55 protein-coding genes and 2 pseudogenes (1 of these 57 running past the window's edge) are annotated in these 56,036 nt (G+C 69.4%); 24 read left to right on the top strand and 33 right to left on the bottom strand.

Annotation, left to right across the window (positions count from 1 at the left end):
- Positions 1 to 67, bottom strand: the start of a protein-coding gene (locus tag ACN27J_RS00285) for a TM2 domain-containing protein (RefSeq protein WP_278168251.1). It extends 167 nt beyond the left edge of the window; 67 of the gene's 234 nt are visible here — the first part of the coding sequence; the start codon lies at positions 65 to 67; its stop codon lies beyond the left edge, outside the window.
- A gap of 171 nt (positions 68 to 238) precedes the next feature.
- Positions 239 to 1,972: an Ig-like domain-containing protein gene (locus tag ACN27J_RS00280; protein WP_421362117.1), complete on the bottom strand. Its 1,734-nt coding sequence runs from the start codon at positions 1,970 to 1,972 to the stop codon at positions 239 to 241.
- A 188-nt stretch (positions 1,973 to 2,160) separates the two neighbouring features.
- Between ACN27J_RS00280 and ACN27J_RS00275 the strand changes: the two genes are divergently transcribed.
- From ACN27J_RS00275 to ACN27J_RS00255, 5 genes are all read left to right on the top strand, one after another.
- Positions 2,161 to 3,144: a 3-hydroxyacyl-CoA dehydrogenase NAD-binding domain-containing protein gene (locus ACN27J_RS00275; RefSeq protein WP_421362114.1), complete on the top strand. Its 984-nt coding sequence runs from the start codon at positions 2,161 to 2,163 to the stop codon at positions 3,142 to 3,144.
- 3 nt (positions 3,145 to 3,147) lie between these two features.
- On the top strand, positions 3,148 to 3,546 hold the full coding sequence (locus tag ACN27J_RS00270) for a 6-pyruvoyl trahydropterin synthase family protein (protein WP_421362112.1): 399 nt from the start codon (positions 3,148 to 3,150) through the stop codon (positions 3,544 to 3,546).
- On the top strand, positions 3,543 to 4,619 hold the full coding sequence (locus ACN27J_RS00265; protein WP_421372060.1) for a glycosyltransferase family 4 protein: 1,077 nt from the start codon (positions 3,543 to 3,545) through the stop codon (positions 4,617 to 4,619). The genes ACN27J_RS00270 and ACN27J_RS00265 overlap by 4 nt, the downstream gene beginning before the upstream one ends.
- Positions 4,620 to 4,652: 33 nt before the next feature.
- On the top strand, positions 4,653 to 5,480 hold the full coding sequence (locus tag ACN27J_RS00260) for a class I SAM-dependent methyltransferase (RefSeq protein ID WP_421362110.1): 828 nt from the start codon (positions 4,653 to 4,655) through the stop codon (positions 5,478 to 5,480).
- Positions 5,481 to 5,626: 146 nt separating this feature from the next.
- Entirely contained in the window at positions 5,627 to 6,646 is a 1,020-nt protein-coding gene (locus ACN27J_RS00255; RefSeq protein WP_421362108.1) for a lysylphosphatidylglycerol synthase transmembrane domain-containing protein, read from the top strand.
- 35 nt (positions 6,647 to 6,681) lie between these two features.
- Here the strand turns inward: ACN27J_RS00255 and ACN27J_RS00250 are convergent, their stop codons facing one another.
- On the bottom strand, positions 6,682 to 7,374 hold the full coding sequence (locus ACN27J_RS00250; protein WP_416557369.1) for a RibD family protein: 693 nt from the start codon (positions 7,372 to 7,374) through the stop codon (positions 6,682 to 6,684).
- 134 nt (positions 7,375 to 7,508) lie between these two features.
- Here ACN27J_RS00250 and ACN27J_RS00245 point away from each other — a divergent pair, with 134 nt between their 5' ends.
- Complete coding sequence (locus ACN27J_RS00245) at positions 7,509 to 8,216, top strand: GTP cyclohydrolase II (RefSeq protein WP_278168240.1); 708 nt, start codon at positions 7,509 to 7,511, stop codon at positions 8,214 to 8,216.
- A 32-nt stretch (positions 8,217 to 8,248) separates the two neighbouring features.
- On the opposite strand, the gene ACN27J_RS00240 is transcribed toward ACN27J_RS00245, so the two are convergent.
- From ACN27J_RS00240 to ACN27J_RS00220, 5 genes are all read right to left on the bottom strand, one after another.
- Positions 8,249 to 9,115: an arabinan endo-1,5-alpha-L-arabinosidase gene (locus ACN27J_RS00240; protein WP_421362104.1), complete on the bottom strand. Its 867-nt coding sequence runs from the start codon at positions 9,113 to 9,115 to the stop codon at positions 8,249 to 8,251.
- 75 nt (positions 9,116 to 9,190) lie between these two features.
- A complete protein-coding gene (locus ACN27J_RS00235; protein ID WP_421362103.1) occupies positions 9,191 to 9,493 on the bottom strand; it encodes an RICIN domain-containing protein in 303 nt (100 codons plus the stop codon).
- 110 nt (positions 9,494 to 9,603) lie between these two features.
- On the bottom strand, positions 9,604 to 11,124 hold the full coding sequence (locus ACN27J_RS00230; protein WP_421362101.1) for a PQQ-dependent sugar dehydrogenase: 1,521 nt from the start codon (positions 11,122 to 11,124) through the stop codon (positions 9,604 to 9,606).
- 40 nt (positions 11,125 to 11,164) lie between these two features.
- Positions 11,165 to 12,784, bottom strand: coding sequence for a long-chain fatty acid--CoA ligase (locus ACN27J_RS00225; RefSeq protein WP_421362098.1), 1,620 nt, complete (start codon positions 12,782 to 12,784; stop codon positions 11,165 to 11,167).
- Between the two features lie 14 nt (positions 12,785 to 12,798).
- Entirely contained in the window at positions 12,799 to 13,524 is a 726-nt protein-coding gene (locus ACN27J_RS00220; protein ID WP_421362095.1) for a TetR/AcrR family transcriptional regulator, read from the bottom strand.
- A 166-nt stretch (positions 13,525 to 13,690) separates the two neighbouring features.
- On the opposite strand from ACN27J_RS00220, the gene ACN27J_RS00215 reads away from it, so the two are divergent.
- From ACN27J_RS00215 to ACN27J_RS00180, 8 genes are all read left to right on the top strand, one after another.
- Positions 13,691 to 14,752 (top strand): sugar ABC transporter substrate-binding protein, encoded by a 1,062-nt coding sequence (locus ACN27J_RS00215; protein WP_421362092.1) that lies wholly within the window; start codon positions 13,691 to 13,693, stop codon positions 14,750 to 14,752.
- The gene (locus ACN27J_RS00210) at positions 14,749 to 16,278 is read left to right on the top strand and encodes a sugar ABC transporter ATP-binding protein (RefSeq protein ID WP_421362089.1); all 1,530 of its coding nucleotides are present in this window, start codon (positions 14,749 to 14,751) and stop codon (positions 16,276 to 16,278) included. Before ACN27J_RS00215 ends, ACN27J_RS00210 begins: the two co-directional genes overlap by 4 nt.
- Entirely contained in the window at positions 16,275 to 17,261 is a 987-nt protein-coding gene (locus tag ACN27J_RS00205) for an ABC transporter permease (RefSeq protein WP_421362086.1), read from the top strand. The genes ACN27J_RS00210 and ACN27J_RS00205 overlap by 4 nt, the downstream gene beginning before the upstream one ends.
- Positions 17,258 to 18,283 (top strand): ABC transporter permease subunit, encoded by a 1,026-nt coding sequence (locus ACN27J_RS00200; RefSeq protein WP_421362084.1) that lies wholly within the window; start codon positions 17,258 to 17,260, stop codon positions 18,281 to 18,283. Before ACN27J_RS00205 ends, ACN27J_RS00200 begins: the two co-directional genes overlap by 4 nt.
- Positions 18,268 to 19,494 (top strand): acetyl-CoA C-acetyltransferase, encoded by a 1,227-nt coding sequence (locus tag ACN27J_RS00195; protein ID WP_421362082.1) that lies wholly within the window; start codon positions 18,268 to 18,270, stop codon positions 19,492 to 19,494. Before ACN27J_RS00200 ends, ACN27J_RS00195 begins: the two co-directional genes overlap by 16 nt.
- Entirely contained in the window at positions 19,494 to 20,231 is a 738-nt protein-coding gene (locus ACN27J_RS00190; protein ID WP_421362080.1) for an SDR family oxidoreductase, read from the top strand. The genes ACN27J_RS00195 and ACN27J_RS00190 overlap by 1 nt, the downstream gene beginning before the upstream one ends.
- Positions 20,232 to 20,256: 25 nt before the next feature.
- Positions 20,257 to 21,141 (top strand): SMP-30/gluconolactonase/LRE family protein, encoded by an 885-nt coding sequence (locus ACN27J_RS00185; protein WP_421362078.1) that lies wholly within the window; start codon positions 20,257 to 20,259, stop codon positions 21,139 to 21,141.
- A 164-nt stretch (positions 21,142 to 21,305) separates the two neighbouring features.
- Positions 21,306 to 22,037 (top strand): glycoside hydrolase family 11 protein, encoded by a 732-nt coding sequence (locus ACN27J_RS00180; RefSeq protein ID WP_421362076.1) that lies wholly within the window; start codon positions 21,306 to 21,308, stop codon positions 22,035 to 22,037.
- Positions 22,038 to 22,052: 15 nt separating this feature from the next.
- On the opposite strand, the gene ACN27J_RS00175 is transcribed toward ACN27J_RS00180, so the two are convergent.
- Complete coding sequence (locus ACN27J_RS00175) at positions 22,053 to 23,543, bottom strand: DUF3237 family protein (RefSeq protein ID WP_421362074.1); 1,491 nt, start codon at positions 23,541 to 23,543, stop codon at positions 22,053 to 22,055.
- A 259-nt stretch (positions 23,544 to 23,802) separates the two neighbouring features.
- Here ACN27J_RS00175 and ACN27J_RS00170 point away from each other — a divergent pair, with 259 nt between their 5' ends.
- Together ACN27J_RS00170 and ACN27J_RS00165 are read left to right on the top strand one after the other, a co-directional pair.
- Positions 23,803 to 24,015, top strand: coding sequence for a helix-turn-helix domain-containing protein (locus ACN27J_RS00170; RefSeq protein WP_421362071.1), 213 nt, complete (start codon positions 23,803 to 23,805; stop codon positions 24,013 to 24,015).
- 361 nt (positions 24,016 to 24,376) lie between these two features.
- Entirely contained in the window at positions 24,377 to 26,941 is a 2,565-nt protein-coding gene (locus ACN27J_RS00165; protein WP_421362068.1) for a hypothetical protein, read from the top strand.
- Between the two features lie 133 nt (positions 26,942 to 27,074).
- Here ACN27J_RS00165 and ACN27J_RS00160 read toward each other — a convergent pair whose 3' ends face one another.
- Positions 27,075 to 28,646, bottom strand: a complete 1,572-nt coding sequence (locus tag ACN27J_RS00160) for a nucleotidyl transferase AbiEii/AbiGii toxin family protein (RefSeq protein ID WP_421362066.1) — start codon at positions 28,644 to 28,646, stop codon at positions 27,075 to 27,077.
- A 965-nt stretch (positions 28,647 to 29,611) separates the two neighbouring features.
- Between ACN27J_RS00160 and ACN27J_RS00155 the strand changes: the two genes are divergently transcribed.
- From ACN27J_RS00155 to ACN27J_RS00145, 3 genes are read left to right on the top strand one after another with little or no spacing between them, the layout of a single operon-like run.
- Positions 29,612 to 30,370, top strand: a complete 759-nt coding sequence (locus ACN27J_RS00155) for an NUDIX hydrolase (protein ID WP_421362063.1) — start codon at positions 29,612 to 29,614, stop codon at positions 30,368 to 30,370.
- Positions 30,367 to 31,518 (top strand): purine phosphorylase, encoded by a 1,152-nt coding sequence (locus ACN27J_RS00150; RefSeq protein ID WP_421362061.1) that lies wholly within the window; start codon positions 30,367 to 30,369, stop codon positions 31,516 to 31,518. Before ACN27J_RS00155 ends, ACN27J_RS00150 begins: the two co-directional genes overlap by 4 nt.
- Complete coding sequence (locus tag ACN27J_RS00145) at positions 31,515 to 33,524, top strand: hypothetical protein (protein ID WP_421362059.1); 2,010 nt, start codon at positions 31,515 to 31,517, stop codon at positions 33,522 to 33,524. The genes ACN27J_RS00150 and ACN27J_RS00145 overlap by 4 nt, the downstream gene beginning before the upstream one ends.
- A gap of 93 nt (positions 33,525 to 33,617) precedes the next feature.
- On the opposite strand, the gene ACN27J_RS00140 is transcribed toward ACN27J_RS00145, so the two are convergent.
- The 17 genes from ACN27J_RS00140 to ACN27J_RS00060 form a co-directional block, all read right to left on the bottom strand.
- Positions 33,618 to 34,484, bottom strand: a complete 867-nt coding sequence (locus ACN27J_RS00140) for a transposase family protein (RefSeq protein ID WP_421362034.1) — start codon at positions 34,482 to 34,484, stop codon at positions 33,618 to 33,620.
- 255 nt (positions 34,485 to 34,739) lie between these two features.
- Positions 34,740 to 35,375 carry a PIG-L deacetylase family protein gene (locus ACN27J_RS00135; RefSeq protein ID WP_416557560.1) on the bottom strand — a complete coding sequence of 212 codons (636 nt, stop codon included), beginning with the start codon at positions 35,373 to 35,375 and terminating at the stop codon, positions 34,740 to 34,742.
- Complete coding sequence (locus ACN27J_RS00130; protein ID WP_416617234.1) at positions 35,369 to 36,250, bottom strand: 5'-3' exonuclease; 882 nt, start codon at positions 36,248 to 36,250, stop codon at positions 35,369 to 35,371. The genes ACN27J_RS00135 and ACN27J_RS00130 overlap by 7 nt, the downstream gene beginning before the upstream one ends.
- Before the next feature lie 14 nt (positions 36,251 to 36,264).
- Entirely contained in the window at positions 36,265 to 37,365 is a 1,101-nt protein-coding gene (locus ACN27J_RS00125) for a glycosyltransferase family 4 protein (RefSeq protein WP_416557558.1), read from the bottom strand.
- Positions 37,362 to 37,931: a phosphoribosyltransferase gene (locus ACN27J_RS00120; RefSeq protein WP_421362056.1), complete on the bottom strand. Its 570-nt coding sequence runs from the start codon at positions 37,929 to 37,931 to the stop codon at positions 37,362 to 37,364. The genes ACN27J_RS00125 and ACN27J_RS00120 overlap by 4 nt, the downstream gene beginning before the upstream one ends.
- Positions 37,928 to 38,863 (bottom strand): radical SAM protein, encoded by a 936-nt coding sequence (locus tag ACN27J_RS00115; protein WP_421362054.1) that lies wholly within the window; start codon positions 38,861 to 38,863, stop codon positions 37,928 to 37,930. Before ACN27J_RS00115 ends, ACN27J_RS00120 begins: the two co-directional genes overlap by 4 nt.
- Positions 38,860 to 39,891: a glycosyltransferase family 2 protein gene (locus ACN27J_RS00110; RefSeq protein WP_421362052.1), complete on the bottom strand. Its 1,032-nt coding sequence runs from the start codon at positions 39,889 to 39,891 to the stop codon at positions 38,860 to 38,862. The genes ACN27J_RS00115 and ACN27J_RS00110 overlap by 4 nt, the downstream gene beginning before the upstream one ends.
- A 2-nt stretch (positions 39,892 to 39,893) precedes the next feature.
- Positions 39,894 to 40,358, bottom strand: a complete 465-nt coding sequence (locus tag ACN27J_RS00105; protein WP_421362051.1) for a DUF6884 domain-containing protein — start codon at positions 40,356 to 40,358, stop codon at positions 39,894 to 39,896.
- Entirely contained in the window at positions 40,355 to 40,975 is a 621-nt protein-coding gene (locus ACN27J_RS00100) for a formylglycine-generating enzyme family protein (protein WP_421362049.1), read from the bottom strand. The genes ACN27J_RS00105 and ACN27J_RS00100 overlap by 4 nt, the downstream gene beginning before the upstream one ends.
- A 10-nt stretch (positions 40,976 to 40,985) precedes the next feature.
- Positions 40,986 to 41,774 (bottom strand): RNA-directed DNA polymerase (Reverse transcriptase), encoded by a 789-nt coding sequence (locus ACN27J_RS00095; protein ID WP_421362047.1) that lies wholly within the window; start codon positions 41,772 to 41,774, stop codon positions 40,986 to 40,988.
- 166 nt (positions 41,775 to 41,940) lie between these two features.
- On the bottom strand, positions 41,941 to 42,642 hold the full coding sequence (locus ACN27J_RS00090; RefSeq protein WP_421362045.1) for a 7-carboxy-7-deazaguanine synthase QueE: 702 nt from the start codon (positions 42,640 to 42,642) through the stop codon (positions 41,941 to 41,943).
- Positions 42,639 to 43,022 carry a 6-pyruvoyl trahydropterin synthase family protein gene (locus ACN27J_RS00085; protein WP_421362044.1) on the bottom strand — a complete coding sequence of 128 codons (384 nt, stop codon included), beginning with the start codon at positions 43,020 to 43,022 and terminating at the stop codon, positions 42,639 to 42,641. The genes ACN27J_RS00090 and ACN27J_RS00085 overlap by 4 nt, the downstream gene beginning before the upstream one ends.
- Entirely contained in the window at positions 43,023 to 43,733 is a 711-nt protein-coding gene (gene queC / locus ACN27J_RS00080) for a 7-cyano-7-deazaguanine synthase QueC (protein WP_421362042.1), read from the bottom strand.
- Between the two features lie 106 nt (positions 43,734 to 43,839).
- Positions 43,840 to 44,706, bottom strand: a complete 867-nt coding sequence (locus tag ACN27J_RS00075; protein ID WP_421362034.1) for a transposase family protein — start codon at positions 44,704 to 44,706, stop codon at positions 43,840 to 43,842.
- A gap of 227 nt (positions 44,707 to 44,933) precedes the next feature.
- Positions 44,934 to 45,518: a GTP cyclohydrolase I gene (gene folE / locus ACN27J_RS00070; RefSeq protein ID WP_282226538.1), complete on the bottom strand. Its 585-nt coding sequence runs from the start codon at positions 45,516 to 45,518 to the stop codon at positions 44,934 to 44,936.
- A 4-nt stretch (positions 45,519 to 45,522) separates the two neighbouring features.
- Positions 45,523 to 45,903, bottom strand: a complete 381-nt coding sequence (locus ACN27J_RS00065) for a hypothetical protein (protein ID WP_421362040.1) — start codon at positions 45,901 to 45,903, stop codon at positions 45,523 to 45,525.
- Between the two features lie 16 nt (positions 45,904 to 45,919).
- Positions 45,920 to 46,246, bottom strand: a complete 327-nt coding sequence (locus ACN27J_RS00060) for a hypothetical protein (protein ID WP_421362038.1) — start codon at positions 46,244 to 46,246, stop codon at positions 45,920 to 45,922.
- A gap of 558 nt (positions 46,247 to 46,804) precedes the next feature.
- Here ACN27J_RS00060 and ACN27J_RS00055 point away from each other — a divergent pair.
- From ACN27J_RS00055 to ACN27J_RS00045, 3 genes are all read left to right on the top strand, one after another.
- The gene (locus ACN27J_RS00055) at positions 46,805 to 47,674 is read left to right on the top strand and encodes a helix-turn-helix domain-containing protein (protein WP_421362036.1); all 870 of its coding nucleotides are present in this window, start codon (positions 46,805 to 46,807) and stop codon (positions 47,672 to 47,674) included.
- Between the two features lie 73 nt (positions 47,675 to 47,747).
- The gene (locus ACN27J_RS00050; RefSeq protein ID WP_421362034.1) at positions 47,748 to 48,614 is read left to right on the top strand and encodes a transposase family protein; all 867 of its coding nucleotides are present in this window, start codon (positions 47,748 to 47,750) and stop codon (positions 48,612 to 48,614) included.
- Positions 48,615 to 48,680: 66 nt separating this feature from the next.
- Positions 48,681 to 48,893, top strand: a complete 213-nt coding sequence (locus ACN27J_RS00045) for a DUF397 domain-containing protein (protein WP_421362032.1) — start codon at positions 48,681 to 48,683, stop codon at positions 48,891 to 48,893.
- A gap of 404 nt (positions 48,894 to 49,297) precedes the next feature.
- On the opposite strand, the pseudogene ACN27J_RS00040 reads toward ACN27J_RS00045, so the two are convergent.
- The 4 genes and pseudogenes from ACN27J_RS00040 to ACN27J_RS00025 all read right to left on the bottom strand — a co-directional run.
- Positions 49,298 to 50,086: pseudogene (locus tag ACN27J_RS00040) on the bottom strand (ISAs1 family transposase); the annotation flags it as partial.
- A gap of 100 nt (positions 50,087 to 50,186) precedes the next feature.
- Positions 50,187 to 50,486: pseudogene (locus ACN27J_RS00035) on the bottom strand (transposase family protein); the annotation flags it as partial.
- Between the two features lie 224 nt (positions 50,487 to 50,710).
- Positions 50,711 to 51,472: a hypothetical protein gene (locus tag ACN27J_RS00030; RefSeq protein WP_421362030.1), complete on the bottom strand. Its 762-nt coding sequence runs from the start codon at positions 51,470 to 51,472 to the stop codon at positions 50,711 to 50,713.
- Positions 51,473 to 51,474: 2 nt separating this feature from the next.
- Positions 51,475 to 52,134, bottom strand: coding sequence for an SH3 domain-containing protein (locus tag ACN27J_RS00025; RefSeq protein ID WP_421362028.1), 660 nt, complete (start codon positions 52,132 to 52,134; stop codon positions 51,475 to 51,477).
- 1,037 nt (positions 52,135 to 53,171) lie between these two features.
- Between ACN27J_RS00025 and ACN27J_RS00020 the strand changes: the two genes are divergently transcribed.
- Positions 53,172 to 53,705, top strand: coding sequence for a hypothetical protein (locus ACN27J_RS00020; protein WP_421362026.1), 534 nt, complete (start codon positions 53,172 to 53,174; stop codon positions 53,703 to 53,705).
- Between the two features lie 29 nt (positions 53,706 to 53,734).
- On the opposite strand, the gene ACN27J_RS00015 is transcribed toward ACN27J_RS00020, so the two are convergent.
- A complete protein-coding gene (locus ACN27J_RS00015; RefSeq protein ID WP_421362024.1) occupies positions 53,735 to 54,517 on the bottom strand; it encodes a transposase family protein in 783 nt (260 codons plus the stop codon).
- A 276-nt stretch (positions 54,518 to 54,793) separates the two neighbouring features.
- Positions 54,794 to 55,033 carry a winged helix-turn-helix domain-containing protein gene (locus ACN27J_RS00010; RefSeq protein WP_421362022.1) on the bottom strand — a complete coding sequence of 80 codons (240 nt, stop codon included), beginning with the start codon at positions 55,031 to 55,033 and terminating at the stop codon, positions 54,794 to 54,796.
- A 307-nt stretch (positions 55,034 to 55,340) separates the two neighbouring features.
- On the opposite strand from ACN27J_RS00010, the gene ACN27J_RS00005 reads away from it, so the two are divergent.
- On the top strand, positions 55,341 to 56,036 hold a 696-nt coding region (locus ACN27J_RS00005; protein ID WP_421362020.1), incomplete at its 3' end, for an ABC transporter substrate-binding protein.

Below are 56,036 nucleotides of genomic sequence, written 5' to 3'. Positions count from 1 at the left end.
AGCTGAGCAGCAGCGCGACGAGCCAGGACTTCTGCTCGGTGGCCGGTCCTGCCATGGTCTGCGACATCGGTTTCCTTCCGAATCAGACGCTCGGCCCCGTCGTAGGGTGGGCCGAGGTGAGGGTGGGTCATCGCCCGGACCGTCGGGCCTGGACGACGACTGGGCAGGTTACCGCAGAACAGCGCGTCGTGTTGTCCCGGGCGCGGAGGTGGTGCTTTCCGGTGACCTGGGTGGACGGTCACCGGCGCAGCTGGGCCTTCACCCCGGCGCCGTACGGCGTCGGCCGGCCATCGTAGCCACGGATCAACGGCGGAACGTCGCCGTATCCGTCGGTGTGCCACACCGATCCGAGGAAGCCGAGGTCACGGTCGTCGAGCCAGTCGATCACCTCGGCGACGAACCGGTGCCCACCGGTGTCCGCACTGACCTCGGCGGCGACCACCGGCACCTCGGCCGCGACCGGCGTGACCTGCTGCTGCCAGCAGTCCGGTGTGGCGCACACCGCGTCGTCATCGACGTGCCAGGATGCGACGAGGTTGCCGCCGGCGTACCGGTCGTCGGGCGGGTAGGCCAGCCAGCCGGACAGGTCGTTGCCGCCGTCGAGGCCGCCGACCAGCAGGGCGTTGTGGCTGCCGGCGAAGTGCCGAATGTTGTAGATCAGGGTGTCCGCTCCGAACTCCGGCCAGTCGGGCGGCAGGCCGGCCGACGGCCGGCCGTCACGCCACGCCTGCCAGGCTGTGTCGGGCGGTAGCTCGCCGATCGCCGGGTACGCGTCGCCGTGCAGGTCGAACAGGATGCTGTTGTCGTCGTCGAAGTGGGCGGCGACGTCCACCCAGAACGTCCGTTGCAGGGCGGTCGCCGGGCCGTGCCAGGCCAGGATCGGGGTGATCCCGTGCCGGACGAGCCGCTGCGCGTACCCGCTGATCGCGTCGCGATAGACGGCCCCCCGGAAGTCCGGCGGGACCGGGTCGCGACCCAGCCAGCATTCGGGGTCGAGCAGGATCCGCACGGCGTTGATCCGCCACCGCCGCATCGCTCGCACCGAGGCGTCGTCGACCGGGCCGTGGAAGATCCCGGAGCCGTCGCGGCACAGTGACTCGGCGCCGGCGCGGACCACGCCGCGCAGCTGATACGGCCTGGGCTGCTGGTCGACGGTGACCAGTTGGTTGCCGGCCACGGTCAGCACCGGGGCGTGACCGGGCGGCGCGGGGCTCACCACCCGGACGCCGCGGACCTCGGCGGTGGCGTGGGCGCCGGCGTCGTCGTGGGCGGTCGCCGCGATCCGCGTCCCGTTGGTCGGCTGGGCACCGTGCCAGGTGAAGGTGTACGGGGCGGTGGTGTCGGTGTGCAGCAGGGTGCCGGCGGAGCGGAACTCGACCCGGGTGATCCGACGTCCGGCGGCGGCGGTGACGTCGACCGCCACCGGGATGGGCCCGGTCGTGGCGAAGATCTGGTTCATCTGCGGGCTGCGCAGCGCGACGACCGGCGGGAACGGATCGGCCGGCGGGACGCTCGGGCTGGGCGGGACGCTCGGGCTCGGCGGCAGGTCGGGGTCCACGTTGCAGGTCTGGCCGTTGAGGTGGTACCTCGTCGGTGGCGGGTTCGCCACCGAGTAGCTGCCGCTGAACTGCACCTGCACCGAGTCGCCGGTGTCCAGATGGTAGGCCCCGGCGTCGGAGCGCAGCTCGTACGGCCAGGCGAGCGGGCTCAGGACGAGACCGGGCGGCACCTGCCGGTAGGCGGAATTGATGGTCTGTTGGGCGCCCGGGGTGAAGGTGAGTCGCCAGGTGGAGACCGGCGGACCCAGGTTAGTCAGTGTCATCCGGGCGACGAACCCGGTCGACCATTCCCTGACCACCTGGTAGTCGACCGTGCAGGAGAACGCTGCCTGGGCGGGCCGCGACACGAGCCCGAGCGACCCGCCAGCGACCGTCAGCAGGCAGGCGATCGCCGCCGTGATGCAACGTCGCATGGGTATCCCCCGGATCTTGGAAACAACCGCCGACAGCACCCACCATCGATCGCCACATATCGATCTGTCAACCTTGTTGCGCTTATCTGCAAATTGCGCTGGTGAGCACCAAGAATCACCCTCCGTGCCCGGCTATGGTTATCAGGGCCGCCGGGACGAGGCGCGATTGACAGACGGGGAGACAGCCGATGACGCCGCGTGCTCACGCGTTCTGGCTGCCTACCCCGGGCACCGGCGAGATCCGCCCGGTCGAGGTCGGCCCGCCCGGCCCCGGCGAGGTCCTGGTGCGGACCCGGTTCACCGGGCTCAGCCGGGGCACCGAGACGCTGGTCTTCCGGGGCGAGGTGCCGCCCAGCCAGTACGCCACGATGCGCGCCCCCCACCAGGACGGCGACTTCCCCGCCCCGGTCAAGTACGGCTACCTCAACGTCGGGCAGGTCGAGCAGGGCCCGGCCGAGCTCGTCGGGCGTACCGTTTTCTGTCTCTACCCGCACCAGACCCGCTACGTCGTGCCGACCGACGCGGTCACCGTGGTCCCGGACGCCGTGCCGGCCCGCCGCGCGGTGCTCGCCGGCACGGTGGAGACCGCGGTCAACGCCCTGTGGGACGCCTCCCCCCTGCTCGGCGACCGGATCGCCGTGGTCGGCGCCGGCATGGTCGGCGCCACCGTCGCCGCGCTGGCCGCCCGGTTCCCCGGCGTACGGGTCGAACTGGTCGACGTCGACCCCGCACGGGCCGCGACCGCCGCCGCGCTCGGTGTCGACTTCGCCCACCCGGACGCCGCCGCCGGCGGGTGCGATCTGGTGTTCCACGCCAGCGCCACGTCGGCCGGGTTGGCCCGATCGCTGGAGTTGCTCGCCGTCGAGGGCACGGTGGTCGACCTCAGCTGGTACGGCGACCGCCCGGTGACCGTGCCGCTCGGCGAGCACTTCCACTCCCGCCGGTTGACCGTGCGCAGCAGCCAGGTCGGCCGGGTCGCCCCGACCCGGCGCGAGCGGCACGGGTACGCCGGACGGCTCGCCCTCGCCCTGGACCTGCTCGCCGACGAGAGGTTCGACGCCCTACTGACCGGCGAGAGCGACTTCGCCGACCTGCCGCAGGTGCTGCCCCGGCTCGCGGCCGGCGAGTTGCCGGCGTTGTGCCACGTGATCCGTTATCCGACTGGAGGATGAGAAATGTTCAGCGTCACCGTACGTGACCACATCATGGTCGCCCACAGCTTCACCGGTGACGTGTTCGGGCCGGCGCAACGGCTGCACGGTGCCACCTTCGTCGTCGACGCCACGTTCAAGCGCACCGACCTCGACAGCGACAACATCGTCGTCGACATCGGCCTGGCCACCGAGCAGCTCAAGGCCGTACTGGCGGAGTTGAACTACCGCAACCTCGACGACGAGCCGGCGTTCGCGGGGATCAACACCTCCACCGAATGGCTGGCCAAGTTGATCGCCGACCGGCTGGCCGACCGGGTGCACGCGGGCGATCTCGGTGGCGGTGCCCGTGGTTTGACCGGAATCGGCGTCACCCTGCACGAGTCGCACATCGCCTGGGCGAGCTACGAGCGGGCGCTCTGACGTCGATGGTCGTCGTGGTGCTGCCCGGCAACGTGGACGATCCGACCGCCCCCAGCGGCGGCAACGTCTACGACCGGCAGGTCTGCACAGGTCTGGCTGCGGCCGGATGGCCGGTGCGCGAGATCGCTCTCCCCGGTGACTGGCCGCGCCCGGACCGGACCAGCCGGGCCGCGCTCGCCGACCTCCTCGCCACCCTGGCCGACGGCACGGTCGTGCTGATCGACGGTCTGGTCGCCTGTGGGGTGCCCGAGGTGATCGGACCGCACGCCGACCGGCTGCGGCTGGCCGTGCTGGTCCACCTGCCGCTCGCCGACGAGACCGGGCTGGACCCGGCTGAGGCTGCCGAGCTGGACCTGGCCGAACGCGCGGCGCTCGGCTCGGCGGCGGCGGTGATCGCCACCAGCGACGCGACGGCCCGCCAACTCGCCGCCCGCCACGGTCTGGCCGCCGACCGGATCCGGGTGGCGGTGCCGGGCGTCGCACCGGCGCCCCTGGCGAACCGGGACCCGGCCGGCCGACGGCTGCTCTGCGTCGCGTCGGTCACCCCCCGTAAGGGCCACGACGTGCTCGTCGAGGCGCTCGCCACCGTCACCGACCTGGACTGGGAATGTCTCTGCGTAGGAGCGCTGACCGCCGCCGCGTACGTCGACCGGGTCCGGCAGCGGATCGCGTACCACCGGCTCGGGGACCGCGTCACGCTGGCCGGGCCCCGCGCGGCGGCGACGTTGGCCGGCACGTACGCCGACGCCGATCTGCTGATCCTGCCGTCGCACGCCGAGACGTACGGCATGGTGATCACCGAGGCGCTGGCCTGCGGCATCCCGGTACTGGCCAGCGATGTCGGCGGGGTGCCGCAGGCGGTGGGTCGCACCGACACGGGTGAGCGCCCCGGCCGGCTGGTGCCGCCCGACGACCCGGCGGCGCTCGGTGCGGCGGTACGCCGCTGGCTGACCGACGGCGACGAGCGGGAGCGGTTACGGGCGGCTGCCGTCGCGCGTCGGGCCGGGCTGCCCGACTGGGCGGACACGGCCTCCAGGGTCGGCGCGGTACTGCACGAACTGGGTCGGCGCTGACGGCGGCGCCCCGCCCCAGCGGAGGGAGACTTCATGGAGACGATCGAGTCGGCCGGGTACAGCCCGGCGTGGTTGGGGCTGCGGGAGCCCGCGGATGCGCAGGCGCGCTCGGCGGAACTGGTCGCCGAGGTACGCCGGCTGCTGACCGGCGCCGCCCGCACCGAAATACACGACCTCGGCTGCGGCACCGGTTCGATGGGCCGGTGGCTGGCCCCGCAGCTGCCCGGTGCCCAGCACTGGGTGCTGCACGACCGCGACCGCGAACTGCTGCGCCATGCCAAGGCCCGGATGGCCCCGGCGGCGTCCGACGGCGCACCGGTCACCGCGACGGTACGCCGCGACGACGTCACCGCGCTCACCGTCGACGACCTCGCCGGCGCCGACCTGGTCACCGCGTCGGCCCTGTTGGACCTGCTCACCGCCGACGAGGTGGACCGGCTGGCGGCGACCGTCCGGGCGGTCGCCTGTCCGGCGTTGCTGACCCTCACCGTGGTCGGTGACGTACGGTTCGATCCCGCCGACCCGCTCGACGGGGAGCTGACGGCCGCGTTCAACGACCATCAGCGGCGGCACAGCGCGGGTCGGCCGCTACTCGGCCCGTCGGCGGTGGAAGCCGCGACCGAGGCGTTCACCCGGCACGGGGCAACCGTGCTGGTGCGGCCCAGCCCGTGGCGGCTCGGCCCGGAGCAGGCGGAGCTGACCGAACGGTGGCTGGACGGCTGGATCGCGGCGGCGTACGAACAGCGGCCGGAGCTGGCCGCCCGGCCGGGGGTCTACCGGCGCCGCCGGCTCGCCGCTGCCGCCGCCGGTGAGCTGGGGGTCACCGTGGAACACCGGGACATGTTGGTCGTGCCGGGCTGAGGTCTGCACAGCGTACTTCCGGTGCCGGGCAGGTGAACCGGAGGCGACACCGCCGCGTATCTGTCGGCGGAGGCTCATTGAGGGGGGCACGTAATGCACAGGGCGAAGAGCCCGCTGCGCACGGCCGGCACCGGCCGTGACGCACAGTGAAGGGCAAGGTCTGGGCCTGGCTACGACTGACCGGTGGGGTGACCATCCTGGGGCTGCTGGCCTGGCGGCTCGGCACCAACGCGTTCCTGGACGGGATGCGGGTGATCGACGCGCGGGTGCTGCTGCTGGCGGTCGGGATCGGGCTGCTGACCACGGTCTGCAGCGCTTGGCGGTGGTGCCTGGTCGCCCGGGGGATGGGGCTGGCGCTGCCGCTGGCCGGGGCGGTCGCCGACTACTACCGGGCGATTTTCCTCAACGCCGCGCTGCCCGGTGGGGTGCTGGGTGACGTGCACCGCGCGGTCCGGCACGGCCGAGAGGTGGCCGACGTGGGCCGGGGGGTACGCGCGGTGGTGCTGGAGCGAACCGCCGGTCAGCTGGTGCTGTTCGCGGTCGCTGCGGGTGTGCTGCTGACGCTGCCGGTGCCGGCACCGGCGCGGCTGGTCACCGCGGCTCAGGTCGCGGCGGCCGTGGTCGCGGCGGCCGCGCTGATGGTGGCGCTGTTCGTGGCGGTACGCCGCCGCCGGCCACGGGTCCGTCGAACGGCAGCCGCCGGGTCCGGCGGGTCCTGGTGGACCCGCGCGGTCGGGCGGACCGTCGCCGACCTGCACAGCGGTCTGCTGGCCCGACGGACCTGGCCGGGGGTGGCGTTGCTGTCGGTCGCCGCGCTGGCCGGTCACCTCGCCACCTTCCTGGTCGCGGCCCGCGCCGCCGGGTCGACGGCGCCGCTACACCAGCTGGCACCGTTGATGGTGCTGGCGTTGTTGGCGATGGCGGTGCCGTTGAATGTCGGCGGCTGGGGACCGCGGGAAGGGGTGACCGCGTGGGCGTTCGGTGCGGCCGGGCTCGGCGCGGGCCTCGGGTTGACCGTCGCGGTGGTGTACGGCCTGCTGGCGTTGACGGCGAGCCTGCCGGGTGCCGGTGTGCTGGCGGTCCGCTGGGTGCGTCGGCTGCCGGCGGTCCGGCAGCGGCCGCCGTTGCGGCTGCGGCTGCGCCTGCGACCACGTCCGGCGACGTGACGGCCAGCAACGTGACGGCGGGACGGGCTGGTCGGCTACTGCTCGCCGAACCGGGACGACAGGGCGTAGCGCAGCAGGGCCACGTCGCCGATCTGGCGGACCTCGACCAGCGTCGCCCGCCGGTCGGCGTGCCACGGGAAGCTGCCGTCGCCGACGAACCGGGGTGCCCGGGAGTCGCCGACGAAGATCGGGGCGACCACCAGGTGCAGTTCGTCGGCCAGGCCGGCGGTGAGGAACTGGGTGTGCACCCGTCCGCCGCCTTCGACCATCAGCCGGCCGACGCCCCGGACATGCAGGTCGCCGACGACCCGTCGCAGGTCGACCGGGTCACCGCAGTCGACGACGGTGGCGAGTCCGGCGAGTCGGCTGCGGGCGCTGCCCAGGCTCGCCGTGGCGCAGTACACGACCTTGTCGACGTCGCCGACGGTGAAGAACCGCGCCTGTGGGTCGAGGTCGGCGCTGCCGGTGACGGTGACCTTCATCGGGGTGGGTGGGTGGCCGGCGGCCACCCGCCGACGCCGGCGGTCAGCCGACCGGACCAGCAACCGAGGGTCGTCGCGGCGCACCGTGCCGGCCCCGACCAGGATCGCGTCGCAGTCGGCGCGTACCGCGTCGACCCGGTCGAAGTCGGCGTCGTTGGACAGCAGCAGGCGCCGCCCGCTCGCGTTGTCCAGATATCCGTCGATCGACATGCCGCAGCTGAGCAGGACGTAGGGTCGCTCAACCACTGATGGCACCTCCTCGACGACCGAAAGATAGCCTGCATGCGAGGCCGGCACACATTCTCCCGTACGGCTCATGTGTCGGTGCCGGCCGGACCGGTGCCGACGCTCTGCGCAGCACATCACCGATAGGACGTACGATGCTTGAACCGCCGCCCCATGCTCCGGTCAACGGTAAGCGCGCCGCCACCAACGGGACGGGTCCCGCGCCGACGGCGACGGTCCGCCGGCAGGTGACGGTGCCGCTGCGGTTCGCCGACGGCTACACCGCCAGCGCCCGGGTCTTCACCTTCGACGGTCTGACCGACCGACGCGAGCACGTGGCGCTGGGCCTGGGCGACTGGGACCGGGCGTTGGACCGGGCCGCCGACGGCGGCGACCCGCCGCTGGTACGCCCGCACAGCGAGTGCCTGACCGGCGACGTGTTCGGCAGTCAGCGGTGTGACTGCGGCCCGCAACTGCGGGAGGCGGTGGAGCGGATCGCCGCCCACGGCGGCTTCCTGCTCTACCTGCGGCAGGAAGGGCGGGGCATCGGGCTGTACGCCAAGCTCGACGCCTACGCGCTGCAGGACGCCGGCCTGGACACGTTCGAGGCGAACGTGGCGCTGGGCCGGGGCGAGGACGAACGCGACTACACGGTCGCGGCGCAGATGCTGCTCGCGCTCGGCGTGCACCGGGTGGCCCTGCTCAGCAACAATCCGGACAAGGCGGCGCAGCTCACCCGGCTCGGCGTCACGGTGACCGAGCAGGTCCCCACCGGTGTGCACGTCTCCGCCGCGAACGTCCGCTACCTGGCCGCCAAGGCGAATCACGCCGCGCACACCATCGATCTGTCGGTGACCGACTGACCGAGCCGACCCGACACTCGTGGACCGGGCGGTCAGTACAGGTAGGGCCAGCCGGCCGCGTCGTAGCCGATCCGGTTGATGCCGAGCAGCGCGGCACCGTTGTTCGCGTAGTAGTGGTAGACGAGGTAGTCGCCGTCGGCGTCGGCGAGCACCGCCTGATGACCGGGTCCGTTGACGCCGCCGTGGCCAGCCAGGATCTGGGTGCCACCGCCAGCGGTGAGCAGGTTGCCGGACCGGTCGGTGAACGGACCGGTGACGCTGGTCGACCGGCCGACCATTACCCGGTACGTGCTGGCCGCGCCCTGACAGCACCGGTCGAAGGAGACGTACAGGTAGTAGTAGCCGCCGCGCCTGACCAGGGTCGGTGCCTCGATCGCTCCGCCGCCACGGCCGGCGAGGCTGTGCATCGCCGAACCGGACCGCCGGCCGGTGCCGGGGTCGATGGCGATCATCTTGATACCGGACCAGAACGATCCGAAGCTCAGCCACCAGCGGCCCTGGTCGTCGACGATCAGGTTCGGGTCGATGGCGTTGAAGGTGTCCGAGCTCTGTGACTCGACGACCAACCCCTGGTTGGTCCAGCTTCCGAAGGCGCCGGTGGAGCTGGTGGCCAGAAAGATGGCGGACCGGTTCGACCCGAACGTCGACGCCGAGTAGTACAGGTAGTACCGGTTGTCGTGGAACGACAGGTCCGGCGCCCAAAGGTTGCGGCTGCCGCCGGTGTACGGGGTGGTCCACGGCGCGCCGCCGGGGAAGACCGACCCGGCGTTGCGGAAGCTGACCCGGTCGGTGGACGTCTTCAGCGCCACGTCGTTGCCGGTGTGCGCCATCAGATAGCCGCCGGTCGGCCGGCGGATCATGCTCGGGTCGTGCACCCCGGTGTCCCCGGTGACCCGCATCGGGTCGGGATAGGAGCCGGGCGGAATGCCGGGGGTGGGGGTAGGTGTGCCGGGGGCGTCGACCCGGACCAGCTGCTACTGCTGGCTGGCCCGGTCGACGTCGCTCCACTGGACGACGTCCGCGCCGTCGGCCGTCGACGAGTCGCGCACGTCGAGAACTTTGCCGCTGTGCCGGGCGACGAGCACGTACCAGGCGGTGGTGTCGACGGTGGCGGCGGAGGCGGCGGGCGGCGCGGCGGCGATCGCGCCGCCGGCCAGGAGGACGCCGACGGTCAGCCCGACGGCGATGAGCGAGGCTTGCCTGCGCCGGAAGGGCGCGTGACGTGGCCGTGGCGTGGCCGGCAGCAGACACGCCGGGGGTGCGGGAAACGTGGACATGGCAGCTTCCTTTCATGTGGCCGTCGCAATGTCGACTGCCCTGACCGAACGCCGGGCCGCGGCTGACCATCCCGCCGCGGCCGGCGCATCCGGACGCTCAACTGGCTGGCTCAGCCGGTCTGACACGCGGTCCCGTCGAGTCGGAAGTCGGTCGGGCCGGGGTTGCTGCCGCTGTACGTCGCCTGGAAGCCGAAGCTGACCGTACCGTTGGTCGGCAGGTTGGCGTTCCAGGCGGCGTTGCGCGCGGTCACCGCCTGACCGGACTGGCTGATCTGGCTGTTCCATCCGTTGGTGATCCGTTGGTTGCCGGTGAAGGTCCAGGTCAGTGTCCAGCCGTTCAGTGGCGCGCCGCTGTTGGTGATCCGGACGTCCGCAGTGAACCCACTCCCCCACTGGTTGACCTGGTAGGAGACCTGGCAGCTACCGCTCGGCGGGGCCGTGGTCGGCGGCGGTGGCGTGGTCGGGGGTGCGGTGGTCGGGGGTGCGGTCGTCGGAGGGGCCGTGGTGGGTGGCGGGGTCACGGCGTCGAGGGGCGGGAAGCGCAGGATCCGGTCGTCGTCGGCGGCCGGCTGCCCCCGACCGTCCCGGTTGCTGGTGGTCACCCAGAGCCAGCCGTCCGGTCCGTACTCGACGGTACGTAGCCGCCCGTAACTGCCGAGCAGTTCGGCGCTCGGGGTGCCGACGCCGCCGGACCCGTCGAGCGGCACGTTCCACAGCCGGTTGCCGCGCAGCGTGGCGACGTACAGCCGGTTCCCGACGATCGCGGCGCCGCTCGGCGAGGCCTCGGCGGGGGTCCAGACCAGCAGCGGGTCGCGGAACCGGGGATCGTTGGCCCGACCCTCGACGATCGGCCAGCCGTAGTTGCCACCGGCGACGATCAGGTTGATCTCGTCCCAGGCGTTCTGTCCGAACTCGGTGGCGTAGAGCCGGCCCTGTGCGTCCCAGGCCAGCCCTTGGACGTGCCGGTGGCCGAGGCTGTAGACGAGCGACCCCGGGAAGGGGTTGTCGGCCGGAGCGCCGCCGTCCGGGCGCATCCGCAGGATCTTGCCGTTGCGGCTCTGCTGGTCCTGGACACGGGAGGTCTGCCCGGCGTCGCCGACACCGGCGTAGAGCATGCCGTCGGGGCCGAACGCGATCCGGCCGCCGTTGTGGATGGCCGACCGGGCCAGGCCGGTGAGGATCGGCTGCCGGTTCTGCGGTGCGGTGAGCCGGAACCGGACGATCCGGTTGTCGGTCGCGGTGGTGTAGTAGACGTAGACGTAGTCGTCCTGCGCGAACGTCGGCGAGACCGCGAGTCCGAGCAGACCGCCCTCACTGACCGGGGTCGCGTCGGGGATCGTGACCACCGGTTGCGGCTGCTGCCCGGGCCGGACCCGGACCACCTGGCCGGTGCCGCGCTGGGCCACCAGCGCGCTGCCGTCAGGCAGGAAGTCCATCCCCCACGGCACCTGGAGTCCGGTCGCGGCCACCGCGGGGCGGGAGAAGTCGAAGTCGCCGAGGGCGTTCGTGCCGATCGGGTCGGCCGCCCGGTCACCGGCGGCCGGAGCGGCGCCGGCCGCCGCGGCGACGCCGACACCTGTCGCGGCGAGGCCGGCGGCGAGTACGGCCCCCAGCACGGTTCTGAGCTTCATGGCACACACCTCTCAAAATTGAGCGATGCATGTCAATGTATCAATCAGATTGCCCGCGTTGCGCGAACTGGTCACGCAGGACGGACTTGGCGAACTTCCCGGTCGCCGTCTTGGGAATGGCCGGCAACTGCCAGACCTGATCGGGAATCCACCAGGAGGCGACCCGTCCGGCCAGATGCGCCCGTAGGTCGGCCGCGTCGACCCGGGCCCCGCCGGTGGTCACCACGCAGGCCAGCGGGCGTTCGCCCCACCGGTCGTCGGGGACACCGATCACCGCCGCCTCGACCACCTCGGGGTGCGCCATGATCTCGTTCTCCAGCAACACCGACGAGATCCACTCGCCGCCGGACTTCACCAGGTCCTTGGTCCGGTCGACGATCCGGACGTAGCCGTACCGGTCGATCGTCGCGACGTCGCCGGTACGCAACCAGCCGTCGTCGGTGAACGCGTCGGTGCCCGCCCCGGCACCGAAGTACCCGGACGCGACGGTGGGCCCGGACACCTGCAGCTCGCCGGGGGTCGTCGCGTCGTGCCCGACCCGCTCACCCGCCTCGTCGACCAGCCGCAGTTCGGTCAACGGCACGGGCGGTCCCGGCGTACCGAGCAGCGCCACCTCGGCGTCGGGGTCGAGCCCGTCGTGCACGGTCGCGATCCGCGAGCAGGCGACCAGCGGGCTGGTCTCGGTCATCCCCCAGGAGCTGGTGATCGGCACGCCGGTGCGCTCGTACCAGGACCGGGCGAGGGTGTCCGGGACCGGGCTACCGCCGGACACCACCATCCGCAGGGCGGCGAGATCCGCCCGGTCGACCAGCGGCAGCAGACCACGCCAGATCGCCGGTACGCCGGCGGCGAAGGTCACCCGGTGCCGGGCCAGCTGGCCGGCGAGGGCCTGCGGACTCATCGCCGGGCCGGGCAGCACCAGGTCGGAACCGGCGAGCATCGCGGCGTACGGCAGCCCCCAGGCGTTGACGTGGAACATCGGCACGATGGGCAGCACGACGTCCCGCTCGCTGATGGCGAAGTTGTCCACGCCGAGCAGCAGCAGCGCGTGCAGGACGATCGACCGGTGGCTGTACAGCACCCCTTTGGGGCGGCCGGTGGTGCCGGAGGTGTAGCACAGGCTCGCCGCGTCGGTCTCGTCGACGGCGACCGTCGACACGCCGTCGACACGCCGGTCGATCAACGTCTCGTAGTCCAGGATCCGGGGATCATCAGGCAGCGGTGCCCGGCCACCGTCGTCCATCACCACGACGTGGCGCACGGTCCGGAGCCGGTCCATCAGCGGCCAGACCGCCGGGATCAGGGACCGGTCCACGAACAGGACGTCGTCGGCGGCGTCGGTGACGATGTACGCCAGCTCGTCGGCGAACAGGCGGTGGTTCAGGGTGTGCAGGATCCGACCACTGCCCGGTACGGCCAGGTACAGCTCGACGTGCCGTTGCGAGTTCCATCCGAAGGTGCCGACCCGGGCGTGGCGGGGCACCTCGATCTCGTCCAGGGCGGCGGCCAGCCGCCGGGACCGGTCGACCACGTCGCGCCAGGTGGCCGCGACCTCGCCGTCGACGGTGGCGGTGACGATCCGCTTGTGGGCGAACAGCTGCTCGACCCGGCGCGACAGCGACGAGATGTCGAGTGGTCGGTCCTGCATCAGAGCGCGCATCGGGACCTCCAGCGCTATCCGCGACCGCCGTCGGCACCATCGAGGGCCGGGACGGTCTGCGTACGGGGTGGGTTCGGACCGCCGGGGGCGACCAGTTTCAGCGCGAGGTCGGCGTAGAAGTCGCCGAGCTGCTCGGGCGAGTCGGAGCCTTCGAGCCGGTACCACCGGACCAGGTCGATGCTCAGCGACAGCATCGCGCGGGTGACCCGTTTGACGTCGACCTGAGCGAACGATCCGTCGGTGACCCCGCGAGCGACGGCGTCGCGGAAGAACTCGTTGGTCTGGTGGCGCAGTTCGAGCACCTCGGCGTAGTGCTCGGCGGTGAGTCCGGCGAGCTCGTACTGGCTGACCCGGGCAGCCACATGGTAGCGGGCGTGCCACGCGGTGTAGCGCGCGATGATCGCCCGCAACCGCTCAGCGGAGGGTTCCACGGCGAGCACACCCGGTTCCTGGATGTACGCGAGCACCCGCTCGTGCCCGGTGCGGATGATCTCGAACAGGACCAGCTCCTTCGACGGGAAGTGGACGTAGAGGGCGGCCGGGCTGAGCCCGACACCCTCGCTGATGTCCCGCGTGGTGGTCGCGTGGAACCCGTTCGACGCGAAGCAACGCACCGCCGACGTCAACAGTCGACGGGGCACCTCGCCGAGCCCGCCGCTCCACAGCTGCGGGGAGTCGTCCTGCAACCGGGGATCATCCGCCAGGTCCTGGGCCGTAAACCGGGCCTGCCGTTTCGCCATGCGTGACCGTCGCCTCCTTCGTGCCAGGTGTGAGCCTTGACACCAGCCACTCTACTCGGTGACTATGCGCTTAGTAACCCGCTGGACCGAATCAGAAATCCACCGGAAACCGCCGAGAAACACCTTCCTTCAGTTCCTTCGCCCCCCGTATCCCGAAGGAGAACGCATGTTCCGCACCAGAACACTGCGCACCAGGACATCCCGCGCGAACACCCTGCGCACCAGAGCACGGCACACCAGCCTCGCCGCCGCCGCTCTCGGCTCGGCTCTGCTGATCGCCGCCTGCGGCGGCGAAGCCGCTACGTCGTCCGACCCCGACGGGTCGGCACCGCTCGCCGGCAAGACGGTCGCGCTGCTCGGCTACGGCGACAGCAACCCCTGGGGCGCTTACTTCAACGACGTCTTCGCCGACGAGCTGGCGTCCACCGGCGTCGAGATCACCGACATGACGACGATGGACCCGGGCACCCAGGTCCAAAAGTTCAACCAGGCCGTCGCCCAGCAACCGGACCTCATCGTCGTGTCGATCCTCGACACCCAGGCGATGGTGGTGCCGATCCAGAAGGCCAAGTCCGCCGGCGTGCCGGTGCTCGCCTTCGACGGACCACCCGATCCGTCGGTGGCCGACGACGTGCTGTCGGTGCTGTCGGACAACGAGAAACTCGGCGAGTACGCCGCGGAGAACATCATCGAAGGCCTCCAGGCCCAGGGACGCGACTCCGGCAAGATCATCGTGCTGACCGGTACCAAGTCCATGCTCGTCACCCAGCACCGGATGCGCGGCTTCAACCGGGTGCTGGCGAGCGCACCGCAGTACGAGGTCATCGACGAGCAGGACGCCAACTGGGACCCCCAGCTCTCCGGCACGATCGCCCAGCAACTGCTGGCCAAGTACGGCCGCGACGGCGTCCAGGCCGCTTACGGCATGGCGGACTACATGGCCCTGCCGATCATCCAGGCCGCCAAGCAGGCCGGGATCCCGGTCGGCGGCGAGGACGGGCTGATTGTCACCGGCAGCAACTGCTTCCGGGCCGGCATCGAGTCCATCCGGGCCGGCGAGCTCTACGGCACGGCCACCGAGGATCCGGGCACCATCGCCGTGCAGACCGCCGACTACGTAGTGCGGTACCTGACCGGCCAGAACCCGCCACAGAGCGAGATCGTCCAGGAGGAGCGCATCACCGCCGAGAACGTGGACGAGTTCGCCGAGCAGTGCAGCCACGTATGAGCGGGTCGCCCACCGACCGGGCCCTCGGCGCCAGCCGGCTGCGCGTCGAGGGCCTGGCCCGGTCCTTCAACGGCGTACCCGCGGTCCGGGACGCCTCGTTCGCCGTCGGGCCCGGCGAGATCCTCGGCCTGTGCGGCCACAACGGGGCCGGCAAGAGCACCGTGGTAAAGATGATCTCCGGACAGTTGGCCCCGGACAACGGTCGGATCGTCGTCGACGACACGCCGGTCGAGCTGCGCAGCAGGCAGGCCGCGCAGCGGCTGGGTGTGGCCCTGGTCGACCAGGAGCTGAGCGTCGTTCCCACGTTGACCGTGCTGGAGAACGTCCTGCTGGGCGACATCGACGTGCCGTTCATCAACCGGCGGCGGTCGGCGGTGGCCCGCTGCCGGCGGATCCTCGACGACATGGGCCTGGCGCACATCGAGCCGGACCAGTTGCTCTCCGCACTGAGCATCGGCGAACGGCAACTGATCGAGATCGCCCGGGCGCTGAGCCAGAACGCCCGGCTGGTGATCCTCGACGAGCCGACGGCCACCCTGAGCGACGCGGAGAGCGCGCCGGTGTTCGCGGCGATCCGGCGGGTGGCGGCCTCGGGCTGCGGAGTCGTCTTCGTCTCCCACCGGTTGTCGGAGGTGCTCCAGCTCTGCGACACGGTCACCGTCCTGCGCGGCGGCGACACCGTCGCCACCACCCCGGCGGCGGAGCTGACCGTCGACGAACTGATCGTGCAGATGCTCGGCGAGGCACCTCGCCGGCTCGCCACCACCCGCACGCCCGACGACGATCCCGGGCACGCGCTGCGGATCGACCGGCTGCGGGTGCCGGGCCGGGTGGCGGACTTCACGCTCACCGCCCGGGCGGGGCGGGTCTACGCCCTGGCCGGCCAGCTCGGCAGCGGCGCCTCGGACGTGCTGCGCGCCGTCGCCGGGCTGCACCCGGCGGCGACCGGAGTGGTCGAGCTGCACGGCCGGCCCGTCCCCATCCGGGATCCGGTGAGATCGGCCCGCCACGGTGTCGCGTTCGCGTCCAACGACCGCAAGTCGGAGGGCCTGTTCCTGGACAAGTCGATCGCCTGGAACCTCGTCGCGACCCGCCTGCCGGGCCTGGGGCGCGGCGGCGTCCTGCAGCCGGGACGGGAGCGCCGCGCCGCCCGTTCCCTGGCGCAACGCTCGGGACTGCCGCCGCAACGGCTGGCGGAACGGGCGGTGGCGCTCAGCGGCGGAAACCAGCAGAAGGTCTTCGTCGGCCGGTGCCTGGCCCACGACGACGGGTACGCGCTGCTGCTCGACGAACCTACCCGAGGGGTGGACATCGGCGGCCGCGCGGCGATCCACCGGCTGCTGCGCCAGGCCGCCGAGTCCGGCCTCGTGGTGATCTTCGCGTCGACCGAGATCGAAGAGCTGCTCGAACTGGGCGACGTGATCGTGACGATGCGCGACGGTCGGATCGTGAACCGCTACGACGGCGACGTCGACGGGGCACTGCTGGTCCGGGACATGACCCATGGGGCGGAGGACGAGACATGACGGATGCCGACACCGCCACCGACACCGCCGGCGGCCGGACCGGTGCCGCGACGCGTCCGACGCGACCGGGGCCACTGACCGGGCTGCTCGCCGTCGCGATGCCGCTGCTCGTCGTCGTCGCCGTGACGACCGACCGGTTCCTGACGGTGGACAACGCCCGGGCCATTCTCGCCTCTGCTGCGTTCGTGGGCATCACGGCCATCGGAGCGACGCTGGTGATGATCGCCGGATCGGCGGTTTCGCTGGCCACCTCGCAGACCGCGACCGTGGTGGCGATGGTTTTCCTGGCCACTCAACAACTCGGGCTGGCCACCGCGGTGCTGATCGCGATCGCCTGCGGCGTGGCGCTCAGCGCCGCCCAGGGGGCCGCGATCGGCTTCGGGCAGGCCAACCCGATCGTGCTGACCATCGCCGCCGGGTTCGCCATCGGCGGCGCGGCGACCTGGTTCAGCGGCGGCACTCCGGTGTATCCCGCGAACCGCGCGTTCGAACTGCTCAACGCCACCCCGCTGGGCCTGCCGCTCGCCGTGTACGTGCTGCTGGTGGTGACGGTGCTCGCCCAGTGGACGCTGCGCCGTACGACAGCCGGCCGGCAGATGTACCTGATCGGGGAGAACCGGGCCGCCGCCCGCGCCGCCGGCCTGCCGGTCGGCCGGGTGACCGTGATCGCCTGGGCCTTCTTCGGTGCCTGCACCGGCCTGACCGGGATGTTCCTGGCGTCGTTCAACACCTCGGCCACGGTGAACCTCGGCGGCACCCTCACGCTGGACGCCATCGCGGCCGTGCTCGTCGGCGGCACCGCGATCGCCGGCGGCCGCGGCTCGGCGCTGCACACCCTCGGCGGCGCGGTCCTGATCTCCGTCATCTCCGACGTGCTGCTGCTGCGTGGCTACTCCACCGGCGTGCAGATCCTCGTGAAGGGAGCCCTCGTGCTCGCCGTCGTCATCATCGTGCATCTGCGCAGCACCCGGGGGACACGGTGATCCGCCGCCAGTTGTCCCGCACCGACCGGCTGCTGCCGGCGGTCTCGCTGCTGGTCGCACTGTCCGCCTTCGCCTGTGCGCCGCTGCTCAGCGGCCGGCCGTTACGGCTGTTCGACGGGTACAACGCCCTGCAGGGCTTCGCACAGCTGGGCCTGCTGGCGCTGGCGATCGGGATCACCATGATCGCTGGCGAGTTCGACCTGTCGGTGGTCGGGACGTACGCCCTCGGCGGGATGGTCGCCGTCGGGGCGGGAGTCACCTCCCCCGTCCTCGGTGTGCTGGCCGCCGTGGCCGTCGGCGCGGCGGTCGGCGCGGCGCAGGGCGGACTCATCGCCTGGTTGCGCGTACCGTCCATGCCGGTCACCCTGGCCACCTACATCGCGCTGCTCGGGCTCACCCACGTACTGTCCGGCGGGCTGAGCCGGACGTACCCCAACAGCGCGGCGACGTTGTGGGTCGACCAGACCATCGCCGGGGTCTTCTCGCCGCGCAGCCTGCTGACGCTGGCCGCGTTCGTGGTCGCCGCCGTCGTGCTCGGCTGCACCAGGCTCGGTAGGGAGCTGCGGGCGATCGGCGGTGACCGGCGGGCCAGCCGGGTCGCCGGTGTCCGTGTCGACCGGCGGGTCGTCGCGACCTTCACCGTCTCCGGGACGCTCGCGGCGCTCGGTGGCGCCCTGCTCGGCTACAGCTTCGCCTCGGCGAACCCGGACCCGGGGCTGCAGCCGCTGATCCTGGCCGCGGTCGCCGCACTGCTCGGTGGGGTGTCCCTGGCCGGCGGACGCGGGACCCCGCTCGGGCTGCTGGCCGGTGCGCTGTCGATCGCGGTGCTGGCCCAGATCGTGGCGACCACGGCGCTGCCGGACTTCTCCACCCAGCTGCTCTACGCGGCGCTGCTCGCTGTCATCGTCGCCGTCGAAAGCCCCGGCCTGCACCGGGGGGTGGCCCGGGCCCGGGCCCACCGGGCGGACGCGAGCACCAACCACCCCATTCGAACCGAGGAGCTCTCATGCCCGAAGCCGTGATCGTCGCGGCGGCCCGCTCGCCGATCGGCCGTGCCCGCAAGGGATCACTGGCCGGGATACGCCCGGACGACCTGACCGCGCAGCTGGTACGCGCCGCGCTCGGCCAGGTGCCGGCGCTCGACCCCGTCGAAGTCGACGACCTGCTGCTCGGTTGTGGGCTGCCCGGCGGCGAGCAGGGCGACAACATGGCCCGGGTGGTGTCGGTACTGCTCGGGCTGGACAGCGTCCCCGGCACGACCGTCACCCGGTACTGCGCCTCGTCGCTGCAGACGACCCGGATGGCGCTGCACGCGATCCGGGCAGGTGAAGGCGACGTGTTCGTCTCGGCCGGGGTGGAGACGGTGTCCCGCCACGACCGGGGCACCTCCGACTCATGGCCGGACACGCACAACCCGGCCTTCGCGGCGGCCGAGCATCGGACCCGGGCCACCGCCGAGTCCGGTGCCACCCGGTGGACCGACCCGCGTGAACAGGATCGGCTCCCGGACGTCTACATCGCGATGGGGCAGACGGCCGAGAACCTGGCCCGGTCCAGGGGCGTCGGCCGCGAGGAGATGGACCGGTTCGCCGTCCGCTCGCAGAACCTCGCCGAACAGGCGATCGGTGCCGGCTTCTACGCCCGGGAGATCACGCCCGTGACGCTGCCGGACGGTTCGGTGGTACGGGCCGATGACGGCCCCCGCCCCGGCGTCACCTACGAGGCCGTGGCCGGGTTGCGGCCCGCGTTCCGGCCCAACGGCCTGGTGACGGCGGGCAACTGCTGCCCGCTGAACGACGGTGCCGCGGCACTGGTGGTCATGTCCGACCGGCGGGCCCGCGACCTGGGGATCACCCCGCTGGCCCGGATCGTCGCCACCGGCGTCACCGGCCTGTCCCCGGAGATCATGGGTCTCGGGCCGGTCGGCGCGTCCCAGCAGGCGCTGCGGCGGGCCGGCATGACGATCGACGACGTCGACCTGGTCGAGATCAACGAGGCGTTCGCGGCGCAGGTGATCCCGTCGGCCCGGGACCTGGGCGTCGACCCGTTCGGCGACAAGTTGAACGTGCACGGCGGGGCGATCGCGATCGGGCACCCGTACGGCATGACGGGGGCCCGGATCACCACGACACTGCTCAACGGGCTGCGTGCCACGGACTCCACCGTCGGGCTGGAGACGATGTGCGTCGGCGGCGGCCAAGGTATGGCGATGATCCTGGAGAGGCTGTCCTGATGTCCAACCTCACGTTCGACTTCACCGGCCGGACGGTCCTGGTCACCGGGGCGGCACGCGGAGTGGGGCGGGCCATCGGCGAGCGCTTCCATCAGGCAGGGGCGGCGGTCTACCTGGTCGACCTCGACGCGCGGGCAGTGACCGACACCGCCAAGGAAATCGGCGCGACCGGGCTGGCCGCCGACGTCGCCGACACCGGCCAGGTCACCGAGGTGGTGCACCGGGTCGTCGCGGAGACCGGCCGACTCGACGTCCTGGTCAACAACGCCGGGATCCTCCGGGACGGGATGCTGTGGAAACTCGACGACGACGACTACGAATCGGTAATGGCAGTGCACGCCGGTGGGACGTTCCGGATGACCCGGGCGGCGGTCCCCCATTTCCGCAGGCAGGGCGCGGGACGGGTCGTCAACGTCACCTCCTACACCGGGCTGCACGGCAATCCCGGCCAGTCGAACTACGCCATGGCCAAGGCCGGGATCATCGGCTTCACGAAGACCGCCGCGAAGGAGCTCGCCCGGTTCGGGGTAACGGTCAACGCGATCTCACCGAACGCGCAGACCCGGATGATCTCCGCGATTCCCCCGGAGAAGCTGGCCCAGCTCACCGCGACGATCCCGATGGGCCGGTTCGCCGACGCCACCGAGATGGCCGCCGCGACCGCGTTCCTCGCCTCTGACGAGGCGTCCTACATCACCGGCGTCGTGTTGCCCGTCGACGGCGGGCTATCGCTCTAGCAACCCTGGAAAGGAGAGGACGGACATGGCAACGAGGTTCAGCACCGTAGCCGACGGGTTCCACTTCTTGGAGGCACCGCGGTGGCGCGACGGACGACTCTGGTTCGTCGACTTCTACGGACACCAGGTCCTGTCGATGACCGAGGACGGCTCGCAACTGCGCCAGGAGGCGCAGGTGCCACACCAGCCCTCCGGGCTCGGCTGGCTGCCCGACGGTCGGCTGCTGGTCGTCTCGATGCGCGACCGTAAGGTGCTGCGTCGGGAGCCCGACGGGACGCTGTCCGTGCACGCCGATCTGAGCCGGCACGCCACCGGGCACGCCAACGACATGGCGGTGGACGACCGTGGGCGGGCCTACGTGGGCAACTTCGGCTTCGACCTGATGGCCGGCGAGCCGCTGAGACCGACCGCACTGCACCGGGTGGATCCCGATGGCACCGTCACCCAGGTAGCGGACGACCTGTGGTTCCCCAATGGAAGCGTACTCACCAACGACGGCGTCCTGCTGGTGGTGGAGACGTTCGGCAACCGGGTCACCGCCTTCACCGTTAGCGACGACGGGGCACTCACCGACCGGCGGGTGTGGGCCGAATTCGGGCCGCTGCCGACCGACCGCCAGGTCGAAGCGGCACTCACCCAACTGCGCGTCGCTGGCGACGGCGCCTGCCTGGACGCGGCTGGTGGACTGTGGATCGCCGACGCCACCGGCGACCGGCTGGTCCGGGTGGTCGAGGGCGGGAGGATCACCGATGAGCTCACCCCGGGCTCGGCCGTCTACGCCTGCGCCCTCGGCGGCGCCGACCGTCGGACGCTGTTCGCCTGCGCCGCACCCGACTTCCACCAGGAGGCCCGCGCGGCCGCCCGGCAGGCGCGCATGCTCGCTGCCCGGGTCGCCGTCCCGGGCCGCTGAGCAGTTCGACGGCTCGTGGTAGCCCATCTCCGTCACCTGTTGACATACCGCCGAAGTCCGGCCGACACTTCAACCACTGGTTGATGTTTATCAATCACTTCTCGACGGATCCCACCAACGCCGGCCGACGCCGGTGCCGATCGAGCGGCAGAAGAGGTCGATCAATGAGCGAGACGCTTGGTGCCGGCTCGACGAGCAGGCGGATCAGACTGCTGGCCAGCGCCGCCTGCGCCGCGCTGCTGGCGGTCACCGCGACCGTGCCGGCCAGCGCCGCCCACGCCGACGAAGCCCATTCCCGCCCGGTGGTCACCACCAACCAGACCGGCACCCACGACGGCTACTTCTACGCATATTGGAAGGACATGGGCGACAGCACCATGGTCCTGGGCCCGCAGGGTCAGTACGGCGCCCGGTGGACCGGCATCAACAACTGGTTCGGCGGCAAGGGCTGGGCGACCGGCGGCCGGCGGACCGTCAACTACTGCGGCACCTTCCACCCGGGCGGCAACTCCTACCTGGCGCTGTACGGGTACACGACCAACCCCCTCACCGAGTACTACGTGGTGGAGAACTGGGGCACCTACCGGCCGACCGGTACGCCGATGGGCACCGTCGTCAGCCAGGGCGGCGCCTACGACATCTACCGAGTCCAGCTCGGCGTCGGCAGCACGCCGTACTACCGGTACTACAGCGTCCGCCAGCAGAAGCGCTCCAGCGGGACCATCGACACCGGCGACCACTTCGACGCGTGGGCCCGCGCCGGCATGCACCTCGGCACCACCATGGGCTACATGATCATGGCGACCGAGGGTTACCAGAGCAGCGGATGGTCCCATGTCACGGTGGACAGTGCCCCGACGGGGCGGTGCGCTCCGGCGCCTCAGGTGCCCCGGTGACACCGCCGCCCTCCCCTACCGGCGTTCGTAGAAGGTGATGCTCACTCCGCCCGGTGCGAAGCCGGGGTCGGAGCTCAACCAGGTGTTCGCGTTGAGGAAGGCGTACGGGCCGGCCGCCCGGGCCTCGAAGGTCGGCACCAGCCGACCGAACGCCCCGCAGTTGCGGACCAGGATCAACTCACCGTCGCTGGTCGACAAGGTGTACCGGGCGTCCAGCGTCGTGGTCGAGCCACTCAACTGGTAGTCCGCACCGCCGGCGAGGATCGATCCGGCCACCCGACCACTGATCGTCCCGCCGGTGATGGGGATGATCGTCCGGGTGCCACGCTTGCTGGCACCGACGGCGAGGCTGGAGCCGAGCGTGACGGATGCGGTGAAAACGCTGGCACCCCTCGTACCGCCGCCGGTGGCGCAGTTCCATGACTGGTGGGGCAGGCCGGCGGGGTCCGTGAGCTGGATCCGAGGCTCGGTCGGGGACACGCCGGAGACGTCGTAGACGGTGAGTTCGACGGTGTTCGTCGCGGTGTCGAGCACCCGGGCGCCGACGAACGTGCCGGTGTTCAGCCAGGCGTACGGGCTGGAGCTCGGCGCCTCGAAGTCGGGCACGATCCGGACGGCGGCGTCGCCGGAGGGGGCGACACCGCAGCTACGCAGGTAGATGAGGGTGCCGTCAGCCGCGCGCAGGACGTTGATCTGCTCGACCTCGACGGCTCCGTTGGTGAGGGTGAGCTCCAGGTCCAGTCCGCCGGTCAGGACGGTGCCGCTGAGCCGCTCTCCGACGAACGAGCCGCCCGTCACGTCGAGCAGGCGACGATGGCCGTACTGGGTCGCGCCGACCTCGCGGATGGCACCGAGCTGGGCCGCGACACGCAGCACGAGCCGGCCTCGGGTCGGTGGCACGATGCCAGTGGGCATGTTGCACGTCCAGGACGGGTCGGGCACGATCGTCGGCTCCAGGTCGCCCGGCGTCGTACTCGGCGTCGGCGGGTTCGGCACCGAGGGCGTGACGCTCGGCGTCGTACTCGGGGTGGGTGTGGGTGTGGCACTCGGCGTCGGCGGGTTCGGCGCGGACGGTGATCCGGACGGAATCGTACTACCGGTGCAGGGGGCGCCGTTGAGCACGAAGTCGGTCGGGGCCGGATTGGTGGCGTCGTTCCACGTCCCGTTGAATCCGAACGACGCGCTCGACCCGGTGGCGAGGGAGCCGTTCCAAGCGGCGTTGGCAACGGCGACCTGGGTGCCGGTCTGACTGGCGGATCCGTTCCAGAGCTGAGTGATCTGTTGTCCGGCGGCGAACGACCAGGTCAGCCGCCAGCTGCTGATCGGATCACCCAGGTTGGTGACGGCCACGTTTGCGCCGAAACCACCGGGCCACTGGCTGGAGACGGTGTAGGTCACCCGGCAACCCGTGGCGGCGTGCGCCGACGTGGCGATGCCGCCGACGGCGACGGCGAGAACAGCGGAGATCGCCCCCGCGATCAGGTGCCGACGATGAGCGAGCCTCATCTGGTCCTCCCGGGAACGGCGACCGAACCCCAGGTACGAGGGGTTATGTTACACAAAGTGTCTCCGTCGAACGGAAATCTGTCAATCGATGTAGATGGATAGCTTGGTGCTCAGCTCACCGACAGGATGTCGAGCTGTCCCCGGTGGTCGCTCATCCCCGGCTCGGCACCATCCGGTAGTCGTGGACCCGGACCGGACCGGCGGTGAACGCCCCGTCCAACCGCCACAGCGAAGTACTCCCGTCCGGCCAGGAGACCGGGTGGTGCGCGCTGTGGTCTCCGACGACGGACGGGGCTTCGACTCGGATGGCAACGCCCAGATCGCCAGTCGGCTGTGTATCACAGAGGCCACCGTCAAACGGCACCTGACGAACATCTACGCCAAGCTGGACGCGGTGTCGCGGGTCGACGCGGTCCGCAAGGCCACCGCAGCGCGGCTGATCAAGCCGGTGCCGCAGGCACCGGTCAGCTGACCGGGCTCGCACGCCTCACCGGGCTTCGGCGCACCCCGTCGCCGTTGACCACCGTGCTCGCACCTTCGACCGACGACGGGTGAGGACCGGTCATCCGGCAGGCGTTCGTTGCCGTGCCTGGCAAGAACATTCGCCCTCTGGGTCCGCGATGGTGCCAGGCATTTGGCAGCCGTAGGTTGATCATCGAACCCGAGAACAGGAGGCGATGTCGGTGGTCGAGGAATCCCGGTGGATGGACATCCGCGAACGGGGCCGCATCGCACCTTCGCGCACGGCTGGGTCGAGTTGCTGACCGGCCGGGACGGTCGACTTGACCTGGTCGAGGGCCGACAGCTCCTCGACCCGGTGACCGGTCGGGCCGGTGTTCGGCGATGACGAGCCGTTGCGGATAGCGGCGACGACCGTCGACGGCCGGCTCCTGGTGGCGACGTTGAAGAAGGGACGTGTGCGGGTGTGGTCCGCCCGCACCGGGGAGCCGGTCGGACCGCCTCTGGAGCCGCCGACCGACGACCCCTTCTGCGAGGTGTGGTTGGGGCCGGTGGCGGGCCGGCTGACCGTGTTCGCCCAGACCCGCTCAGGGAGCGTGCGGGCTTTCACCCCGGACACTGGCGAACCGGCGCCGGTTGCGGTGGTCGACGGGCTCCACGTGGCGTCGATGGTCGTGGCGGAGCTCGACGGACGCACCACGGTCGTGTCAAAGGACAACAACGACTCGTACTCCGCGTCCGTACTGGTGTGGACCGTTCCGTCCGGCGGGGGTGCGCCGGAACTGGTCGGCCGGTTCGGGTCGAACGCCAGCCACGTTGTCCTCGCCGCCGCCGCCGGCCGGCCGACCGTGGTCACCGGTGCCGTCGACGGTGGCGTGCGCCAGTTCGACCTCACGACGGGAGTGCAGTCCCCCAGCCTCTACCACGGCTGCGACACCAGCGGGCCGATGGTCGTGACCGAGGTCGACTCGCGGCCGGCGCTGGTCGGCGGTGGCTCCGACGGGCTGGTCTGGCTCTGGGACGCGGTGAGCGGCACACCGCTGGCGCGCAGGCCCCTACCCGACACCGAGAACGTGACGCACCTGGCGGCCGCCCAGTGGTCGGGCCGCACAGTGGTGGTCGTCGGTGACGCATTCTGGAGGGGCGACACCTACTACCAGCGGGTCCGGCTGTGGGACCTCGCCGCCTGGGCACCGATCGGCATGCCGCTGACCGTCGCCGGAACCTACGGGCACCTGACGTGCGTCGCCGTCGGCGATAGCCTGCTGGTGCTGCTCGCCCCCAGCTCCGATGAGCCCCTGATCCGCTGGGATCCGGCCAGTGGTGAGGTCCATGAGGATCGGCATCGGACCCAGGTCACCGCGCTCACGGTGGGAATGGTCGCCGGGCGGACGGTCGTGGCGACCGCCGAGGAGGGCCGGGGCGTGCGGGTGTGGGACGCAGCCACCGGCGACGACCTGTGCATTGTCACCGGCCATCCGGGACCGGTGTCCGCCGTCGGCATCGGCCGGGTCGGCGCCCGCGCCGTCTGCGCCACCGGCGGTCATGACGGCACCGCCCGGGTCTGGGACCTGGCGAGCGGAGCGCCGCTGGGCGAGCCGTACGTGGTCAGACACAACCCCAACTGGGTCCACGACCCGCAGACCGGTCGATGGGGTGAGGAGATATTCAACGCCGGTAGGTACGCGGTCAACGCCGTGGTGGTCACCGACTGGGACGGACGGCCGGCGCTGGCGGCCCGGGCGGTACGGCAACACGCCACGGACGGGCCGGTGCTGTGGTTCCTCAACGACCCGCCGGCCCCGGCCGGACACCGCCTGGAGATCACGTGCATCGCCGCCGGAACGGTCGCCGGCCGGGCCGTCTTCGTCACCGGCAGCCTGGACGGGAGCCTGCTGCGGTGGGACGCGGCCACGGGGCAGCTCACCGGCGAGCCGCTCACCGCAGGCACCCCGCAGCCCGCTCCGATCACCTGTGTGGCCCTGGCCGAGGTCGGCGGCCGCAGCGTCGTCGTGGCCGGCGACAAGAGCGGCGACATCCTGCGCTGGGACGCCGCCAGCGGTGAACGGCTGCAGCCGCTGGGCCGGTTCGTCGGACCCGTCCATGAACTGTCCGTGGCCGGGCACGACGGACGCGTCCTCGTCCTGGCCGGAGGCAGCGACGAGGACCACCGCGACGACATCGGCGTTGGCGTCGAGGAGGACCAGGACGAGGACGCCTTCGGCATCTCGTCCGAGGTTGAATTCGACAGCGAATTCTTCGACAGCGCCAATCCCCTCACCGTGTTCCGCTGCTGGGATCTCGGCACCGGCGAACCGTACGGCGAGACGCAGCGGCTCGCCAGGTACTGGCATCTGGTTCGTCAGGAGCTGACGGTGGTCGACGGAAGGTTCGTCGCCGCGACGTTGATCGGGGCGGCCGTGGTCGACACCCCGGGCGACTGCGGCGTGTGGGCGTGGGACGTCGAAACCCGCCGGCGGGTCGGGCCGACCCACGGGTACCTGGCGGAGGATCACCCCGCCTTCGCGGTGACCTTGGTGGACGGTCGAGCCGCAGCGGTGTTCACCGAGGACATCTACTCCGATCCCGACGATGAGGCAGAGGAACCGGAGCGCGGTCTCCAGGTGCGTGACCTCGCCACCGGCGAGCGGATCGGCGCGACGTTCCGCGACCACAAGTGCGGCGACTCGCAGTACGCGGACGCGGTTACCTCGTCGGTGCACCGGGGGCAGCCCGTCGTCTTCAGCTCCTGCGCCGGCACCCTGCGGGGATGGGATCCCCGCACCGGTGCGGCGATCCCGCCGAACCCCATCGCCGAGGTGCGGCTGTACTCCCTCGCGGCGGCGGTCGTCGCTGGGGAACCGGTCGTCGCCGGATACGGCTTCGAGGACACCGCACCACAGATCTGGAACGCGGTCTCCGGCAGGGCGATCCGCTGACCGAGCCATGGTCGCCCGAGCATCGGATCCAACAGCTGCACGCCCGGATCACCGCACCTGAACAGCGCAAACACCTCGGCCGGCGGGGATCATGGATCCGGTGGTACGTCCTCCGAGGCTTCATGCTGCTGGATCAGGTCCAGGCTTGTTCGAGTGCCAGAGCCAGTCGCCTGGTCCATTGCTCGGCGGTGCCGGTGATCGCGGGGTACTCATCGGTGAAGTTGGTCCAGTCGACTTGCCAGGACAGCACCGTCTCGGCCGTGAAGGTGTCCGCTTCGACGCCAAGCTCCGGCCTCATGAGCCGCCGGACCAGATGCTGGTCGACGGTGGTGTGTTCGGCGAGCAGGACCGCGTCGTACAGGTCCTTGCCCTGGGGCCACATGTCGGTAGCCAACCAGAGTAGCTTCCACGCCAGCGACAAGGAGGCGGACGCGGCCAGGATAGGCTTGTCCACCCCGGGTAGCGCCACCGCTTCCGGCGGGCAGGGCAGTTGCTCACCAAAGACGACGTCGATCTGCACCTCGCCATCTGGTAACCCCGGCGCGACGAACGGAACGACGAGGCGGCGGCCGTCGGCGCGTTCGTAGGTCCAGATCTCCGACTCGGCGATCCGCTCTGGTCGCAGCCCCGGACCCGGGTCTGCTCGGAGAACGCTCCGGATGTCGTCGAGCAGGACGCGGGCATCGGCACTGTCGCTGGTGATGGTGTGCGGGGTGACGACGAAGTCGAGATCGCGAGGCTCACGGGCATCATCACCGAACCAGGCGGCCATGGTGACGCTACCCCGCAGAACCAGACAGCCACCCGCTGACGTTGTCGCGATAGCCGCCAGGACGTGGTTCATCGCAGCACGCCGGGCATCAGCCCACCGCCGACCGACACTGTCCACCGCGAAGTCCGGTTCAGCGGTGCGGTAGGCGTTCGGGTACTGCTTGAGTGCCGGGTCGAACACCGCCCTCTGACGGACAGTCGAACTGGCCGGTACGGGCAGGTACGTCGGTGGGAAACCCGGGGAACCCGCCGGAGCAGATCGCATCTCGGCCTCACGCGCCTGGACCCAACCGCTCACAGTCCGCTTCGGCAGGTCCAGCCAGCCCTGGTCGTGGTGGAGGTCGCTGTCGAACACCACGTACTCCTGCTCCACCCTGACAATCTCGTGTCCGGCAGCGTTCAACGCCTGGAGCAGCTCATCCAACCGCTGCTTGGCCGTGACGAGCCCGACGCCGTGGCACCGCTGGTTGACGAACCGCTCCTGGGCACCGTCCGCCGTCTCCCGACGAGCGTTACGTGACAGCCGCGCCCCGTACGGCACGACAAGGTCAGTGATAGCCGCCAGATCCGCCACCGTCGTCCTGGTCAGCAGCAGTTTGACGTGATGCTCAAAGTACCGGCCCGGCGGCTCGGCCACCGCCTGTTCATCCGACTGCGGTACGCCGACGCACCACGGCGCCGCCTCAATCTTCGAACGGCACGGGTACACGCCCGCCTCACGCAGATCGCGCTGCCAACGCTGCACCGACGCACGCTGTTCGACCAGGGTCCCTTGCCCGGTCAGGGTGATCATCGGTTGAGACGTGAACCTGCCACGGTCGAGTACGATGTGGACGAACTTCAGGCCATGCTGCGCAGCGAACGCGGACAACTTCTCGGCCTGATGGGCGTGAACCGTAATGTGGATCTCGAAGTCCCCCGCCACATCCAGCACCGGCGCAGTCTATGGCACGCCCACCGGACGGCCCAACGCATTCCGGGACCAGCACCGGCGGCGTCACGCCGTAGAGTCGCACCGTCGCCAGCGGCTGCAGACAGCCGCGCCCGGCCCGACGCCCAGGGTGCCGCACCTCAACGGCGAACAGACATCCCGGAAGCTGTAGCTGAGATTGGCCTCCGGTGGAGGTCTCGTACCCGGCCGCAGCCAGGGCGACCTCGACGGCGTACCCGGACGGGCGACCATCGGCGGCGGCGAGCAGCTACGTAACGCCCTTTTCCGGGTCTAGGCGCGCGACGACCCGGGGCGGTGCGGCCCATCTTCATGTCAATCTTTCGCACGAGTCGACCGCGCCGCCCCACCTGACCCGCCTCTCCCCGAGGTCGCCCAAGCCAAGCCCCGTGGAGCAGGACAACCGGTCGACGGAAGCTGTTACCCCTGGGGCGCGGCCCCGATCCCCAGGTGAGGGCCACCACAGCAGCAGGCCCGTTACCGGATGTCCGGCAACGGGCCGCGTGACGTGCATGTATATCTGGTGGGCGATACTGGGTTTGAACCAGTGACCTCTTCCGTGTCAACATTGCCCGGACAGCGGCCGTGACCTGCCCAAACGCGGTTTGGGCAGGTCACGGCGAGTCCCTTGAGCGCCGTTGACATCCGTTCGACGCCGTTCACGCCCGGCCGCCGCACCCCATGATCCAACCCGCCAGGCAGGGCAGCCGGGAGCACCGCACCCGCGACTTCCCGATCACCCCGACAAACATCGCGGAACGCTCCCCCACCCAGGCGAATCACCACACCTGACCAGTGCAAACACCTCGACCGGCGGGAGCACTCACACCGCCACCACGTGTCGACGACGCACTGATTCAGGCGGCGTTGCCATCTGTCGGACTCACTTCTTGATGATCAAGCCGCTACTTCGAGTGTCGGCGACGCGACAGCTCAAATGACTTCTTGTCATGTCGACAAAAAGCTATGGTCGAGTGGTGCCCGATGACATATGGGAACCACCCCGGATCCTGCTCACCGTCGATCTCGTGATCCTCACCCTGCGCGATGGCCGTCTACACCTGCTTCTCGTGCGGCGCGGCGTCGAGCCGTTCGCTGGGCAGGCGGCGCTGCCTGGTGGATTCCTCGCCGATGAGCGCGAGGACATCCTCAGTGCCGCCCGCCGGGAGCTGCGGGAGGAGGCGGGGCTCACCGACATCCCGCACCTGGAGCAGCTCGGTACATACGGCGACCCCGACCGTGACCCTCGTGGACGCGTAGTCTCCGTCGCCCACCTCGCCGTCGTGCCGCGCCTTCCCGAACCCATCGCCGGAACCGACGCCGCAGCCGCCGAGTGGACGCCCGCCGATGACGTACTTGCCGCGCGGGTACCGCTTGCCTTCGACCACCTACGCATCGTCGTCGACGGGGTGGAGCGTGCCCGTTCCAAGTTGGAGCACACAGGGCTCGCGACCGCTTTCTGCCCCGAGGTCTTCACCCTCACGGAGCTGCAGCAGGTCTACGAGGCCGTCTGGGGCACGCCGCTCGACCCCCGCAACTTCTACCGCAAGGTCCAGGGCACGAAGGGCTTCGTGGTCCCCGCCGGTCCGCCGCGCGCCACGGGCACCGGTCGCCCGGCCCGCGTCTACCGCGCTGGTCCGTGCCAGAACCTCTACCCACCCATGATCCGCACAGCTTCGGCCGTCACACCCGGAGGAAATGAGAGATGACCAGACCCGTGGTCGTGCTCACCGCACTGGACCTCGAGTACAACGCAGTCCGCGAACGTCTCACGAAAGTCGAACCCCACGTACATCCGATGGGCACGCGATTCGAACGTGGCACAGTGACCGGAGGCTCCTGTGAGATCATTCTCGGCCTTGTCGGCAAGGGCAACCACCCCTCCGCCGTCATCGCCGAGCGCGCCATGACCGAGTTCGATCCGGAAGCGGTCATCTTCGCCGGTGTGGCCGGGGCGCTCTGGCCCTCCGTCGGCCTCGGCGACGTCGTCGTGGCCACCCACGTGTACGCCTATCACGGTGGCACCAGCGAGAGCGACGCGTTCCGCACCCGACCTCGCGTGTGGGAAATCCCCCATGTCTGTGATCAGCTCGCCCGGCACCTTGAGCGGGAGCGGCGCTGGGCACGGGGCCTCGCCGGAGGAGTGCCCCAGGTGCGGTTCGGCCCGATCGCCGCTGGAGAGGTCGTCCTCGATTCGGCGTCCTCGCCCGAGGCGACGCTTATCCGTGATCACTACAACGATGCGTTGGCGGTGGAGATGGAGTCCGCCGGGGTCGCCCAGGCCGCCCACCTGAACCGCTCTCTGCCGGCCGTCGTCGTCCGCGGTATCAGCGACCGTGCCGACGGGACCAAGGTCCACACCGACGGCGAGAACTGGCAGCCGCGTGCCGCCGCCAACGCCGCGGCCTTCGCCCTCGCGCTCGCTCAGGAGCTCGGGGCGCAGTATGGCTCTTCCCCTCGCCGTCCTCGGAAAGAAGCAGGTGATGCGTCGATGTCCGGCTCTGTCAGAAACGTCGCCAAGGGCAACGCCCACGTCGGATTTCAAGCACATACCGTTCACCACGCGACCGTCTACGGCGCGCCGGGCGGCCCCGGCAGGGAGACATTCCACGACCAGCTCGCAGACTTGCGCGCCGCGCTCCGTAAGTGCCATGAGGCGGGTGACGTGGACACGGTCACGTACCGCGCTGCGGAGCAGGAGATGGATGCCGCCGCCGCAGAGGTTCCTCCGGCCGACGACGAGGCACGCAGTCGTGCGACCACCGCCCTGCGGAAGCTGCGCGGCCTGCTGCTGGACTGGACGGATCTCGCCACGCGGGTCGCGGGGATCATAGCGGCTCTGCGGGCCCTGTCATGAGTGCCGGACCGCAGGAGAAAGCGTTCATCAACGTCGCGGACGGCGATGCCCGGGTCGGGTTCCAGGCCCAATGGGTCCACATCGAAGGCGGGTACCACGTCAGCGAGGACGACCCGCCTGAGCGGCAGTTCGAGGTCGGCCTCCACTACCTGGAGATTAGCGCGCCGTCCAAGGCGAGGGAGCTGATCATGAAAGCGGTCGCCCGGGGCTACAAGTACTCCCGCGCCTATTTCTACCTGGCGCTCGCACTGCTGAGCGGCCGTACCGTGCAGAGCCTGACGGACCAGGAACTCGCACAGTTGGCACAGGTGCGCCGTTGGGCGACACAACGCTCCGAAGATCCCTGGGCTCGGGGCATCAATGTCGTCGGCTCGCTGCTGGACTCGCTGCCGCAGACCACGGCGGAGACTCCCGACCCGGCCGAGATCGGTGCGGTGGTCAAGGAGTTCGAGTCGCTCGACCCGTCCCTACAGGAAAGCATCCTCAACCATCTCGAGGTCTTCCTGGCCGGCCCGCATCAGGACTGGACCTGGGAGAAGACGTTCGCGGCCGCGCGGCGCGACAGGACGGCCAAGGACCGGGCGCAGCGCGTCTGGAAGTTCTTCCAGCCCAAGCCGGTACGTCCTCGGCCGGTTCCGCCACCCCCGCTCCGCACCGACGCGGCGGACGTCCTGCGCGCCATCGGCGGCTCGGCGCTGCTCCTCGTCACGGGCCTATTGGTGATCAACTACGCCTTGGCGCACTCGTGGCCCCGCTCGGCCGGCTACCTGATGATGGCTCTTGGAGCCGCCGTCGTGACGGTCCGGGCGGGATTCACGATCCGACTGGCTCAGCATCGACGGCGGATGGCCCGCCAACGTCTCACCTTCACACCTCAGCGTGTACCCGCACAGTCCGACCGGTTCGCCTCAGCGATGGACTCCCTGTTCGACCGCTACTTCGGACGTTACCTGCCGCAGGGCCTGGCCCGGGAGACGTGGCTGGCGGAGACGGCGGGCATCCGGCAGTCCCTGCGCAACGAGCTGGTCGAGCTGTACCGGGAGCAATCGGTCGACGCCAAGCGGGTCGCCTGGCTAGTGAGATTCCTCGCCAGCGACGTCAAGCGGCTGTGGCTCAGCGGTGAACTCACAGCGGATCCCGAGAACTCGCGAGTGCCATCCTCGACGTGGGCCGCCTTCGGCGCCGCCGTGTTCGCCCTGGTGGTTGCCGGGCCGCTGCTCCTGTGGCAGGCCCTCGTCGAAGCACCGTTCACGACGGCGATCGCGACGGTCGGCGTCGTGGCCGGGGCTCGCCTCGCCATCCAGGGCTGGCATGCGCTCCTTCTCGAGCGCCACCGCTACCGGGACGACTTGGTCCGGGTCCGGCACGACTACGAGGACCGGTGCGCGGCGTACGACAGGTGGGTACGCAAGTTGGAATCGAAGCCAACCGACGCGGAGATGGCGCACTGGCTCGACTGCGATCGCAAGATCCTGGTCCAGGACACGCTGCGGCACTACCGCTTGGCCGCGCAGGACGTGATAGCGCACGCCTTCATCGAGGCGCCCGTGCCCGGGTGCAAGCGGGCCCGAGTCAGCAAAGGACCATGGCGCTACTCGCGATACAAACTTCTCCTCTTCCTGCTCACCAAGGACGGCGTCCGCCAGGTGACGGTCACCCTCGACTTCGAGACCACGGGATTCGGCGATCAGCAGCGCCTCACATACCAGTACAACTCGGTCGTTGCGGCGCACGTCGTCGATGCCCGCAACGGCGAGAAAAAGCTCTCCCTGACCCTGACGAACAACCCCCGGGACGAGCTGACGATCAATGGTGAGTGGCCAGGCATGCCGGAGCTCGGCGACGACGACCGCATCGCCTCCCAGGTCTCCCTCGACGCCTCGGGTCTCGATCGCACCCTGCATGTGCTGGAAGGCATCGCCGCCGAAGGCAAGGAGTGGATCACCCACGAGAACCGCCGGGAACGCGCCGGCCTACGACGGCTCGTCGCGGCTATGGAGGACTGACCCACGCGGCGCTGGCCACTTCAGGGGTCACGGCCAGCACTCAGCATCGATCACCGCACCCGGAGGACTTCCCGAAACTATTACCGGGCTTTCTCAACGTAATCCGTAAACGCGAAAGATCTCCAACTTCATTACCGTACGTAATGTGGCAGGAAAGTGTTCCAACGATCTGCGGAACCCGGTCTTGAGAACCTTCCAACACTTCAGATGGGCGATCGCGCGTTCGACGGCGGCGCGGAGCCGGTTGAGTGCGGTGTTGCACGCGCGTCGGACCCCGGTCAACTCCCGACCCCGAGGCTTCTTGTACGGACTCACGATGCCGGCACCCTGGTACCCCTTGTCACCGATCATCCCGGGCCCGCCGGGGGCGTAGTGGCCGGCCCACCCGGCGGCGATCCCGGACACGTCGAACGCCTTCCGGTCGTGCATGCCACCCGGACACGGGTCACCCACATCGACCACCCGCCCGGCGAGATTGGCCACCACCTGCACGTTCTGCCCACAGAAGCCCTTCTTCTCGGAGAACAGCCCGTCGACGTCGTCGCGTTCCCCGACCGGCGCGACCAGACCATCGACCAGGACCGCGTCCCGGCGGGCCTGGTCACGGACCTGCTCGTACAGCGGGGTCAACACCACGTCCACCAGCGGCTCCAGCTCCTCCTGATACCGCTCCACGGTCGTCGAACCGCAGCCGAAAACCTCACCGATCACGTCCGGCGCCAGATTGTGCCGCAGCCCGAACAACACCAGCACCAACGCCGTGTACAGCGGCAACGCCCGAGGGCGCCCCACCGGCAGGTCCCAGTCGACCAGCGCGTCCACCTGCTCGTACAGCCAGTCCAGTTGATCGGAGTCCAGTCCGGTCATACGCTCACAGCGCGGCGGCCGGCCGTCGATCGTTTGAGTCCACACAACCCAGATGATCCAGACGTCGCCGGCCGCCGTTTCCACAAACGACACGCCCACCTTGGTCACACCACAGGCCGTCACCCCACGTAATATCGACGAACCTCGGTGCCAATCGGCTCGAAGCCTATTGGGAAGTCCTCCCGTAGTACATGGAATTCCCATGCAGTTTATTTGGGTCTTGCAAGTTTCGTCGCGCAAACTGCTACGCGACTAGTCAGAGCGGCCCGCATTCACTCGGAATATCAACTTTGTCCACTTAGCGAATCTACGTCCAGTGAGTATTGCGGCAATTCGTGCGTACTCCACCTAATGCCCCGATAGGGAGAGTGGGGTGGTGGGGAGTCGGCCAAGGACGGGTACGGGTGCGAAGGCTTCGGCGTACCGGACACCGGCTCGTCCGCCGTGGAGGCGGGCCAGGGTGACGGCCATGGGGCCGAAGTGTTCGGTGATGGGTTGGGACTGGTGGACGGCGAGCGCGGTGGTCTTGGTCCGCCAGACCGAAGTGATGTCGATGATCGTGGGCAGATTTAGCGGGTGTCCGTGGCGGTCGAGGTTGTGGTAGCTGTCGCATGTGTAGACGGCGTGGGGTCTGCCGGTGCTGATGACGACGTCGGGTAGCGCGGTGAGCAGCGTCTGCGCCGCATGTTGGTGGTCGGGGTGGATGTCGTCGGGGTTGTGGGTGATGACGACCCCGGGCTGAACGCCGATGAGAAGTTCCCGCACCGCGTCTACGGTGATGCCGTCGAGTAGGTGCGGTGTCGCGCCGAGGATTCGGGCACCGGCGACGGCTTCCCGACGCCGGGTCGGGTTGAGACCGGGGGCCGCGATGGTGACGGGTACGCCGGTGGCGGCGTGTACGGCGAGGGTTCCGCCGGCCCAGAGTTCGGCGTCGTCGGGGTGGGCCATGACGGTGAGGATTCCGCCGGTGGGGGTGGCTACCACAGTCCGAGTTCCTCAACGATGTCGGCTGGTCGGGGTAGTGCAGGGCTGGGGGTACCGGTCGGGTGGTGGGGCAGGTCGAGGGTGGTCGTGAGCCGGATGATGTCACGCCACTTGAGGGCGAGGTCGTACTGCTCGGCGACGGTTCGGCCGCGGCCGGTGGCGAGCCGGCCGGAGGCGGGGAGGTCTTCCAGGTGAAGTCCGCCGTCGAGGAGTCGCGCGGCGGTTTTGGCACCGATGCCGTGGACGCCGGGTATCTCGTCGGCGGGGTCGCCGGCCAGGGCTCGGAAGTCGGTCCACTGGTCGGGGGTGACCTGGTGGCGGGCGTACACCTCGTCGGGGGTGACGAGCCGGTGGCCGGCGCGGAAGCGGGTGTTGAGGACGTGTACGCGGTCGGTGACGAGTTGGTAGTAGTCCCGGTCGCGGGACATGACGATCACGGATCGCGGGGAAGGCGTGGCATGGACGAGCGTGGCGATAACGTCGTCGGCTTCGGCCTGGTCCAGCTCGATCCAAGCTATGCCACAGCTGTCGAGGCCCCGCTTGACGTCGGGCAGGAACCGCAGCGGTAGCAGGGCGTCGTCGTCGGTGGGTCGGCTGGCCTTGTACCCGTCGTGTTCCTGCTGGCGTGCCCGCGAGCCGTGTTCGCCGTCCCAGACGACGATGACTTCGGGGCTGCCGCCGGGGATCTCGTTGCGGATCGCGACCCGTAGCAGGGCGAAGAAGGCGAACAGTCCGGTGAGCAGGCGGGTCTTGTCGCGGGAGTAGATCGGGGCGGGGAAGCCGAAGGTGGCTCCCCACAGGAGGTTGTGTCCGTCGACGAGCAGCAGCGGCGGGACGGCTGTGGTGTCGGCGGGGATCGGGAGCGTTGGCTGCATGGGGCGACCGCCCATCAGCTCACCACCTTCAGGAGTTGGCCAGCGATGTGGGCGGGTCGATAGTCCCGCGCGCGGTAGTAGCCGACCCTGGAGATGCGTTCGTAGCGTACCGGGTCGTTCAGGAGCTGGTCGGCGGCGCGCCACAGCCCGGCGTGGCCGCTTGCCTGCTCGACGATGATGCCGCCGTCGCCGATGAGCGTCGGGAGATGGTCGACGCCGAGGGCGATGACGGGGGTGCCGACGGACATTGCTTCGAGTGCGACCAGGCCGAACGTCTCGGCCAGGGAAGGCACGACGCAGACGCTGGCGGCGGCGAGCCAGGCGGGCACCTCGGCCCATCGCAGACCTGCCCGGAGCTGCACTCCGGCTCCGGCGGCGAGACGCCGCGCTTCACCAAGTAGCTGATCTTGGCCCCCGGTGGAGGTCTCGAACCCGGCCGCGGCCAGGGCGATCTCGACGGCGTACCCGGACGGGCGATCGCCCGCAAGAGCGAGCAACTGCGTGACGCCCTTCTCCGGGCCCAGGCGTGCAACGACGCGGATCGGACCTTCCCGGCGTAGTCGGCGACGTTCGGACTCCAGTGTTGGCGGGTGGTCGGTGAGCAGAGGGTTCGGGACGACCCGCCAGCGGGAGGTGTCGTAGCCGGAGGCGGCAGCGCGTTCCAGGACGGTGTTGGAGGGGGCGATGACGGTGTGGGCTCGGGGCAGGGCGGCGGCCAGGTCGGTGTGGTGGCCGACGACGTGCATGCCGAGGATTCGGCGGGGCGTGTCGGTGGTGGGCATGACCCGGCCGAGTCCCCAGAGGCTGTCGACGTACACGGCGATCTCGACCTGGTACGCGACGAAAGCGCTGGTCAGCTCGGCGCGGATCGTCGTTTCTGCGGCGGTAATGGCGTCGCGCAGGCTGTTGTCGTCGCAGGGGTGCGGGATGCGCAGGCTGTCGAGGGTGACGACGGGTGCGGCGGCGTAGCTGGGTGGCGCGGTGCGGTCGGCGGTGATGATGACGGCGCGGTGGCCGCTGGCGGCCAGCCCGGTGACGGTGCCGGCTACGGCGCGTTCCATGCCGGCGGGGGCGTCGGGTCGCCAGGAGGCGAGGATGAAGGCGACGGTTGTCATCGGTGTTGCGCGGTGTCGGGGACGGCGAGGTCTTCGACGGGCGTGGTGCCCGGGAGGGGCGCTTCCCAGGGGAAATGCACCCAGTCGTCGGTGTCCCAGATCCACAGGTGGGGGTTGTAGTCGGCCCCGGTGTTGCGGCACAGGACGGCGGTGTGGACGACCGATCCCGCCCAGAGGTACGGGAACAGTCTCGGGTAGAGCGCCTCAATGGTCGCGCCGGTGCCGCAGATGTCGTCGACGAGCAGGACGTTGCCGAGCAGGCGGGTGTCGCCCAGCACGGTGGTGAGTGGCCGCAGGTCGAGGGTGACGTGGCCGGTGGCCTGGGTGTAGATCGTGTCGGTGGGGTTGTGCCGGGCATCGACCCGCAGGACCCGGGCGTCGAGGCGGGCGGCGAGGCTGTGGGACAGGGGTACGCCGCCGTTGGCGATGCCGACGATCGCCTCGATGGGTCCGATCCGGTTGGTCACCTCGCGGGCGAGGAGGTTGACCGCCTTCTCGTAGGCGTCGGCGGTGAGCCGTAGGACGCGGCGGTGGGTGAAGGTCCGCTGGGCGGTGCGGCTGGTCATGCGGATCCGTCCTTCGCGGTGAGGGTGAGGTCGGCGGGCGTGGTCAGCGGCTTCAGTCCGGCGATGGTGAGGCCGCGCTGGTCGTTGCGCCAGATGCGTCCGTCGGCTCGGACGACGGTGAATCCGCCCGCGAGTTCGCGGGTGCGCAGCCGTACGCGCAGGGTGTCCGGAATGTGCAGGCGGTGCACGTGGTCGAGTGCGGCGACGTCGGTGAGCATCTGGTTCTGTTGGTGCAGGCCAGCGCCGATGGGCAGCATCTGGAGCAGGGTCAGGCCGTTGACGCCGAGGTCGTGGGCAAGGTCGATCATCCGTTGGGTTTCGGGCTGGTTGGTGGCCATCAGCACGGTCTGGATCTGGACGCAGACGCCGGCCTGGACGGCGGCGCGGATCCCGTCGATGGCGTGGGTGAAGCTGCCGGTGCCGCGTAGCCGGTCGTGGGTGGTCTCGGTCGCTCCGTCGAGGGAGACCCGGATGGCATCGACGACGTCTGCGAGGTGCGGGACGCGGCGTTGCAGGTGGGTGCCGTTGGTGGTGATCGACACTGCGGCGCGTCCACCGGCGGTGACGGTGCGGGCCAGGTCCGGTAGGTCTTTGAGGAGCAGTGGTTCGCCGCCGCTGATGTCCACGCCGAGGATGTCGCTGCCGGCGAGGATCTGGGCGATGCGGTTGCGGTCGGCGGGGCCGAGTTCGCGGACGCTGGTGTCGTCGAGGCAGTGTGGGCAGTGCAGGTTGCAGCGGACGATCGGTGACCAGCAGATGCTGGCGGGTTGGGATCGGGCGTGCTCGTCGGGGGCGACGACCGGCCACCGGCTGACCTCAGCGGGGTCTCCGCTCCATCTGCCGGCGGGTAGCGGGTGTGGGGCGTGGTGGGTCAGTCCGGTCGCCGGGTCGTGGGCGAGGTTCCCATCGGCACCATAAACACGAGATGTCACCGCAGCACCTCCGCCTGCGCGAGCAGGGCCTGTGCCCGGGAGGCGAGGTCGGCTTCCCGCTGGGCGGGGGCGGGCTCGCCGAGGAGGTGCCGGTAGTAGGCGATGCGCGCTGGGGCACTGGCCAGCTTGGCGCGCCATTGGATTGCGGCGTCGGGTGCGTCGATGTGCCAGGCGCGGAGCTGACGCAGTGGTGTGATCTTGCAGCCGGCGGCGATCAGCGTCGCGCCGAGGTGGGTGTCCTCGGCTCCCCAGCCGGCGGCGGTCCATCCGGGGTCGAATCCGCCGACGTGGGTGACGGCTGCGCGGGGCATGGCGACCAGGGCGGTGACGACCATCCTCGGCAGGTCCCAGTCGAAGTAGCGGGCGCCGTGGCCGAGATCGACGAAGTCGTGGGTGTCGTCGAGCGGGCGCAGGTCCATCGGCTGGTGGTAGACGTCGCCGGTGTAGAACATGGGTTTGCCGACTGGCGGGCTCCACCGGACGCGGTGGTCAGCGTGCAGGTCCGGTTCCCCGTCGGGGACCTCGGCCCGCAGGTACCGGCCGGGCTGGTAGGCGATGTTGTGCCGGAATCCGACCTGGACGAGGCTGGGGTGGGCCCGTACGGCGACGTCGGCGAGGGCGTGGGCGGTCAACACCATGTCGGCGTCGAGGTGGACGATGGTGTCGGCGTCGGCGAGGTGGGTGCCGACGTTGCGGGCGGTGGCGCCACCCACCTGTGCGGGCAGCCGGTAGGCGGTGTCGACGGCGGGGTGCAGTCGGATGATGGCCGGGGTGTCGTCGGTGGAGGCGTCGTCGATCACGATGACCTGGACCGTCCCGGAGGTGTCCTGCTTCGCGAGCGCGTCGAGCACGACGGGCAGGCTGTAGGCGTTGTTGTGTGCGGGGATCACCACCGACAGCACGGTCCCCGCTGCCATCGCGGCTGGTGTCGGGTCGTGCCAGCCCAGCCCGGTACGGGCGGTGAACGCTGCGGTCAGGTCGGTGTGGTCGTTGTCGCTGGCGGCCAGCATCTGGGCCAGGGTCGGCATGGTCACCATCCCCAGGTGTCGAGGACACGGGCGGCGTCGGGCCACCCGGACGCGTGGTCAGGAATCCAGTGGATGCGGGGACGTGCCGGGTGGGCGAGCAGGTCGGCGAGCAGGACCAGGTACAGCGGTTCGGCGACGACGAGGATCTCGTCCGGCACGCCGGTGGCGTCGAACTCAGAGGTCAGTGCCGCCGCAACCTGGGGTCGCAGCTCGACAGCGCGGTGCGGATCCAGCGGCCGGTCATAGGTGTGCAACGGGGTGTCGGCGTGCACGAGTCCGTGTTCGGCACTGAGGAAGCGGACCCGGTCGCGGTGCGGCCGGTAGCCGAGCCGATCGCGCAACGGTGGGATGCAGCCGCCGTCGTAGAGGTCGAACGCGGCCAGCGCACGGCGCGTTGCTGACTTCTCCTTCGAGCAGCCGACGAGGACAAGTCCGTCGCTGACCGGCAGCGCGAGTTTGTGGTTCATGCTGGCCTCACCGGGCGTACGCCGATTCCCGCGCTGCGGCACTCGGCGTGTACGGCGTTGAGGAAGGTGCAGCGGGCGTACAACGGCGGTGATGCGTAGGAGCCGCCTCTGATCATGTACCCGTGCCCCTTGGTTGGTGTGGACGTCCACTCCCAGCAGTTGCCGGCCACGTCGAGCAGGCCCTCCGGGGTCGCCCCGGCCGGGTGGGCGCCGACCGGCCCGCAGCGGGTGTGTTCGACCTCCGTGCCGCGGAGTCGGGCGAGGTCCGGCCGCCAGGAGTCGTCTCCCCACGGCCAGGTCCGTCGCTGCCGGCCGCCGGCGATCCATTCCCACTCCGTTGAGGTGGGCAGCCGTCCGCCCACGTCGGCGGCGAGCCGGACGGCCTGAGCATGGTCGACCTCGACGACCGGCAGGTCCGGGTCCGGCGGCTCGCCGGCCCGGTTCAGGTGCCGGTACGTCAACGGTGTGGCCGCCACGAGCAGGTCGATCACCGTACGTTCCCGGGCCGCGTCCCCGAACCGGCCGATGCCGCCGGGAACGGGTAGCCACCGCAGTGGCGACGCCCACCCAGCCTTATCGTCCGCGTTGGCGGTCCGCGTCGTATCGGTGCTGTGCATGTCTCTCCCGTCATCCATCGATCAGGAACAGGTCTTCGGGATGCGCCAGGTGCGGTGGCCGGATTCGGCTCTTGCGCACGTTCGGGGCGAGCCCTACCGCCGCGAGCGCACAGCCGATCCGCTCGTAGGCGATGGCAGCGCCTCGGCGGTCAGGTGCGAGCGCGGCGTAGTTGTCCGCGAAGCGCACCACTGACAGGCCGTCGAGCTGCGCATCTGCCTGCGCCAGACGCAGGTGGAACACCACCGGCCACAGGCCGCTGCCGGGCATCATCGGGGTAGGCAGGGCATCCAAGGCGCGGCGGAATCGCGACAGGAACGCACCGTCTTTCACGTGTACGGCGAGCCAGCCGACCAGCTCGTCGACGGTGCCGCCCTGTGACGCACCGGCAACGTCAACGTCCGCGACCCATCGCCTACCCGCACGCCGGTGCTGGTCGGCCTGCCGTACCGAGGTGATCCGGTTGCGGCCGGCGCGGTATCCCGACACCCAGCCGGCAAGCACCCTCGCCTCCATGATCGGAGTGAGGGCGTCGCGCATCGCGCGGTGCACGATCCGGTCCTCCACTGTCGGGATCGCCGCCGGGAAGGTCTTGCCGGTGTAGCTTGGAATCCACACCTGCCGCAGCGGAGCCGGCTGCCATGAGCCGGCGCGGAGGCGCTCAGCGAGCTCCGCGAGCCGGTCCCGTAGACCCACGCGGTACGCCGCCCAGGTCATCCCGTCGACACCGGGTGCCGATGCCCGCCGCATACAGGCGCGGGCCGCCGCGACCAGATGGACCGGATCGACGAGGTACGGCATCAGGGAGTGCGCCGCGAGGGCCGAATCCGGTACGCTCGATCCAGCCTGGACGGCAGGAACGATCCCGCCCCCCACAGCGTCACCCGAGCCGCTACCCGACACGCGCGGCCGATGGGGCCGGGAACGACGGCCCCGTCCAGGCCCTTCGCCCTCGTGATGGATCAAGTTACCGGCCACGGACGTCACCCCACGCCAGCACGTGCAGCCGCGAGGTCAGGTTCCATCCCCGCCGCACCACCTCGTCGGCCAAGCCCTGTAACCCGGTCAGCACTTGATCCGCTGCGGTGCCTTCCGGCATCACCCAAACCGGTTCCAGGCCGAATCGCTGCTGCAGGTCGGCGATCTCGTCAAGGTCCGCCGGGCCGGACGCGACGAACTTGAACCGCGCCCGGCCGGTGCGCGCGAACGCTTCCAGTGCCTCACCGACTGTCCGGCGCAGCTGGTCACGTGGGGCGCTGAAGCTCGCCAGCTTCGGCGAGACGTTCCAGTCCACCAGGTCCGCTACCGCCGGGTCGGGCACCACCGTGCCGTTGGTCTCCACCTCAACGTGCCGGCCGGCAGCAGCCAGCTCGGCGAGCAGCGGCACCAACGCGGCCTGCTGGAGCAGCGGCTCACCGCCGGTGACCACCACCAGCCGAGTCGGCTGGTCCAGCACCCACCGCAGTACGGCGTCCGTCGAACGCCGGGTCGCTTCACGCGCCGGGTCGAACCGGCTCCAATCCCAGGTGTACGGGGTGTCGCACGACGGGCAGGACAGGTTGCACCGCGACAGCCGGACGAACAACGCCTGCTGGCCGCAGCTCGGCCCCTCGCCCTGCACCGTCGCGAACATCTCCGCCACCAGCAGCCCGCCGGCTGACCCGCTCATGACCGGCCGTCCGCCGGGGCGTACTCCGCATACGTCGACGTGGTCTCACCGACGCGGACGGCCCTCAGCTGGACCGTCACGGGCAGGGACAGGTTTTCCTGACACCACTCGTAGAGAAACCACGCCAGGTTCTCGCTCGTCGGCGCGACGTCGAGCACCTCTGTCAGGTCCCGATGGTCGAACGTGGCGGCCAGGTACTCACCGAGCGGCGCCAGGTCGGCGAAGTCCACCACGAATCCCGGCGGCACGAGGTCGGGGCTGCTGACAACGACCTCGACGGTGTAGCTGTGCCCGTGCAGCCGCCCGCACTTGTGATCGGCGGGAAGGCCGGAGATTCGATGGGCGGCCTCGAACCGGAACGACTTCCTGATCGTGAACACCTACGGCACCTCGTACTCGGTCGGGTCCGCCACGTTCGCGACGAAGAAGGCCTCGCGGCGCTCGACGCAGGTCCCGCACCTGCCGCAATGCCGTGCGCCGCCCCGGTAGCACGACCAGGTGTCCACGAACGGCACCCCCAGTCGGGCACCTTCGGCCACGATCTGCGATTTGCTGGCGTTGATGAACGGCGCGAGGACCACGAAGTCCGAATCGATGAAACCCTCGTTCGCCACCCGTACCATCTGCTCGTAGGCGGCGACGAAGCTCGGCCGGCAGTCCGGGTAGATCGGATGATCGCCAGCGTGAGCGCCGAACGCCACCGCGTTGGCTCCGATGGCAACCGCGTGCGCCACCGCCACGTCAAGCATGATCGCGTTGCGGTTCGACACGACCGTCGCCCTCATCGAAGAGTCGGAATAGTGCCCGTCGGGCATCGCCACCGCTGGGTCGGTCAGCGACGACCCAGCGAGCAGCTCAGCGATCGCGCCGAGCTGGACGACCCGGTGGGCACCTCCGAGGCTTGCGGCTGTCCGGTAGGCGAACTCCAGCTCCCGGCGATGCGACTGCCCATAGTTGAACGACAGCATCGTCAGGTCGCAGCCCTCGGCCCGCAGGCGATGGGCGAGTACGGTGCTGTCCAACCCGCCGGAAAGCACCAGTACCACTTTCCTTGGCGATTCCGCGTTCGCCCCGCTAGGTCCGTTTCTCATCGCCCCTCCTGGCGTCACCTGAAACGTGCGTGAGGTCTGCCGTACGTTCGTGAGCTCTTGTAGGTGCGGAACCCGGAGGACTTCCCGAAACTATTACCGGGCTTTCTCAACGTAATCCGTAAACGCGAAAGATCTCCAACTTCATTACCGTACGTAATGTGGCAGGAAAGTGTTCCAACGATCTGCGGAACCCGGTCTTGAGAACCTTCCAACACTTCAGATGGGCGATCGCGCGTTCGACGGCGGCGCGGAGCCGGTTGAGTGCGGTGTTGCACGCGCGTCGGACCCCGGTCAACTCCCGACCCCGAGGCTTCTTGTACGGACTCACGATGCCGGCACCCTGGTACCCCTTGTCACCGATCATCCCGGGCCCGCCGGGGGCGTAGTGGCCGGCCCACCCGGCGGCGATCCCGGACACGTCGAACGCCTTCCGGTCGTGCATGCCACCCGGACACGGGTCACCCACATCGACCACCCGCCCGGCGAGATTGGCCACCACCTGCACGTTCTGCCCACAGAAGCCCTTCTTCTCGGAGAACAGCCCGTCGACGTCGTCGCGTTCCCCGACCGGCGCGACCAGACCATCGACCAGGACCGCGTCCCGGCGGGCCTGGTCACGGACCTGCTCGTACAGCGGGGTCAACACCACGTCCACCAGCGGCTCCAGCTCCTCCTGATACCGCTCCACGGTCGTCGAACCGCAGCCGAAAACCTCACCGATCACGTCCGGCGCCAGATTGTGCCGCAGCCCGAACAACACCAGCACCAACGCCGTGTACAGCGGCAACGCCCGAGGGCGCCCCACCGGCAGGTCCCAGTCGACCAGCGCGTCCACCTGCTCGTACAGCCAGTCCAGTTGATCGGAGTCCAGTCCGGTCATACGCTCACAGCGCGGCGGCCGGCCGTCGATCGTTTGAGTCCACACAACCCAGATGATCCAGACGTCGCCGGCCGCCGTTTCCACAAACGACACGCCCACCTTGGTCACACCACAGGCCGTCACCCCACGTAATATCGACGAACCTCGGTGCCAATCGGCTCGAAGCCTATTGGGAAGTCCTCCCGCTACAACTGCAGTGGGATTCGATAGGCGGCTTGACCGCCTCGATATCCGCCGCGATGTCGTCCCGTACCAACCGATTGCGCTGATCAGCTGCGGCGCTTCCGTATCACGTCGCGATTCGCGAGCGGGACCGTTGGTCACAGCGCGCCGCCCGCGAGTAGCGCGACTCCGGCAAGGGTCAGGAACTCTGCCCTCGCGGACGGATCGTCGGCGAGGGTGCCGCGCCATCCCACGCTGACGGTTGTCGCACCGTGCGCTCTGATACCTCGGCGGGTCATGCAGGTGTGTTCGGCGACGACGACAGCCCCGGCACCGCGTGCGCTCAACTCCTCGAACAGCCAGCCCACGATCTGTTGGGTGAGGCTCTCCTGGACCTGCGGACGCCGGGCGAACATCTCCACCAGTCGAGCGAGCTTCGACAGGCCGAGGATGCGGCCGTCGGGGAGGTAGCCAACGTGCGCGACCCCGGTGAACGGCAAGAAGTGGTGCTCGCACAGCGACACGAACGGCACCGCGCGTGCCAGCACCAGATCCCGGTGCCCTGCGTCGTTCGCGAAGGTCGTCGGCACGAACTGCGGGCCGGCCAGCAACTCCCGGTAGGCCGCCACCATCCGCGCCGCGCTGCGCGACCTGGAGTCGGTGTCCAAGGTGATACCCAGCTCCGTCAGGAACTGCTGGGCGGCACGCTCCGCAGCCTCCACGTCGACAGAGCCGGAGGGCATCGGATCACGCCCCCGACTCGCGGGCCACGTCGCGACCCGTCTGCGCCTGCGCGAGGAGCACGTTCAGTACGTCGCGCATCGCCGCGCCCTGGGCGAGGCGCACGTAGTGTGAGCGCCGCTCCTCGTAGCTGCCCAGCTCCACCCGGATGAAGTCGGTCTTCGGCGGGTCGTCGACGAACCGGACGAGCTGGACCGCTACCTCGGTCGGGTACCGCCCCGGCTGGGGGTTGCAGGGATGCCGGTCGCCCCAGTGCGCGGGCGGCGACGACTCGGGGTGGAACTCACTGGGGCCGGCGGCGGTGCACTCGTTGAGATCACACCAGTCCGGGTGGTCGAGGATGTCGGATGGTGCTGGGAGCTCGCTGTCCACACGTAGCCCTTTCACGTCGAGAGTCGGCTGGTCAGGCTGAAGCGGTGGCTCCGGCGACGACGGAGCGGATGTCGCGCAGCCGGATCGGAAGGGGCTCGGTGCCGTCGAGGTCGGCGTCGGGCTCGGTACGGGCCATGACGTTGTGCGGGAGCAGCGAGTCGACGCTGGTCCCACCGCCGGGACGCTGGTAGGTCACCAGCACCGCAACGGACGACCCGGCTTCCACGACGCCGGGTCGCCACTGGCCGGTGTGTGGGGGCCATACCCACACGCGGTCGGACGGGCGGTAGGTGGCCGCGTCGGCGATGTCGTCGGGGCGGCGCTGGTGCGGGTCGGTGGCAGGGGTGGGTGGTGGCATCACGCCTCCTTCCTTGAGTTGCTATGTAATAGGTGTTGAGCCGGGTCCCGGCCTGGGTGGCGTGGTGCAGGGGTGCCGAAGCTCCGCGAGCCGCCGTCGGCCGCGCACGTCGGTCAGTCACGCGTCCGCCTGATCAGGACCAAGGTCTTCGAGTGCGGGTCTGGCCGCCAGCAAGGTGGAGATCGGGTGGATGCACTCGATCCCCGCACTCCACGCACCAGCCGCTGACTTCCTTACCGAAGCAGAACCCCACGAAGACTCCGGCGAACAGGCATATCGCGGCTACCAGCACGAGAATCACGCTCTTGCTCCAATCGATAGCCTGGCCAGCGCCAGAACGGTCGGCGGAGAACCTGCGACCACCTCATTACACTTTGAGTGTGTCCAAAAATCAACACCTCAGGGAGATCGGCTTTCCATTAATCGAGCCGACGTGAGATCATCGGTAATTGTCCAGCCCATTTAGGCGGGGCCAATGTATGTAATGGCAGATCGGTTGTATCATTTGGGCGAGACACACGCCCAAAACGAGCGGGAGGTGGTCGACAGGTGTCGGATATGGTGGGTTCTGCACTGTTGCGTCGGTACGTCGGCCGGCGACTCGAAGCACTGCGACGACGCGCCGGCCTGACCCAGGAGCAGGCGGCCGACGCACTCCAGAAGGGACGCGCGACGATCGCCCGCATGGAGGACGGGCACGAGGCCGTACGCTTCCGGGACATCGACGTCAAGGCCATGCTGGAGCTCTACGGCGCGGAGCCTGAGGACGGGAGGATCCTCCTCGCGCTCACTGCCGAGACCCGCAACGGGCGGCGGAAGTCCTGGTGGCACGACCGTACCGAGACTGAGTTGCCCGCTTTCTTTGCGCTCTACGTCTCGCTGGAGGACTCCGCCGAGACGATCAGGCAGTACGAGGTCGAGCTGATCCCAGGCTTGCTTCAAACCCGGCGGTACGCCGAAGAAGTTCACGGAGTGCCGACCGGCTACATCGATGACGGCGAGAAACAGCGACGCGTCGAGGTCCGGATGGAGCGGCAGTCGCTGCTCACCCGCCCTCGCGCACCACACCTCAGCGTCATCCTCAACGAGGCCGTACTGCACCGGCACATCGGCGGGCGCGAGGTGATGATCGAGCAGCTCGAGCACCTGCTCGAACTGACCCGGCGCGGCAACATCAGCATCCGGGTACTGCCGTTCACCGCCGGAGTCCACGGCGGCATGGCAGCGTCCACCCCGTTCGCGCTGCTGACCTTCCCTGCGGACCCGCAGAGTGGTGAGCCGCTCGAACCGCCACTCGCCTACGTCGACACCCTGACCGGAGCGCTCTACCTGAACAAGCCCGGCGAGTCCGGCACCTACCAGCTCGTCTGGGAAGACATCGACCGCCGCTCACTCAACGAGGACGAGTCGAGGAGGACTTCCCAATAGGCTTCGAGCCGATTGGCACCGAGGTTCGTCGATATTACGTGGGGTGACGGCCTGTGGTGTGACCAAGGTGGGCGTGTCGTTTGTGGAAACGGCGGCCGGCGACGTCTGGATCATCTGGGTTGTGTGGACTCAAACGATCGACGGCCGGCCGCCGCGCTGTGAGCGTATGACCGGACTGGACTCCGATCAACTGGACTGGCTGTACGAGCAGGTGGACGCGCTGGTCGACTGGGACCTGCCGGTGGGGCGCCCTCGGGCGTTGCCGCTGTACACGGCGTTGGTGCTGGTGTTGTTCGGGCTGCGGCACAATCTGGCGCCGGACGTGATCGGTGAGGTTTTCGGCTGCGGTTCGACGACCGTGGAGCGGTATCAGGAGGAGCTGGAGCCGCTGGTGGACGTGGTGTTGACCCCGCTGTACGAGCAGGTCCGTGACCAGGCCCGCCGGGACGCGGTCCTGGTCGATGGTCTGGTCGCGCCGGTCGGGGAACGCGACGACGTCGACGGGCTGTTCTCCGAGAAGAAGGGCTTCTGTGGGCAGAACGTGCAGGTGGTGGCCAATCTCGCCGGGCGGGTGGTCGATGTGGGTGACCCGTGTCCGGGTGGCATGCACGACCGGAAGGCGTTCGACGTGTCCGGGATCGCCGCCGGGTGGGCCGGCCACTACGCCCCCGGCGGGCCCGGGATGATCGGTGACAAGGGGTACCAGGGTGCCGGCATCGTGAGTCCGTACAAGAAGCCTCGGGGTCGGGAGTTGACCGGGGTCCGACGCGCGTGCAACACCGCACTCAACCGGCTCCGCGCCGCCGTCGAACGCGCGATCGCCCATCTGAAGTGTTGGAAGGTTCTCAAGACCGGGTTCCGCAGATCGTTGGAACACTTTCCTGCCACATTACGTACGGTAATGAAGTTGGAGATCTTTCGCGTTTACGGATTACGTTGAGAAAGCCCGGTAATAGTTTCGGGAAGTCCTCGAGGATCATGATCACTTCTGCATTGGAGGCACTCCGTGAAGCCTGACCAGACCGGTGCCCAGTGGCGTAAGTCCAGCCGCAGCGGCAACGGCAACAACTGCGTGGAGGTGGCCACCAACCTCCTCCCGACGACCGGGCGGGTCCTCGTCCGCGACAGCAAGAACCCGACAGCAGGCGTCCTGAGCATCAACCCCCAGGACTGGCAGTCCTTCGTACGCGAAGCGAGCCGCGAACGCTTCACCGCCTAACAAGCCAGTACGCCGCAGCCACCCTGCCGTCTCGGTTGGCCCTGTCCGCAGAGGGCGGCTGACAGCGTCAACGCATCGATCCCAGTAGCCGGCACGCCACCGTGCCGGCTACTGCTACTGGCAGCAGTTGATCCCCTCAAGTCACGGATTGCGCGGTGCTCGGCGCGAAGACCAATACCGCACGGTCGCTGCCGCCGGAAACGATACGCTGCCGGCTGTCTGATTTTGGTAGCACCGCGACCGCGTTGACCTCGCCGATGTGACCGGTCAACTCGGCCAGTTGCTCATCGGTGTCAGGGGTTCCAAACCCCGCACCAACCCCAAACCAACCCCACCCCGGAGATAATGGGGCCGTTGCCGTCCGCTCCTGGCACGCCGACCTAAACTTCACGGCCGTTTCAAGATCATCTGGTGAGGTCGAGGATGGTGAATGGCCTGGTCATGTTGCGGGCGGCCCATCTGGTGGCTTCCGTGACGTCGGTTCGGCCGGCCAGGCGTAGGGCGTTGATCGCGAGGTTACGTAGCGAGGCCAGGATCCGGGGCCCGGACCGGGTACGCGTGGTCGACCGGTCCTCCCGGTAGCAGGTGTCTCTGATCCAGTGCAACGATTCGATGGCCCAGTGACTGCGGTTGTAGGCGGCCAGTTCGGCGGGGCCGGCCTGGTCGGGAGTGTGGCTGGCGACGCCGAGCTGCGCGGCGGCGGACTGTTTCCCGGTGGCGGTGTGCGTGACGTAGCGTTCGATCAGCCAGACCTGGTTGACGTGCGGGAACGGCAGATCGGGCGGGGCGGGCAGGACACGGATCGTGCGGCGGGTCCGGCGGCCGTGTCCGATGTCGACGCTTTCCAGGTCGGGCGGGGTGTCGGCCCAGGGCAGTGTGTTGAGGGCGTCGAACAGGGTCCGGCGGTTCTCCTTGACCGGGAACATGAACTGGCCGCCACGGTGGTGGATCAGTTCGGCGGTCGCCCTGGCGGTGTGCAACGCGTCCGCGGTGACGGTCATGCCTGGCAGGTCGAGGGTCTGCAGCAGGGCGCGGGCGGTGGCCGGTTCCGTGGTCTTGGCGCCGTCGGTCGGCGCCTGGGCGAGCACGACGCCCACCGTTCCCGGTCGCGGGTCCCCGGCGAGAGCGGACAGCAGGTGCAACTGGTTCCCGTCGTCGTCGACGGCGCCGCCGACGGTCTTGCCGTCCAGGCGTAACTGGGTCGGCGCGCCGGCTCTGACGTGGGCGTGTCGTTGTCCATTCGGCGATGACGGCGTCGAGCACGTCGGCGTCGGCGTCGGTGCAGACCCGCCAGATCGTCGACCGGGACGGCCGTCCGGCCGGGCGGGCCGCGACCCGTTCGTAGAGGCTGTCCACGATCTCGCACGGCACGTCGGCGACCCAGCCCGCGATCGCCGTGTAGCCGGTCGCTCCGGCCACGGTCGCGGCCGCCACCAGCGTCAGGACGACCGCGACCGGATGGTCGCGCCCCTGTGCCGACCGGCCGTCGGACACCGCGATCAACAGCTCCAGCAGGTCGTGACACGACGACGCGACGTCACCGACGACCGGCGTGGACACCGGATCGACGGTAGGGGTGACAGAATGCGGCATGACGAAGCTCCGGGTGGACAAGATCCTTGAGAAGACCTCGTCCTAACGGAGCTTCGTCCCTACTCGACACGCCGACACACCAACCGTCACCCACGGTCACAATGATCTTGAAACGGCCATGACCTAAACTTTGACCGTTTTGGTGGCTCTCACCGACTACGCAGCGGCCCCGAGTTCACCACGCTCCGCATGGCATCACCACGGTGCTTCGCACCCTTCGGTGGTCACCAGGGATCTTCGACGCAGGTGGTTCGGGTTAGGGGTCCATCTTTTCCGGCATTGGTGTACATCGCCTCCGCGATCACGCACGTATCGATTGCGCTTATCATGTTGGAATATCCGTAGGAGCCGCCGTTTAGTCGCAGCGGGTATTTCTTGCGAACGTCGTCAGCGGGACGGTAGACGGCTAGGATTATCTGCCCGCCGCGCAGTTCAGGGGCAACATCCGGGTTCAGCTCAGCACGTGCCCAGACGGTTCCGCATAGCGGCGAGGCTCTCATCTCGAGTCGGCCGATGTCACGTTCGTTCGAATCGAGAATTCGGGGTCCGTCTTTGCCGATCGGACTTGTGACCGCCGAATCGACACAACCAGACTCCTCGGGGTCTCTACCATCGTAGGCGGAGCTAAATTCTGGATCCGAGCGGACTGCGAGGGCAGTCGCGGTCACGGTCACGGCGATCAAGGCCAGAGTCGCGGTTATGCCAAGCCACCGCCAGAGCGGTGATTCAACGTTGTATCGACCGTTGCTCACGGCTCGGCCAGCCTCAATGAGGGAGTGTCGCTTGTAGGCGCAGGCTAGCCAGACGACCGAGCCGCTGAACAGCAATGGCGCGGCTAGAAGCATGGTGTAGAGGAGCCATCCAGGGGCGGTCAGGTCGCCATTGAACTGGGCGGCGAGGCCGACCGCGGTCGCGGCCACGAAGGTCGTGATAACCTCGTAGACCGCGACGCGCGGCGGCAGCGGGTTGAAGCTGTGGCGGCCCATCGTTACCAAGTGATCGCGGATGAGGCGACGCCGTCAGCTGTGACCCAGTAGTTGGGACCGGCACCGGACCAGCACTGCCGGTCGGTGTACGCCGATCCGGCTGCATCGGTGGTGATGGTAAAGGTCCAGAAGCCGGCTGGGTCTGCGGAGTCGTGGCAGGTGACGATGATGTTCTTGTGGGCCGGGTAGCCAGTCAGCGTGATTGCGTATCGGAAGCCGGACGGGGCGGACTGCCCAGGCTCCACTCTGAGTTTCGGGCCAGCCGGAGCGTAGTCGTACCGATGGCCGTCGCACTGATTCGTTCGGGTTTGGCCTGCGACCAGTTCTGACCAGACGTATCCAGAGTAACCATTGTAGAGTCCATCGAGCAGGGTAACCCAAAACCAGCGCGGAGACAGACCCTCGATGGGAGCGTTGCCGTCGGTCGAGCACACCATCCTCACGGGCGTGCCGTTCGGCAGCCAGTCGATCACTCCGCATGCGTTGGTGCTGGTGCCGTGACTCGGCAGGGAAGGACAGGCACGTAGGTTCGCGCCGCCGCTCTCCGGCGACTGGATCTGGCTAGTCGGATAACTGTTGTCTGTGGCTGCAGCCGAGGGAACGGGCAGGGCGATCATGCCGGTCAGCGCCAGTGCTGCGACGGCGAAGTTGATGACCCTCACTTTACTTCTCCTTGGTGTCGCGTGGAACGGTCCACTCTCCGAGCAAGATCGACATAGGAGAGCGTCGCGCAGAGCTATGTGTCCAGGACGCTCCGGGCGAGACCGGTTGAGTCTCGGCCCCGCGTCCTGGCCATGATGATCTGTCGCCTACAGGTTACGGGCTAGAGACGGCCCTGGCGAGGGAGTTATGGACCCGCTGGCGGGTAGGAAGCTACCCTAGGGTCATGCCGTTCCGGGATCCTGGCTGGACGATATTCTACGAGGAGTTTCTTGCACACCTCGGCGAAACCACCTCTGCTGCCGTTGCCGCCCACCTTGGAGTCGAGGAAGAGACGGTTCGGAACTGGCGCAAAGGCCGCTCGCACCCTACCCTTGCGATGCTGCCGACGATCGCTGAGTTTCTGAAGATGGGTGTTTCTGGAGAAACGGGTGATCGTGATCCACTGTACCTACATCGGCGTATGGGGCTGCTCCCGCCCAAGCCGCCTGATGAACAGCTGATCGATGCGGCATACCGGCTACAGAAACTCGAGCAGAGACTTTCCGAGGCGATGGAACGGGCAGGTGCCCTTGGTCGGCGGGAAGGCGCGAGTGCTGTCGTACGCGCAGCAGTGAGGAGTGGAGAGTGGGCTGTCGCTGTATGGCCGGCAGTCGAAGGGCCGCCCAGATGTCGGCTGCACGTCGCCGATCGACTCGACATTCGCCCTGTCGACGGACGGCCGGTCACCCATCATGATGTCTGGCAAGACCCCACGTTGCGTAGCGCTCTACGCGCCGCATATGCGGTGCCGGCCGTTGGACGGAGACCCCGCTGGTCTGGGGAGGACAGCGTGTCTCACTGGGCGATCAGCCATGTGGGCTCACCTCGCAGTCCGCTGATCCGATTCCCACATTCCGCAGTCATTAGCGTTGTCTGCCTGGCTCTAACGATTGAGTCGTGGGTGAACGACGTCGCATCCCTAATCGGAACAGCGCTCGGATACGGGTTGACGACGACCCGAGATCTAGCGATGGAGGCATACGGCCTACACTCCGGCATGACGCGCGCCGAGCATCGCCTAGCTGCATACGACGCGAAGCTGCAACGGCCGCCAGAGTGCCGGGTACTCAGTCACCACACGCCGCTTCCTGGCTCGCTGCGGTCGCCGTTCATGCCGATGTCCGGGCGGTGGCCTGAGAACGTCGTCTTCGTCTGGCTTCGAGAGGACGACGGCCTGCTACGTCAGTGGCTGGAACGGCCGACATCCGAGTTCACGTTCGATAGGCTCGCTTCGGACCGGGCCGCGATCGACCAGTACGCGCAGGCGGCAGCGGAACCCGAGCGGATCATCACCGTGGACACTCGCCAGACCAGGGACACGACGGCGCGATGGCAGCAGGTCCTTGAGTCGGTCAGTACTGCGCTCTCGCAGATGGTCGAGCGCGGTCTTCTTACCACCGACCTTACCGCTGTTCAGGAGAAGGCCGAGTTGGATGACCCCGCCGTAGCCGGGCCCTTACTTCGCTGGCTTCGCGCGGATGCCTGTGCTGCTGTGCCTGAGGTAGCAGGACCCCACGCGTTCCGTTCATAAGTCCGGCCTTGACCTGCACTGAGCCGTTTTCATCCTGTGTAGCGATTGGCTTCGACGTGGTGCAGGACGAGGATGGCCTGCACGATCGCGGTGGCGCGGTGCGGGCTGCAGCGCAGCTTGGTCAGGATCTTCCAGGTCTTGAGCGTGGCAATGGCCCGTTCGCCGCGTGCTCGGATTTTCGCGTGCCCCCGGTTGATCGTCTTCTGTCGGCGTGACAGCCTCGGCCGGAAGCGGTGGCGCTTGAACGGGGTGCGAACGCTTCCCCGGGCGCCCTGGTAGCCCTTGTCGGCGAAGGTCATCACCTCAGCGCTGGTCAGCGCGTGGGTGATGCCGTGGACACGGGCGGCGGTGAGGTCGTGCGCCGAGCCCGGCAGTGCCCGGGAGGCCCAGACGAGCCGGCCGGCGGCGTCGGCGATGACCTGCACGTTCACGCCATGGCGCCGGTGTTTGCCGGAGTAGTACGGCTTCTGGTCCGCCACGCGGTCGATCGGGATCAGCGTGCCGTCCAGGATCGCGTACGCCAGGTGTCGGATGCGGCGCATCGCCGTGGCCAGGTCCTCGGCGACCGCGGCGAGTAGCGCGATCGCTTCCTGGACGTACCGCCAGGCGGTGGCGACACCGACGGCGAACCCGGCGGCGAGCCGGGTGTAGGTGTCGCCGTTACGCAGGTGAGCCAGGGCGAGTAGCGCCTGGCGGCCCGGGTCGAGGTGCCGCCATCGGGATCGATGCTGGTTGCGGTGGGCTCGGATGAGGTCGGTGAGGTGGTTGAGGGTGCGGCTGGACAGCGGGATCGTGGAGGGGTAAGACAGCACAGGCGAGGCTCCCGGTCGGGGCATCGGATCTTGGTCGACTGCTGTCTTACCTGGAGCCTCGCCCTCATCGCTCTCCGGGCTCGCTGCACCCGCCCCGAGCTGCAAGATCAGCTTGGAAAAGGCTCACTACATCGGTCCGGTGTAAACCGTCCCGGCGATGTCCGGCCAGCGGCGCGCGCCCGGGGGCAGCTGCCATCTCGGTCCCACCGTCACTGGACCGGTCCCCTCGCGGGGTGCGGAAGTGGAGCTTCGCAAACGTGGGCACCAGGCCCCTGGTCAGCTCGGTGCTGTGGTGACGTAGACGCCTCGGCCTTGGTGGCCTTGAAGGACGCCGCGTTCCTGGAGGCGCGCGAGGGCTTGGCGGACGGTGGGTGCTGAGCATTCGTACTGTTCGCGGAGTTCCGTTGTGGATGGGATCTTGTCGCCGGGTTTGAGGTCGCCGGTGGCGATGGCGGACTCGATGTCGCGCATGATCCGGCGGAAGACCGGCTCTGCGGGCTGGGAGGGGGTCGGCACGGCGGGCTCCTCGCGTAGGTGGAGCCATCGCATCACGCCTGACCTGTGTTGGCAAGTAAGTCAAGTGTCACGTGTTGACTTGGCTTACTTAGCAATCTAGGTTTTCGGTCTGGTTGAGGTGCCGTCCTCGCGTAGGGGCTGAGGCGGGATACCTCGACCGCGGCCTGCCCTCCTATGCCTGGGCGTCCCCCGTCGTCGAGGACGGGAGGGCAGGCCATCCCGCTCTGCCCGCTGCGGCTTCCTGGCGCCCGCGCCCTTCCGTGCGCGAGCGCATCCCAACATGTATTGCTAAGTAAGCGAGGTTCTGATGGTGCGTACGATGACCCGCCGCCGGCTACTCGCCGGTGGGGCCGCTGTCGCGGCCGGGGTAGCTGCCTCGGCTTGCGGTCGGTTGCCCGCTGCCGGCCCCGCCGCTGTGCAGACGGTCAAGGTGTTGACGGGTGCCGGGTTCCAGGGGCGGGAGGCTCCGCTGCTGGTGGCGCGGGCTCAGGGCTGGTTCCGTGACGTGGGTCTGGCCGTGGAGGTGCTGCCGGGCAAGGGGTCGGGCGAGAATCTGAAGCTGCTGGCGGCCGGGCGGGTCGACGTGGCGACGCTGGACGTGAACGCCGCGATGATCGAGGCCAGCACGCCCGGCGGTATCAGGGACTTCCGGCTGACGTCGGTGCTGCACCAGCGGAACCTGGCGTGTTTCGTCGCGTTGGCGTCGTCGGGCATCCGCACGCCAGGTGATCTGGCGGGCCGGCGGTTGTCGTACCTGCCGGGCGGCATCAACCACGTGCTGTTCCCGACGTACGCGCAGCTGGCCGGTTTCGACCCCTCGGGCGTTCAATGGGTGAGCAACCCGGTGCCGGCCCAGCACGCGGCGCTGCTCGCCGAAGGAAGAGTCGACGCCATCTCGCAGTTCGTGCCGGCGGTGGAGTCGGTGCGGTCCGTCGCGAAGCAGGACCTGTCGGTGCTGCCGTTCGCTGACTGGATCGGTGACCTGCACGGCTCGGCGATGGCC

Origin of the sequence: Solwaraspora sp. WMMB762 (assembly GCF_049179115.1) — a bacterium.
Lineage (GTDB): Bacteria > Actinomycetota > Actinomycetes > Mycobacteriales > Micromonosporaceae > Micromonospora_E.
The sequence above is the reverse complement of the archived record's forward strand: the minus strand, read 5'-3'. Positions and strand labels throughout refer to the sequence as shown.

Excerpts from the sequence above, each read along its gene's own strand:
- ACN27J_RS00280 (WP_421362117.1), bottom strand. The coding sequence starts at position 1,972 with ATGCGACGTTGCATCACGGCGGCGATCGCCTGCCTGCTGACGGTCGCT.
- ACN27J_RS00275 (WP_421362114.1), top strand. The coding sequence starts at position 2,161 with ATGACGCCGCGTGCTCACGCGTTCTGGCTGCCTACCCCGGGCACCGGC.
- ACN27J_RS00270 (WP_421362112.1), top strand. The coding sequence starts at position 3,148 with ATGTTCAGCGTCACCGTACGTGACCACATCATGGTCGCCCACAGCTTC.
- ACN27J_RS00260 (WP_421362110.1), top strand. The coding sequence starts at position 4,653 with ATGGAGACGATCGAGTCGGCCGGGTACAGCCCGGCGTGGTTGGGGCTG.
- ACN27J_RS00245 (WP_278168240.1), top strand. The coding sequence starts at position 7,509 with ATGCTTGAACCGCCGCCCCATGCTCCGGTCAACGGTAAGCGCGCCGCC.
- ACN27J_RS00240 (WP_421362104.1), bottom strand. The coding sequence starts at position 9,115 with ATGCGGGTCACCGGGGACACCGGGGTGCACGACCCGAGCATGATCCGC.
- ACN27J_RS00235 (WP_421362103.1), bottom strand. The coding sequence starts at position 9,493 with ATGTCCACGTTTCCCGCACCCCCGGCGTGTCTGCTGCCGGCCACGCCA.
- ACN27J_RS00230 (WP_421362101.1), bottom strand. The coding sequence starts at position 11,124 with ATGAAGCTCAGAACCGTGCTGGGGGCCGTACTCGCCGCCGGCCTCGCC.
- ACN27J_RS00225 (WP_421362098.1), bottom strand. The coding sequence starts at position 12,784 with ATGCGCGCTCTGATGCAGGACCGACCACTCGACATCTCGTCGCTGTCG.
- ACN27J_RS00220 (WP_421362095.1), bottom strand. The coding sequence starts at position 13,524 with ATGGCGAAACGGCAGGCCCGGTTTACGGCCCAGGACCTGGCGGATGAT.
- ACN27J_RS00215 (WP_421362092.1), top strand. The coding sequence starts at position 13,691 with ATGTTCCGCACCAGAACACTGCGCACCAGGACATCCCGCGCGAACACC.
- ACN27J_RS00210 (WP_421362089.1), top strand. The coding sequence starts at position 14,749 with ATGAGCGGGTCGCCCACCGACCGGGCCCTCGGCGCCAGCCGGCTGCGC.
- ACN27J_RS00205 (WP_421362086.1), top strand. The coding sequence starts at position 16,275 with ATGACGGATGCCGACACCGCCACCGACACCGCCGGCGGCCGGACCGGT.
- ACN27J_RS00195 (WP_421362082.1), top strand. The coding sequence starts at position 18,268 with ATGCCCGAAGCCGTGATCGTCGCGGCGGCCCGCTCGCCGATCGGCCGT.
- ACN27J_RS00190 (WP_421362080.1), top strand. The coding sequence starts at position 19,494 with ATGTCCAACCTCACGTTCGACTTCACCGGCCGGACGGTCCTGGTCACC.
- ACN27J_RS00185 (WP_421362078.1), top strand. The coding sequence starts at position 20,257 with ATGGCAACGAGGTTCAGCACCGTAGCCGACGGGTTCCACTTCTTGGAG.
- ACN27J_RS00180 (WP_421362076.1), top strand. The coding sequence starts at position 21,306 with ATGAGCGAGACGCTTGGTGCCGGCTCGACGAGCAGGCGGATCAGACTG.
- ACN27J_RS00175 (WP_421362074.1), bottom strand. The coding sequence starts at position 23,543 with ATGAGGCTCGCTCATCGTCGGCACCTGATCGCGGGGGCGATCTCCGCT.
- ACN27J_RS00155 (WP_421362063.1), top strand. The coding sequence starts at position 29,612 with ATGTCGACAAAAAGCTATGGTCGAGTGGTGCCCGATGACATATGGGAA.
- ACN27J_RS00150 (WP_421362061.1), top strand. The coding sequence starts at position 30,367 with ATGACCAGACCCGTGGTCGTGCTCACCGCACTGGACCTCGAGTACAAC.
- ACN27J_RS00145 (WP_421362059.1), top strand. The coding sequence starts at position 31,515 with ATGAGTGCCGGACCGCAGGAGAAAGCGTTCATCAACGTCGCGGACGGC.
- ACN27J_RS00130 (WP_416617234.1), bottom strand. The coding sequence starts at position 36,250 with ATGCAGCCAACGCTCCCGATCCCCGCCGACACCACAGCCGTCCCGCCG.
- ACN27J_RS00125 (WP_416557558.1), bottom strand. The coding sequence starts at position 37,365 with ATGACAACCGTCGCCTTCATCCTCGCCTCCTGGCGACCCGACGCCCCC.
- ACN27J_RS00120 (WP_421362056.1), bottom strand. The coding sequence starts at position 37,931 with ATGACCAGCCGCACCGCCCAGCGGACCTTCACCCACCGCCGCGTCCTA.
- ACN27J_RS00110 (WP_421362052.1), bottom strand. The coding sequence starts at position 39,891 with ATGCCGACCCTGGCCCAGATGCTGGCCGCCAGCGACAACGACCACACC.
- ACN27J_RS00105 (WP_421362051.1), bottom strand. The coding sequence starts at position 40,358 with ATGAACCACAAACTCGCGCTGCCGGTCAGCGACGGACTTGTCCTCGTC.
- ACN27J_RS00100 (WP_421362049.1), bottom strand. The coding sequence starts at position 40,975 with ATGCACAGCACCGATACGACGCGGACCGCCAACGCGGACGATAAGGCT.
- ACN27J_RS00095 (WP_421362047.1), bottom strand. The coding sequence starts at position 41,774 with ATGCCGTACCTCGTCGATCCGGTCCATCTGGTCGCGGCGGCCCGCGCC.
- ACN27J_RS00090 (WP_421362045.1), bottom strand. The coding sequence starts at position 42,642 with ATGAGCGGGTCAGCCGGCGGGCTGCTGGTGGCGGAGATGTTCGCGACG.
- queC (WP_421362042.1), bottom strand. The coding sequence starts at position 43,733 with ATGAGAAACGGACCTAGCGGGGCGAACGCGGAATCGCCAAGGAAAGTG.
- folE (WP_282226538.1), bottom strand. The coding sequence starts at position 45,518 with ATGCCCTCCGGCTCTGTCGACGTGGAGGCTGCGGAGCGTGCCGCCCAG.
- ACN27J_RS00060 (WP_421362038.1), bottom strand. The coding sequence starts at position 46,246 with ATGCCACCACCCACCCCTGCCACCGACCCGCACCAGCGCCGCCCCGAC.
- ACN27J_RS00055 (WP_421362036.1), top strand. The coding sequence starts at position 46,805 with ATGGTGGGTTCTGCACTGTTGCGTCGGTACGTCGGCCGGCGACTCGAA.
- ACN27J_RS00030 (WP_421362030.1), bottom strand. The coding sequence starts at position 51,472 with ATGGGCCGCCACAGCTTCAACCCGCTGCCGCCGCGCGTCGCGGTCTAC.
- ACN27J_RS00020 (WP_421362026.1), top strand. The coding sequence starts at position 53,172 with ATGACGCGCGCCGAGCATCGCCTAGCTGCATACGACGCGAAGCTGCAA.